This window comes from Kitasatospora cinereorecta (assembly GCF_024172095.1).
Taxonomy (GTDB): Bacteria; Actinomycetota; Actinomycetes; order Streptomycetales; family Streptomycetaceae; genus Kitasatospora; species Kitasatospora cinereorecta.
Genome location: NZ_JAMZDX010000003.1, coordinates 113,041 through 167,917 on the forward strand (window position 1 = coordinate 113,041; position 54,877 = coordinate 167,917).

At 72.9% G+C, this 54,877-nt stretch carries 55 protein-coding genes, 1 tRNA gene and 1 pseudogene (1 of these 57 cut by a window edge); 36 read left to right on the top strand and 21 right to left on the bottom strand.

Annotated elements, in window-relative coordinates:
* The 4 genes in view from FHR36_RS14070 to FHR36_RS14085 are tightly spaced (at most 12 nt apart) and all read right to left on the bottom strand, a layout consistent with a single transcriptional unit that may run on beyond the window.
* Positions 1-162, bottom strand: partial view of an ABC transporter permease gene (locus FHR36_RS14070; protein WP_253796915.1) — the 5' end (the start) only. 708 nt of this gene lie to the left of the window's left edge; only the first 162 of its 870 coding nucleotides appear in the window; the start codon lies at positions 160-162; its stop codon lies beyond the left edge, outside the window.
* The gene (locus FHR36_RS14075; protein ID WP_253796916.1) at positions 159-1,541 is read right to left on the bottom strand and encodes an ABC transporter substrate-binding protein; all 1,383 of its coding nucleotides are present in this window, start codon (positions 1,539-1,541) and stop codon (positions 159-161) included. The genes FHR36_RS14070 and FHR36_RS14075 overlap by 4 nt, the downstream gene beginning before the upstream one ends.
* A gap of 11 nt (positions 1,542-1,552) precedes the next feature.
* A complete protein-coding gene (locus tag FHR36_RS14080) occupies positions 1,553-1,780 on the bottom strand; it encodes a 4Fe-4S dicluster domain-containing protein (protein WP_253796917.1) in 228 nt (75 codons plus the stop codon).
* 12 nt (positions 1,781-1,792) lie between these two features.
* Complete coding sequence (locus tag FHR36_RS14085; protein ID WP_253796918.1) at positions 1,793-2,545, bottom strand: GntR family transcriptional regulator; 753 nt, start codon at positions 2,543-2,545, stop codon at positions 1,793-1,795.
* A gap of 286 nt (positions 2,546-2,831) precedes the next feature.
* Here FHR36_RS14085 and FHR36_RS14090 point away from each other — a divergent pair, with 286 nt between their 5' ends.
* Positions 2,832-3,215, top strand: coding sequence for a VOC family protein (locus tag FHR36_RS14090; protein WP_253796919.1), 384 nt, complete (start codon positions 2,832-2,834; stop codon positions 3,213-3,215).
* Here FHR36_RS14090 and FHR36_RS14095 read toward each other — a convergent pair.
* Together FHR36_RS14095 and FHR36_RS14100 are read right to left on the bottom strand one after the other, a co-directional pair.
* A complete protein-coding gene (locus FHR36_RS14095; protein WP_253796921.1) occupies positions 3,204-3,914 on the bottom strand; it encodes an MOSC domain-containing protein in 711 nt (236 codons plus the stop codon). The two genes, FHR36_RS14090 and FHR36_RS14095, sit on opposite strands and share 12 nt — an antisense overlap.
* Positions 3,915-3,978: 64 nt before the next feature.
* Complete coding sequence (locus FHR36_RS14100; RefSeq protein WP_253796922.1) at positions 3,979-4,719, bottom strand: cyclase family protein; 741 nt, start codon at positions 4,717-4,719, stop codon at positions 3,979-3,981.
* 59 nt (positions 4,720-4,778) lie between these two features.
* On the opposite strand from FHR36_RS14100, the gene FHR36_RS14105 reads away from it, so the two are divergent.
* The 8 genes from FHR36_RS14105 (at position 4,779) to FHR36_RS14140 (ending at position 12,636) form a co-directional block, all read left to right on the top strand.
* Complete coding sequence (locus tag FHR36_RS14105; RefSeq protein WP_253796923.1) at positions 4,779-5,414, top strand: UbiX family flavin prenyltransferase; 636 nt, start codon at positions 4,779-4,781, stop codon at positions 5,412-5,414.
* A gap of 119 nt (positions 5,415-5,533) precedes the next feature.
* Positions 5,534-5,995, top strand: a complete 462-nt coding sequence (locus FHR36_RS14110) for an Lrp/AsnC family transcriptional regulator (RefSeq protein WP_253796924.1) — start codon at positions 5,534-5,536, stop codon at positions 5,993-5,995.
* Between the two features lie 7 nt (positions 5,996-6,002).
* A complete protein-coding gene (locus FHR36_RS14115) occupies positions 6,003-6,962 on the top strand; it encodes a threonine ammonia-lyase (RefSeq protein WP_253796925.1) in 960 nt (319 codons plus the stop codon).
* A 274-nt stretch (positions 6,963-7,236) separates the two neighbouring features.
* Positions 7,237-8,400: an aminofutalosine synthase MqnE gene (gene mqnE / locus FHR36_RS14120; protein WP_253796926.1), complete on the top strand. Its 1,164-nt coding sequence runs from the start codon at positions 7,237-7,239 to the stop codon at positions 8,398-8,400.
* Positions 8,401-8,616: 216 nt separating this feature from the next.
* On the top strand, positions 8,617-9,174 hold the full coding sequence (locus FHR36_RS14125) for a hypothetical protein (RefSeq protein WP_253796927.1): 558 nt from the start codon (positions 8,617-8,619) through the stop codon (positions 9,172-9,174).
* Positions 9,175-9,386: 212 nt separating this feature from the next.
* Positions 9,387-10,484, top strand: a complete 1,098-nt coding sequence (locus FHR36_RS14130) for a hypothetical protein (protein WP_253796929.1) — start codon at positions 9,387-9,389, stop codon at positions 10,482-10,484.
* Positions 10,485-10,613: 129 nt separating this feature from the next.
* Entirely contained in the window at positions 10,614-11,585 is a 972-nt protein-coding gene (locus FHR36_RS39905; RefSeq protein ID WP_308199335.1) for a L,D-transpeptidase family protein, read from the top strand.
* 106 nt (positions 11,586-11,691) lie between these two features.
* Positions 11,692-12,636: a beta-ketoacyl-ACP synthase III gene (locus FHR36_RS14140; RefSeq protein WP_253796931.1), complete on the top strand. Its 945-nt coding sequence runs from the start codon at positions 11,692-11,694 to the stop codon at positions 12,634-12,636.
* Between the two features lie 214 nt (positions 12,637-12,850).
* Here the strand turns inward: FHR36_RS14140 and FHR36_RS14145 are convergent, their stop codons facing one another.
* Complete coding sequence (locus FHR36_RS14145; protein WP_253796932.1) at positions 12,851-13,492, bottom strand: TetR family transcriptional regulator; 642 nt, start codon at positions 13,490-13,492, stop codon at positions 12,851-12,853.
* 548 nt (positions 13,493-14,040) lie between these two features.
* Here FHR36_RS14145 and FHR36_RS14150 point away from each other — a divergent pair.
* On the top strand, positions 14,041-16,482 hold the full coding sequence (locus FHR36_RS14150; protein ID WP_253796933.1) for a serine/threonine-protein kinase: 2,442 nt from the start codon (positions 14,041-14,043) through the stop codon (positions 16,480-16,482).
* 113 nt (positions 16,483-16,595) lie between these two features.
* On the opposite strand, the gene galE is transcribed toward FHR36_RS14150, so the two are convergent.
* Entirely contained in the window at positions 16,596-17,588 is a 993-nt protein-coding gene (galE, locus tag FHR36_RS14155; protein WP_253796934.1) for a UDP-glucose 4-epimerase GalE, read from the bottom strand.
* Between the two features lie 287 nt (positions 17,589-17,875).
* On the opposite strand from galE, the gene FHR36_RS14160 reads away from it, so the two are divergent.
* Positions 17,876-18,913, top strand: coding sequence for a S1C family serine protease (locus FHR36_RS14160; RefSeq protein WP_253799253.1), 1,038 nt, complete (start codon positions 17,876-17,878; stop codon positions 18,911-18,913).
* Between the two features lie 157 nt (positions 18,914-19,070).
* Here FHR36_RS14160 and FHR36_RS14165 read toward each other — a convergent pair whose 3' ends face one another.
* Positions 19,071-20,237 (bottom strand): sensor histidine kinase, encoded by a 1,167-nt coding sequence (locus tag FHR36_RS14165; protein WP_253796935.1) that lies wholly within the window; start codon positions 20,235-20,237, stop codon positions 19,071-19,073.
* A 302-nt stretch (positions 20,238-20,539) separates the two neighbouring features.
* On the opposite strand from FHR36_RS14165, the gene FHR36_RS14170 reads away from it, so the two are divergent.
* From FHR36_RS14170 to FHR36_RS14235, 14 genes are all read left to right on the top strand, one after another.
* Positions 20,540-20,947, top strand: coding sequence for an NADH-quinone oxidoreductase subunit A (locus FHR36_RS14170; protein ID WP_253796936.1), 408 nt, complete (start codon positions 20,540-20,542; stop codon positions 20,945-20,947).
* Positions 20,938-21,582 carry an NADH-quinone oxidoreductase subunit B gene (locus FHR36_RS14175; RefSeq protein WP_380232873.1) on the top strand — a complete coding sequence of 215 codons (645 nt, stop codon included), beginning with the start codon at positions 20,938-20,940 and terminating at the stop codon, positions 21,580-21,582. Before FHR36_RS14170 ends, FHR36_RS14175 begins: the two co-directional genes overlap by 10 nt.
* Positions 21,579-22,679: an NADH-quinone oxidoreductase subunit C gene (locus tag FHR36_RS14180; RefSeq protein WP_253796937.1), complete on the top strand. Its 1,101-nt coding sequence runs from the start codon at positions 21,579-21,581 to the stop codon at positions 22,677-22,679. The genes FHR36_RS14175 and FHR36_RS14180 overlap by 4 nt, the downstream gene beginning before the upstream one ends.
* A complete protein-coding gene (gene nuoH, locus FHR36_RS14185; RefSeq protein ID WP_253796938.1) occupies positions 22,676-23,635 on the top strand; it encodes an NADH-quinone oxidoreductase subunit NuoH in 960 nt (319 codons plus the stop codon). The genes FHR36_RS14180 and nuoH overlap by 4 nt, the downstream gene beginning before the upstream one ends.
* The gene (locus tag FHR36_RS14190; RefSeq protein WP_253796940.1) at positions 23,635-24,183 is read left to right on the top strand and encodes a NuoI/complex I 23 kDa subunit family protein; all 549 of its coding nucleotides are present in this window, start codon (positions 23,635-23,637) and stop codon (positions 24,181-24,183) included. Before nuoH ends, FHR36_RS14190 begins: the two co-directional genes overlap by 1 nt.
* The gene (locus FHR36_RS14195) at positions 24,180-24,812 is read left to right on the top strand and encodes an NADH-quinone oxidoreductase subunit J family protein (RefSeq protein WP_253796941.1); all 633 of its coding nucleotides are present in this window, start codon (positions 24,180-24,182) and stop codon (positions 24,810-24,812) included. Before FHR36_RS14190 ends, FHR36_RS14195 begins: the two co-directional genes overlap by 4 nt.
* Positions 24,813-25,169: an NADH-quinone oxidoreductase subunit NuoK gene (nuoK, locus tag FHR36_RS14200; protein ID WP_253796942.1), complete on the top strand. Its 357-nt coding sequence runs from the start codon at positions 24,813-24,815 to the stop codon at positions 25,167-25,169.
* Positions 25,166-27,202, top strand: a complete 2,037-nt coding sequence (locus FHR36_RS14205) for an NADH-quinone oxidoreductase subunit 5 family protein (RefSeq protein WP_253796943.1) — start codon at positions 25,166-25,168, stop codon at positions 27,200-27,202. The genes nuoK and FHR36_RS14205 overlap by 4 nt, the downstream gene beginning before the upstream one ends.
* 43 nt (positions 27,203-27,245) lie before the next feature.
* Positions 27,246-28,781 carry a complex I subunit 4 family protein gene (locus FHR36_RS14210; protein WP_253796944.1) on the top strand — a complete coding sequence of 512 codons (1,536 nt, stop codon included), beginning with the start codon at positions 27,246-27,248 and terminating at the stop codon, positions 28,779-28,781.
* A gap of 32 nt (positions 28,782-28,813) precedes the next feature.
* A complete protein-coding gene (locus FHR36_RS14215) occupies positions 28,814-30,328 on the top strand; it encodes an NADH-quinone oxidoreductase subunit N (RefSeq protein WP_253799255.1) in 1,515 nt (504 codons plus the stop codon).
* A 106-nt stretch (positions 30,329-30,434) separates the two neighbouring features.
* Entirely contained in the window at positions 30,435-31,298 is an 864-nt protein-coding gene (htpX, locus tag FHR36_RS14220) for a zinc metalloprotease HtpX (RefSeq protein WP_253796945.1), read from the top strand.
* A gap of 120 nt (positions 31,299-31,418) precedes the next feature.
* Entirely contained in the window at positions 31,419-33,122 is a 1,704-nt protein-coding gene (gene ctaD / locus FHR36_RS14225) for an aa3-type cytochrome oxidase subunit I (protein WP_253796946.1), read from the top strand.
* A 118-nt stretch (positions 33,123-33,240) separates the two neighbouring features.
* A complete protein-coding gene (locus tag FHR36_RS14230) occupies positions 33,241-33,666 on the top strand; it encodes a YciI family protein (RefSeq protein WP_253796947.1) in 426 nt (141 codons plus the stop codon).
* A 50-nt stretch (positions 33,667-33,716) separates the two neighbouring features.
* The gene (locus FHR36_RS14235; RefSeq protein ID WP_253796948.1) at positions 33,717-34,991 is read left to right on the top strand and encodes an RNA polymerase sigma factor; all 1,275 of its coding nucleotides are present in this window, start codon (positions 33,717-33,719) and stop codon (positions 34,989-34,991) included.
* Positions 34,992-35,037: 46 nt separating this feature from the next.
* Here FHR36_RS14235 and FHR36_RS14240 read toward each other — a convergent pair whose 3' ends face one another.
* The 4 genes from FHR36_RS14240 to FHR36_RS14255 all read right to left on the bottom strand — a co-directional run bounded on the left by FHR36_RS14240 (position 35,038) and on the right by FHR36_RS14255 (position 39,601).
* Positions 35,038-36,855: a glycoside hydrolase family 15 protein gene (locus FHR36_RS14240; protein ID WP_253796950.1), complete on the bottom strand. Its 1,818-nt coding sequence runs from the start codon at positions 36,853-36,855 to the stop codon at positions 35,038-35,040.
* A gap of 124 nt (positions 36,856-36,979) precedes the next feature.
* Positions 36,980-37,351, bottom strand: a complete 372-nt coding sequence (locus FHR36_RS14245) for an ArsR/SmtB family transcription factor (RefSeq protein WP_253796951.1) — start codon at positions 37,349-37,351, stop codon at positions 36,980-36,982.
* 94 nt (positions 37,352-37,445) lie between these two features.
* Positions 37,446-37,967: a hypothetical protein gene (locus FHR36_RS14250; RefSeq protein WP_253796952.1), complete on the bottom strand. Its 522-nt coding sequence runs from the start codon at positions 37,965-37,967 to the stop codon at positions 37,446-37,448.
* Between the two features lie 98 nt (positions 37,968-38,065).
* Positions 38,066-39,601 (bottom strand): alkaline phosphatase, encoded by a 1,536-nt coding sequence (locus tag FHR36_RS14255; protein WP_253796953.1) that lies wholly within the window; start codon positions 39,599-39,601, stop codon positions 38,066-38,068.
* 207 nt (positions 39,602-39,808) lie between these two features.
* On the opposite strand from FHR36_RS14255, the gene FHR36_RS14260 reads away from it, so the two are divergent.
* Complete coding sequence (locus FHR36_RS14260; RefSeq protein WP_253796954.1) at positions 39,809-40,033, top strand: hypothetical protein; 225 nt, start codon at positions 39,809-39,811, stop codon at positions 40,031-40,033.
* Positions 40,034-40,084: 51 nt separating this feature from the next.
* Here the strand turns inward: FHR36_RS14260 and FHR36_RS14265 are convergent, their stop codons facing one another.
* A complete protein-coding gene (locus FHR36_RS14265; RefSeq protein WP_253796955.1) occupies positions 40,085-40,747 on the bottom strand; it encodes a double zinc ribbon domain-containing protein in 663 nt (220 codons plus the stop codon).
* A 157-nt stretch (positions 40,748-40,904) separates the two neighbouring features.
* Between FHR36_RS14265 and FHR36_RS14270 the strand changes: the two genes are divergently transcribed.
* Together FHR36_RS14270 and FHR36_RS14275 are read left to right on the top strand one after the other, a co-directional pair.
* The gene (locus FHR36_RS14270; RefSeq protein ID WP_253796956.1) at positions 40,905-41,303 is read left to right on the top strand and encodes a YccF domain-containing protein; all 399 of its coding nucleotides are present in this window, start codon (positions 40,905-40,907) and stop codon (positions 41,301-41,303) included.
* Positions 41,297-41,986, top strand: coding sequence for an NADPH-dependent FMN reductase (locus FHR36_RS14275; protein ID WP_253796957.1), 690 nt, complete (start codon positions 41,297-41,299; stop codon positions 41,984-41,986). The genes FHR36_RS14270 and FHR36_RS14275 overlap by 7 nt, the downstream gene beginning before the upstream one ends.
* 16 nt (positions 41,987-42,002) lie before the next feature.
* On the opposite strand, the gene FHR36_RS14280 is transcribed toward FHR36_RS14275, so the two are convergent.
* Positions 42,003-42,929, bottom strand: a complete 927-nt coding sequence (locus FHR36_RS14280) for a LysR family transcriptional regulator (protein ID WP_253796958.1) — start codon at positions 42,927-42,929, stop codon at positions 42,003-42,005.
* Between the two features lie 102 nt (positions 42,930-43,031).
* On the opposite strand from FHR36_RS14280, the gene FHR36_RS14285 reads away from it, so the two are divergent.
* On the top strand, positions 43,032-43,751 hold the full coding sequence (locus FHR36_RS14285; RefSeq protein WP_253796959.1) for an SDR family oxidoreductase: 720 nt from the start codon (positions 43,032-43,034) through the stop codon (positions 43,749-43,751).
* Between the two features lie 33 nt (positions 43,752-43,784).
* On the opposite strand, the gene FHR36_RS14290 is transcribed toward FHR36_RS14285, so the two are convergent.
* Positions 43,785-44,786 carry an NADP-dependent oxidoreductase gene (locus FHR36_RS14290; protein ID WP_253796960.1) on the bottom strand — a complete coding sequence of 334 codons (1,002 nt, stop codon included), beginning with the start codon at positions 44,784-44,786 and terminating at the stop codon, positions 43,785-43,787.
* A gap of 166 nt (positions 44,787-44,952) precedes the next feature.
* Here FHR36_RS14290 and FHR36_RS14295 point away from each other — a divergent pair.
* A pseudogene (locus tag FHR36_RS14295) lies at positions 44,953-45,845 on the top strand (LysR family transcriptional regulator).
* Between the two features lie 20 nt (positions 45,846-45,865).
* On the opposite strand, the gene mug reads toward FHR36_RS14295, so the two are convergent.
* The gene (gene mug, locus FHR36_RS14300; protein ID WP_253796961.1) at positions 45,866-46,420 is read right to left on the bottom strand and encodes a G/U mismatch-specific DNA glycosylase; all 555 of its coding nucleotides are present in this window, start codon (positions 46,418-46,420) and stop codon (positions 45,866-45,868) included.
* 109 nt (positions 46,421-46,529) lie between these two features.
* Here mug and FHR36_RS14305 point away from each other — a divergent pair, with 109 nt between their 5' ends.
* Both FHR36_RS14305 and FHR36_RS14310 read left to right on the top strand, forming a co-directional pair.
* A complete protein-coding gene (locus tag FHR36_RS14305; protein WP_253796962.1) occupies positions 46,530-46,994 on the top strand; it encodes a hypothetical protein in 465 nt (154 codons plus the stop codon).
* Between the two features lie 119 nt (positions 46,995-47,113).
* A complete protein-coding gene (locus FHR36_RS14310) occupies positions 47,114-47,614 on the top strand; it encodes a hypothetical protein (RefSeq protein WP_253796963.1) in 501 nt (166 codons plus the stop codon).
* A 127-nt stretch (positions 47,615-47,741) separates the two neighbouring features.
* Here the strand turns inward: FHR36_RS14310 and FHR36_RS14315 are convergent, their stop codons facing one another.
* The gene (locus tag FHR36_RS14315) at positions 47,742-49,787 is read right to left on the bottom strand and encodes a DUF6596 domain-containing protein (RefSeq protein WP_253796964.1); all 2,046 of its coding nucleotides are present in this window, start codon (positions 49,785-49,787) and stop codon (positions 47,742-47,744) included.
* A 91-nt stretch (positions 49,788-49,878) separates the two neighbouring features.
* Positions 49,879-50,202 (bottom strand): YciI family protein, encoded by a 324-nt coding sequence (locus FHR36_RS14320; RefSeq protein WP_253799257.1) that lies wholly within the window; start codon positions 50,200-50,202, stop codon positions 49,879-49,881.
* A 172-nt stretch (positions 50,203-50,374) separates the two neighbouring features.
* Between FHR36_RS14320 and FHR36_RS14325 the strand changes: the two genes are divergently transcribed.
* Together FHR36_RS14325 and FHR36_RS14330 are read left to right on the top strand one after the other, a co-directional pair.
* A complete protein-coding gene (locus FHR36_RS14325; RefSeq protein WP_253796965.1) occupies positions 50,375-50,746 on the top strand; it encodes a DUF1801 domain-containing protein in 372 nt (123 codons plus the stop codon).
* 77 nt (positions 50,747-50,823) lie between these two features.
* Entirely contained in the window at positions 50,824-51,375 is a 552-nt protein-coding gene (locus tag FHR36_RS14330; protein ID WP_253796966.1) for a GNAT family N-acetyltransferase, read from the top strand.
* A 116-nt stretch (positions 51,376-51,491) separates the two neighbouring features.
* Here FHR36_RS14330 and FHR36_RS14335 read toward each other — a convergent pair whose 3' ends face one another.
* Positions 51,492-51,980: a YajQ family cyclic di-GMP-binding protein gene (locus tag FHR36_RS14335; protein WP_253796967.1), complete on the bottom strand. Its 489-nt coding sequence runs from the start codon at positions 51,978-51,980 to the stop codon at positions 51,492-51,494.
* A gap of 214 nt (positions 51,981-52,194) precedes the next feature.
* Between FHR36_RS14335 and FHR36_RS14340 the strand changes: the two genes are divergently transcribed.
* A tRNA-Tyr gene (locus FHR36_RS14340) sits at positions 52,195-52,275 on the top strand.
* Between the two features lie 164 nt (positions 52,276-52,439).
* On the opposite strand, the gene FHR36_RS14345 is transcribed toward FHR36_RS14340, so the two are convergent.
* Positions 52,440-53,096 carry a site-specific integrase gene (locus FHR36_RS14345; RefSeq protein ID WP_308199342.1) on the bottom strand — a complete coding sequence of 219 codons (657 nt, stop codon included), beginning with the start codon at positions 53,094-53,096 and terminating at the stop codon, positions 52,440-52,442.
* Positions 53,097-53,450: 354 nt separating this feature from the next.
* Here FHR36_RS14345 and FHR36_RS14350 point away from each other — a divergent pair, with 354 nt between their 5' ends.
* The gene (locus FHR36_RS14350) at positions 53,451-54,437 is read left to right on the top strand and encodes a hypothetical protein (protein WP_253796968.1); all 987 of its coding nucleotides are present in this window, start codon (positions 53,451-53,453) and stop codon (positions 54,435-54,437) included.
* Positions 54,438-54,877 lie beyond the last annotated feature (440 nt).

Below are 54,877 nucleotides of genomic sequence, written 5' to 3' on the forward strand. Positions count from 1 at the left end.
CTGCCGGACGAAGGCCCGTCCGACCTCGGTGGCCGTCGGCAGGTGGTCGAAGCGCAGCCACAGCCGCACCCTGCCCGCCGTCAGCAGCTGCCAGAGGCCGACCGTGGCGGCCAGTGAGCCGAACCGCAGCGCCCGCCGTCCGAGGTCCGTCCGCGCGCTCACGAGGCGGCCAGCGCTTCCTGGTACGACAGGCCGACGGCCCCCGGGTGGGCGGCGAGGTACGCCGTGGCGCCGTCCTCGGTGGTGAAGGGCAGCAGCGCCGTACCGTCCTTCACCCACCGGTCCCGGTCGGCGAACCAGCGGGTGCCGGTGGCCGCGTCCGGCACGTACGCGGCCCGGACCTTCTTCCCGCCGGCGGCCTTCACCGCGCGCAGCAGGCAGGTCGGGTCGGCGGCCGGACGGGTGGTGTCCTCGCCCTCGAACCAGATCTCGCCGGCCAGCCGCGGATCGTCCACCGGCCTGCCGCAGACCGCGTCGGTGCCGGTGATCCGGGCCGGCGGGACGTCCGGCAGCGCCGCCGCGGCCAGGTACGACGGGTCGACGAACCGGTCCAGGTCCAGCGCCTTGAGCACGCCGACCGACTTCAGGAAGGGCACGTCCTCGCGCAGCGCGGCCAGCAGCCGGGCGTCCAGCGGGGTGGCGAAGGTGGCGATGCCGTTCGGGCCGTTGTAGAGGAGCACCACCTCCGGCGCCAGACCGGTGGCCTCGGCGACCTTCCGGCTGGCGTCCAGCGGGTGCTCGTCCAGGTAGCGGGTGGCGTCCGACTGGGCGGTCAGGAACGCCCGGACGACCTCCGGGTGCTCGGTGCCGTACTTCTGCCGGATCACCACCCCGTGCAGGGTGGGCCGCCCCAGCGCCGCGCCGTCGTACAGCAGCCGGCCGTCGCCGGCGAAGACCACGGCGCCGGGCCAGGCGACGAACTGCGCCAGCGCGTCCACGCTGCCCGCCTTCAGCGCGGAGGCGCCCACGGCGGGCTGCTGGTTCTGCTTGTCGATGTCGCCGTCCTTCACCCCGACCCGGGCCAGCGCCTGGATCAGGGTGCCGTCGGCGGCCGAGCCGACCGAGGTGGAGACCTTCCTCCCCTTCAGGTCGGCCAGCGTGTGCGCGGGCGAACTGTTGGGCACCACCACACCGTTGAGCGCGCCGAGCAGGTTGTAGCCGGTGATCGACACCAGCCGGGTGCCGGGCCCGCCGGCCTCCTGCGCGCGGGACCCGTTGATCAGCAGCGGGTAGTCGCCCATCGAGCCGATGTCGATCTTCTCGGCCAGCATCTGGGCGGTGATCGGGGCACCCGAGTCGTAGTCCTGCCAGGTGACCCGGTAGTGGCGGCCGTTCTGGCGCCCGAGTTCGGCGAGCCGCTGCTCCAGGTAGCCCTGGGCGCGGAGCAGCGTGCCGGCGGTGACGGTGTTGATGGTCTTCGACTGGTAGCCGACCACCACCTCGACGGTGTCGCCCGAGGCGTTCGCCGACGAGCAGGCGGTCGCGGCGGCCAGCACGGCGGCGGCGACCAGCGGTCCGATCGGACGGGCGGGGCGGAACATCCGGTGACTCCTCAGCGCAGCAGGTAGGGCATGTTGACGGTGACCGCCCCGGTGGGGCAGCGGGCGGCGCACGGGCCGCAGTACCAGCACTCGTCCACGTGCATGTAGGCCTTGCCGCTGTCCGGGTCGATGGCCAGCGAGTCGAGCGGGCACATCTCCACGCAGAGCGTGCAGCCGTCGATGCAGAGCGAGGCGTCGATGGTCACGGGCACGTCGGAGCGGTGGTCGGCGAGCGCCATGGGGTGGCTCCCTCAGGGAAGGTCGCGCAGCAGCCGGCCCCGCATGGTGAGCCGGTCGCCGCGGAAACGGACGTACTCCAGGTCGACCGGGCGGCCGTCGGCGAGCCGGGTCAGGCGTTCCAGCATCAGCAGGGCCGCCCCGCGCGGGACTTCCAGCACGGTGGCGGAGTGCGGGTCGGCGTTGACCGCCTCCAGGCTGATGTCGGCGTGGCCGAGCGGCTGCCCGGCGGCCTCCTCGATCAGCCGGAAGACGTCCCGGTGGGCGAGTTCGGCGGGGTCCAGGGCGGCGCCGACGTCCGGGGCGAGATAGGTCAGGTCCAGCGAGAGCGGCAGCCCGTTCAGGCGGCGCAGCCGCTCCACGTAGAACACGTCCGAGCCGTCCGGCAGCCCGAACCGCCGCGCCACCGGCCCCGGCGCCCGGACCGGCCCGAACGCCCGGACCTCGTTGACCACCTCGCCGTGCTCGTGCAGCGTCTCCGCCAGGCCGGCCAGCCGGTCCAGCCCGTGCGGCACCTTCTCCGCCACCACCAGCGTCCCCGCCCCCGGCACCCGCCGCACCAGACCCTCGCCCCGCAGCAGATCCAGCGCCTCCCGGACGGTGTTCCGGGACGCACCGAACTCCTCGGCCAGCCGGTCCTCGTGGGGCAGCGGCCCGGCCTTGTACACCTCGTCCAGCACCTGCCGGCGCAGCACGTCCGCGACCTGTCGGGCCCGGTCCGCGCGCAACCGCCTCGCGGCGGGCCGGGCGGCGTTCTCGCTGGTCATCGCTGCTGCTCCGGTCCTCGTCCGCTGCTTCGCCGAGAACCCTAGGGCCGTACCCGCGGCTTTTCCGTTGCCACCGCATTACGCCATCTGACGCACCGTCACCACCGCCCCCCACCAGCCCGAACTCCTCCCCGTCACCCCGTCCTGCCACCTTCTGGTCCGGTCGGCCCCCGGGCGGGTACGGCGCGGCTCCCGGAGGCCCGGAGGGCATGTCATTTGCGGTGGGCCGGCCCGGGCCGGGGGATGCTGAGGAGGTGGGCGGATCCCGTTGACGAGGAGCGGTGTGATGATCGGCAAGCTGCAGTGCGTGGTGATGGACTGCCACTACCCGGCAGGGCTGGCGCACTTCTACGCCAAGCTGCTGGGCGGCGAGGTGGACCGGCCGGATCCGCGGTGGTCGCTGGACGAGGAGTGGTCGACCGTCCATCTGCCGGACGGGATGGTGCTGGCGTTCCAGCGGGTGGAGGACTACCGGCCACCGATGTGGCCGGATCCGGCGCATCCGCAGCAGTTCCACCTGGACATCGACGTCGAGGACCTGGACGCGGCCGAGGAGCGCGTGCTGGCGATGGGGGCGGAGCTGAAGGACCGGGAGCGCGGTTGGCGGGTGTACCTGGACCCGGCGGGGCACCCGTTCTGCCTGCTGGGCGCGGTTCGCTCAGTCGAGTGACAGGGTGTCCCCGACCCGGAGGCGTCCGGGCCGGGCGACGGTGGCCAGCGCGTCGAGTCGGATGTCGTGCGCCTGGGCGAGGGCCTTGAGGATCTCGGGCGCGTACGGCAGGCCGGGCTGGGCCAGCCCGGTCATCGCGCAGCGTTCGCTGGAGCGGACGAAGGCGAGCCGCAGGCCGCCGGGCGCCCGGCCCTGCCGCCCGAACCAGTGGTCCTCGACGAACGCCGGGGTGCCGGGCGGGGTGCGGAGCAGCACGTTGGGCCGGAAGCGACGTTCGTCGACGACGGCGGTGGGGACGGCTGCGCGGACCCAGTCGAGGGTGGCGGTGGTGAGGACGCTGACCGGGAGCTGGTCGAAGTGGGAGACGGCGTCCTCGCGGGCCAGTTCGACGTCCTCGCGTTCGAGGTAGGCGCGCAGGAAGGTGTCGGGGTCGGCGACCGGGGTGCCGAGCGGGTCGATGAGTTCGGGGGCGTCGATCCGGGCGCCGAGGCGGGAGCCGAGCCGCAGCAGGCCGTCCATTCGGCGGAAGCGTCGGGTGTTCTTGCCGGAGCCGAGTCTCCCGGTGCTGTCTCGCACCGCGTACAGCCGGTCGCCGGCCAGCCCCCGTTCGTCCACCCCGACCGCGTCGAGCCGCTCGCCCCCGGTGGATTTCACGGGGTACCGCCAGAGCTGCTCCACCACCCCGATGATCTCAGCCATGGCGGGAGCCTAGCGGCGCCGCCCGGGGATGGTCTAGACCTATCCGGGGGAGCGGCCGCAGCGGTCAGCCGATCCGGGCCACCGCCCGCACCGGCGCGCCGTCGGCCGCGGTCAGCCGCAGCGGGAAGAGCGAGACCTCGATCGGCAGTCCGGCCGACTGTGCCTGCAGCAGCGGGGTCAGGTCGGTCAGGTTCTCGGCGATCACCCCGCCGCCCTCCGGGCCGAGCAGGATCCGGTGCGCGGCCAGCACCGCCTCCTCGGGCGCCGGGTCGTGCTCGTCCGCGAGTTCCGCGAGCAGCGCCGCCACCTCCGGATCGGCGGGTGCGGGGTCGGCGGTCGGGTCGACCGACAGCGCGTCCACGCCCACCGTGCGCACGCCGGTCGCCACGATCGCCTCGGCCGCCGCCGCGCTCAGGTACGGGTGGGCCAGGTAGCGGTCGGTGCCCCAGTGCCGGGGCCACCCGGTGGCCAGCAGCAGCACCGTGCCCGGCCCGCAGAGCCGCAGCGCGGGCGCCAGCTGTTCGGCGGTCACCTCGGTGCGGGTGGTCAGGCCGCGCAGGTCGGCGACCACGGCGGGGCCGGTGAACAGCTCCAGCGGCAGCCCGTCCAGGGTCGGCCAGGTGACGTCCAGGTGGTACGGGGCGTCCACGTGGGTGCCGGACTGCGAACCCAGGTGCAGGCTCAGCACGTTCACCCCGGCGCTCTCGGCGGTGAGCGCGGGCCGGAGCTCCACCTCCGGGTCCCCGGGGTACACCGGCATCCCGGTGGTGACCGGGTGGGTCAGGTCGATCAGGGTCGCTGCCATGGCAACCATCCTGCACCGGCCCGACCGCCGCGGGTCGGTCGCTTGCGTAAGGTCGTGCCATGAGCGAACAGCGCAAGCCGTGGGTGGTCGGGGTCTCGGGCGCGTCGGGAACGCCGTACGCCGCCTCGGTGATCCGCGGCCTGCTGGCGGCGGGCGAGGACGTCGACCTGATCGTCAGCCGGGCGGCGCGGCTCACCATCCTGGACGAGACCGGGATCTCCTTCCGCGACGCGCACTGGCGGGCCGACCTGGCCGCCTGGCTCGGCACCGACGAGCTGGACCGGGTCCGCTACTGGCCGGCCGGCGACTTCGCGGCCGGACCGTCCTCCGGCTCGTACCCGGCGAAGGGGATGCTGGTCGTCCCGGCCACCACCGGCGCGGTGGCGGGCATCGCGCTCGGGCTGTCCAAGGACCTGCTGCAGCGGGTCGCCTCGGTCACCCTCAAGGAGCGCCGGCCGCTGGTCCTGTGCGTCCGCGAGACGCCGCTCAATGGGGTGACGCTCCGGCACCTGGTCAGCCTGGACGAGCAGGGCGCGGTCGTGCTGCCCGCCTCGCCGGGCTTCTACGCGGGCGGCTCGACCGTCCGCGAACTGGTGGACTTCGTGGCCGGCCGGGTGCTGGACGCGGTCGCCGTCCCGCACGTCCTGTACCGCCGCTGGGAGGGTGAACTCGGCGCCGCGGCCAAGGGCGCGTGAGAGCGCCGCCGCGGGGAGAGTATGTTCTCTGTGATATCCGGGTCGATCAGCGCGCAGCGCCTTGGATTTCGGATAGTGATCAGTGGGTCTGGAGAGGTTCGGAAGGACGCGGCACACATATGGACTCTGTGGACAGGCAGCTCATCCAGGCGCTCCGGGAGAACGGCCGCGCGTCGTACGCCGAGCTCGGCCGACTCGTCGGCCTCTCCGGCCCGAGCGTCACCGACCGGATCAACCGCCTGGAGCAGGCGGGCGTGATCACGGGGTACCGCGCCACCGTCAACCCGGCGTCGCTGGGCTACGGGGTGACCGCCCTGATCGGTCTTCAGCTCACCGACGCCGCCGACCACGACGACGTCTCGCACCGCATCAGGGACCTCCCCGAGGTCGAGGACTGCTGGTTCATCGCCGGCGAGGACTCGTACATGCTCAAGGTGCGGGTGCCGGACGTCGAGGGCCTGGAATCCGTCGTCAAGCGGCTCTCCGGCACCAAGGGTGTCGCGCGTACCCGTACCACCGTCGTACTCTCCACGAAGTGGGAGAGCCGTGTGAGTGAACTGCCGTTGAACGTGGGGGAGTGACGAAGCGATGACCCTGGTCGGCCTGGAGGAGCTGCGCGCCGCGCAGCAGCGGATCGCCGGCGTGGCGGTACGGACACCGCTGCTGCCCTGCCCGTGGGCGGCGGACGGCACCCGCAGGCTCTGGCTGAAGCCGGAGAACCTGCAGCCGACCGGCGCGTTCAAGATCCGCGGCGCGTACAACCGGCTCTCCGCCCTCACCGAGGCCGAGCGGGCCCGCGGCGTGGTCGCCCAGTCCAGCGGCAACCACGCCCAGGCGGTCGCGTACGCCGCCCGGGAGCTCGGCATCAAGGCGATCATCGTCATGCCGGACACCTCGCCCACGGTCAAGATCGAGAACACCCGCGCCTTCGGGGCCGAGGTCGTCGTGGTCTCCCCCGAGGAGCGGGACACCCTGCCCGCCGAGCTGGCCGAGAAGCACGGCTACATCTGGGTGCCGCCGTACGACGACCCGTTCATCATCGCCGGCCAGGGCACCGTCGGCCTGGAGATCGCCGAGGACGCCCCCGACGAGCTGGACACCGTGCTCGTCCCGGTCTCCGGCGGCGGCCTGATCTCCGGCACCGCCGCCGCCCTCAAGCTGGCCTGCCCGGGCGTCCGGGTGGTCGGCGTCGAGCCCGAACTCGCCGCCGACGCCCAGGCCAGCCTGCGCACCGGCACCCACACCGCCTGGCCCGTCGCCGACACCTACCGCACCATCGCGGACGGGCTGCGCACGCCCTCGGTCGGCGTCCTGCCCTTCGCCCACCTCCAGGCGTACGTCGACGACATCGTCACCGTCACCGAGCCGGAGATCCGAGACACCGTCGCCCTCCTCGCCCGCCGCGGCCGGCTGGTCGCCGAACCCTCCGGCGCGGTCGCCCCGGCCGCCTACTTCCACCGCGCCGACGAGATCGGCGGCCGCGTCATCGCCGCCGTCGTCAGCGGCGGCAACATCGAACCCACCCTTCTCGCCGAACTGGTCAGCTGATCCGGCGAACCCAGGGGCGCGGGCGAACCGGGCTGATCGGGCGAGCCAACAGGGGCGCGAGGAACTGCGCGACCAACCACCCACCTGCGTTCGGATCGCGGCAGGGTGCAACCGACCGCCCAGGACGCGTCTGCGGCGCCGCACCTTCCGCTTCGCGCAGTTCCCCGCGCCCCTGGTGGTTCACCCGACCGCGCCCCTGTCGGCTCGCCCTGGTACCCAAGGCGTAGGCTCGTTCCCGGCATAGTTCGGCAGGTACGAGGAGGCGGAGCGCCGCATGGACGCAGGGCTGAAGCGCGAGCTGGAGGCGAAGGTCTACGCGGGTGAGCGGCTGACCCGCGAGGACGGCATCGCGCTCTACGAGAGCGACGACCTGGCATGGCTGGGCGGTCTGGCGCACCACGTCCGCACGCAGAAGAACGGCGACGTCGTCCACTTCAACGTGAACCGCCACCTCAACATGACCAACGTGTGCAGCGCGTCCTGCGCGTACTGCTCGTTCCAGCGCAAGCCGGGCGAGAAGGACGCCTACACGATGCGCATCGAGGAGGCCGTCCGCCTGGCCAAGGCGATGGAGGTGGAGTCCCTCACCGAGCTGCACATCGTGAACGGCCTGCACCCGACCCTCCCGTGGCGGTACTACCCCCGTTCGCTGCGCGAGCTGAAGGCGGCGCTGCCGAGCGTCTCGCTGAAGGCGTTCACCGCCACCGAGATCCACTGGTTCGAGAGGATCAGCGGCCTGTCCGCGGACGAGATCCTGGACGAGCTGATCGACGCCGGCCTGGAGTCGCTGACCGGCGGTGGCGCGGAGATCTTCGACTGGGAGGTCCGCCAGCACATCGTCGACCACGACACCCACTGGGAGGACTGGTCGCGGATCCACCGCCTGGCGCACTCCAAGGGCCTGAAGACCCCGTGCACCATGCTGTACGGGCACATCGAGGAGCCCCGCCACCGGGTCGACCACGTGCTGCGGCTGCGCGAGCTGCAGGACGAGACCGGCGGCTTCCAGGTGTTCATCCCGCTGCGCTACCAGCACGACTTCCACGACTCCAAGGACGGCGTGGTCCGCAACCGGCTGATGGAGCGTACGGAGATGGCGACCGGTGCGGAGGCGCTGAAGACGTTCGCGGTCTCCCGGCTGCTGTTCGACAACGTGCCGCACGTCAAGGTGTTCTGGGTGATGCACGGCGTGTCCACCGCCCAGCTGGCGCTCAGCCACGGTGCGGACGACATGGACGGCTCGGTGGTCGAGTACAAGATCACGCACGACGCGGACAACTTCGGCACGCCGAACAAGCTGGGCCGGGACGACCTGCTGGAGCTGATCCGGGACGCGGGCTTCCGCCCGGTGGAGCGCAACACCCGCTACGAGGTCATCCGCGAGTACGACGGGCCGGACCTGCAGCGCCGGGAGACCCCGCAGGCCATGCGCCTCTGATCCGCACGCGTACCGTTCGGACACGTCTTCACCGCTCTTCCTCAGGGCCCACCGCGCATTGCCGCTGGTGGGCCCTGTGCGTTCCAACTCGCCGACAGGCAAAGGCTCTGACGGCGCCTCAGATGTTGCTCAAGTGACGTGTCATGCACGTGTGAAACCTGGTGAACTCCTCCCATCGGATCTCCACGGGGGCGATCCGGTACACGGAGGAATGTCATGATCACTGCAATGCGCCGTGCTGCCCTGGTGGGCGCACTGGTCCTGGGTGGCGGTCTGCTGCTCGCGCCCACCGCGAGCGCCACCGAGGCCGAGCCGGACGGCTGCCCGCCGGACACCTGGTACCAGGTCTCCCAGTACGGCGCCGCCTCCTACGAGGCGATCGGCAGCCCGTCGGGCAAGTACAACTCCAGCAACAGCACCGAGACGCTCCGCTACGACCTCACCACCACCACCTCCAAGTCGACCACCTGGTCGGCCGAGGCCGGTGGCAGCGTCGGCTGGGGCATCGCGACCGTGCAGGCCAAGACCAGCTACTCGGTCACCAAGCAGACCACCTCGGGCAAGACGCTGAGCAACACCATCAACGTCCCGTCCCACAAGTACGGCTACACCACCCCGAAGATCGAGCGTCGGGTCTTCAACATCGAGAAGTACCAGGACACCGCCCGCTGCACCCCGCGCGACCTCGGCTCGGTGGGCAAGCTCCACGCGATCACGGCGTACCCGTTCTTCTCGGAGTGCACCGCGGCTTCGACCTGCACCCCGAAGCCCTGATCCGCCGGATCACCGGGGCGGCCTGAGAGCCGCCCGAACACCGCCGGGACGGCCCTGACGCCCGCCCCGACGGACCCTGCCGGGACATTCCCTGACGCCCGTCCCGGCACACCGCCGGGACGGTCCGACGCCCGTCCCGGCGCACACCGCCGGGGCGGCCTGCGGGCCGTCCCGGCACCACCGGCGGGAACGCCGTGACCGGGGGAGCGGAGATGGCAAGGACGTGGCTGCGCGCGGCGGCCGTGGGGGCGGCCGCGCTGGCGCTGGCCGCCTGCGGTTCCGGTGGGCAGGAGGCGCAGTCGCGGCCGGCCCGGGGCATCGCGGTCGACGTCGGCGGCCGGCTCGCCGTGCTGGACGGCCTGGACTCCGAGCCGCGGATCGTCGGCGAGCGGCCGCCGGACACCGAGCTGCTGGACGGCTACCACCTGGCCGGCGCCCGCCAGCTGGACCGCGGCCTGACCGTGGGCATCCGGCAGGACACCGCGATGGTCGTCTCCACCCGGGACCCGATGCGGGCCGTGATGGTCGGGCCCGCCGCCGCGCTCTTCCCCGGCACCGACGGGCGCCGGGTGTGGACCGTCACCGAGGAATCGCCGGACACCGCGTGCGCCGGGCAGCAGCTGCCCGCCACCGTCCGGGCCCGCTACACCGCCGCCGACCACGACACCGAGGGCCGCCCGGCCCGCCGCACCGTCACCCTGCCGTGCGGCTTCCAGCCGGTCGGCGAGACGGTCGAGGGCCTGGTCGCCGAGCAGACCGTCGGTGACCGCCAGGGCCCCTCGGGTGCCGTCGCCCGGACCCGGGTGGTGCTGATGGACCGCGACGGCGCCGCCGCGGCCCGTACCGTCGCCGACTCCGGCACGGTGCTCGGCGCCGCCGGCCGCCGCCTGCTCTGGCGGTCCGACGACTGCGCGGACGCCTCCTGCACCCAGCTGTACGACACCCTGAGCCACAGCTCCGCGCCCGCTCCCACGTGCACGGGTGGCCGGCCGGTCGGCCGCGGCGTGCTCGACCCGACCGGCCGCTGGTACGCCACCCTGGTCCGCGGGGACGGTGCGTCCCGGCTGGCCGTCCTCGACCTCGACCAGCGGGTCTGCCGCGACGCCGGCCCGGTCACCGGCCGCCCGCAGGACGGCGACGACCTGGGCGGGGCGCTGACCGTCGGGTGGTCCGGCGGCACGCTGCTGGTCCTCGACGCCGGCGACGGCAGCCTGCGCACGGCGGACGCCCGCACCGGTGCGACCGGGCAGCGCTCGCACCGCCTGGAACTCGGCGACGGCGCCCAGGTCTGGGGTGCGCTCCCGGCCTGAGGCGCACTCCCCAAGGCGCCGGCGGATTCCGGCGCGGCTCGGTGGGCACGGAACGGAGCGCGTATGCTCACAGGCTCATCACACGTCCCGGGTATCGCACCGCCCCGGGGCTTTGGGAGGATCGTCCACATGCCCGGTTCCCATCGCGCCGCCTCGCACCGCCGTTCGGCTCCCGCTGCGGGACCGGGTGGCGCCGGGCGCCGGACGGACCGGGGGAGCGACCGCGGCGCCGACCGGTACGCCGAGGCGCACGGCGAGCCGGCGCTGTCCTCCCGGGCCCGGGGGCACCGTCGCAAGCCCAAGAAGCGCCGGACCCGGAAGCTGACCCTCGGTACCGCCACGCTGCTGGCGCTGGCCGCCGGCTGGTTCAGCATCGGTCCGGGCCGGGTCTTCCCGCAGACCACCGCCGCCGCCCCGGACCGCGACCCCGAGGCCGACCAGGTCGTCCCGATGCAGGCCGCCGACGCGCACACCGAGGTCGCCGCCGCCGACCGCTCCACCCGGACCGCGCTCACCTCGATACCCGGCCTCGGGCCGACCTGGGCCGCGAAGGTCCCCGCCGAGACCCGCCAGCTGCTGGTCGTCTCCGGCAAGGACCGCAACTCCGCCGACTCCACCGTCACGCTGTGGACCCGCGGCGACGACGGCAGCTGGCAGGCCGGCCAGGCGTGGCCCGCGCACAACGCGTACAAGGGCTGGACCGTCGACCACAGGTCCGGCGACCTGCGCAGCCCGATCGGCCTGTACGGGCTCACCGACGCCGGCGGCCGCAAGGCCGACCCCGGCGCCAAGCTCCCGTACGACCAGGACTCGGCCTTCGTGATGGGCGGCCGGGGCTTCAACAACGAGCCGCTGGCCGGCTCCTTCGACTACGTGATCGCGATCGACTACAACCGGGTCGCCGGCAGCTCCCCGCTGGACACCAGGACCCCGGAGGGTGCGGCCAAGGGCGGCGGCATCTGGCTGCACCTGGACCACGGCGGCCCTACCCACGGTTGCGTCTCGCTCACCGAGGACCACATGGTCGAGCTGGTGAAGACCCTGGACCCGGCCATGCACCCGATGATCGCGATGGGCGACGCCGCCGCACTGGCCACCTGAACCCGGACGGCGCACGGGCCGTTGTGCGCCCCCTACAGCTTCCGGCGCCGGATCCTGTGCCAGGGCGTCACCGGGTGACTGGCCGGTAACGGGGTTGAGTGGCGGTATGACCGCCTCCCGCATCGTGGCGCTCGGCCACTACCAGCCGCCCAAGGTCCTCACCAACGACGACCTGGCGAAGCTGGTCGACACCGACGACGAGTGGATCCGCAGCCGGGTCGGCATCCGCGCCCGGCACATCGCGGAGGACGAGACCCTGGTCGACCTCGCGACCGAGGCCGCCCAGAAGGCCCTGGCCCACAGCGGTCGCACCGCCGAGGAGATCGACCTGGTGGTCGTCGCCACCTGCACGGCGATCGAGCGCAGCCCCAACACGGCGGCGGCGGTCGCCGCCCGCCTCGGCGTCCGGGCCCCCGCCGCGTACGACATCAACACGGTCTGCTCCGGCTTCTCGTACGCGCTGGCCACCGCCGACCACGCGATCCGGGCCGGTGCGGCCACCCGGGCCCTGGTGATCGGCGCCGAGCGGATGTCGGACACCATCGACTGGACCGACCGCACCACCTGCGTGATCTTCGCCGACGGCGCCGGCGCGGCCGTGGTGGAGGCGGTGCCGGACGAGCAGGCCGGCATCGGCCCGGTGGTCTGGGGCTCCGAGCCGGAGAAGGGCGACGCGGTCACCATCACCGGCTGGGACCCGGTGATCAGCCAGCAGGGGCAGAGCGTGTTCCGCTGGGCCACCACCCAGATCGCCCCGCTCGCCCGGCAGGCCTGCCTGCGGTCCGGCCTCGACCCCTCCGAGCTGCGCGGCTTCGTCGCCCACCAGGCCAACCTGCGGATCATCGACGCCATCGCGGGCAAGCTGGGCCTGTCCGAGGACGCGGTGGTCGCCCGGGACGTGATCGAGTCCGGCAACACCTCCGCCGCCTCCATCCCGCTCGCCCTCAGCAAGCTGGTCGAGCGCGGCGAGCTGCACACCGGCGACCCGGTGCTGCTCTTCGGCTTCGGCGGCGGCCTCGCGTACGCCGGCCAGGTGGTCCGCTGCCCGTAGGGCCGGATTCGAGCCTGTTCCGACACGGAACACAGCTGGGGCGGTCGGGAGAATCTCCCGACCGCCCCAGCTGCCGTTTTCCGATGTTCGGGCACGTCACGGCACGTCGGCGAACCTCCCCCGAGGACACGGCCGCCGTCCGACACACCCCGGACAGGAGGCCGGGGCATTCGCGCCAGTTGGCTGGTTTTCTACGCTCTGGCTGTTCGCCTCACTACTTCGGTGGCTTCTTTCCGGCGACGCCGAGGTAGACCTGCAGCGCCAGGTTGGGCTTGAGGTCCTTGACCTTCACGCCCCAGGAGGTGAACGCCTTCTGGTGCTCGGCGGCCGAGGCCAGCAGCGAGACCAGGGCGCCCGCGATCGCGGCCGGGTCGACCGTCTTGTCGGTCTTCCCCTGATTGTTTCGGACCGCTTCGGTGAGCGGGGCCACCACCGAGTTGAGGACCTTCATACGGATCTTGAAGAACCGTTTGTCCCCTTCGGCGGCGCCGAGCGTGACCACGCGGAGAATCGCGTCATTCTTGCGCCAGAAGGCGAGGAATCCGTCGACCACTTCTTCCGAAGTGGCGAAGCCGGTCTTTCCCGCCCAGGACTTTCCTTCGACGAGCTCTTTGAGCCCGACGCTGTCCTCGGCCATTTCCTCGGCGATCTCGAGGACAGCGCCCTCGACATCCGGGAAGTACTGGTAGAAGGTCGCGGGGGAGGTACCCGCCATGCGGGCGACGTCGATGACCTTGACGTCCCGGTAAGGCGAGGTGCTGAGCATCTCGCGGAGGCAGTCGAGCAGCTTCTGCCGCGTCTCCTGTCCGCGTCGCCCGGCGACGCGACCGTCGACGGTGCGAACTTGTCCTGTCATGCCGTCAGCTTACCGTGGCAAGATCTTGGCGCGATTCGGCGGTGCGATGTATTAGTCCGCAAGAGCGGTGACGGGTCTTTTTCTCCGTTTCCGATCACTCTCTTGAAGCCCCCCCGTGCACTGATGACCCCACAGCGTGACGACGAGTCTGCTGAGCGCCGATCACGTCGCCCACCGGCAGATCAGTGGTGCGGTGACGGTGCGTGGCGGGCGCGCGGCAGGCGCGTGGCGGGCGTACGGCGGGGCGCTGCGGGGGCGTGGTGGGGTGCGGCGGGGGTGCGGCCGGCCCGGACGGGGTACGGGGAGGCGGGGCCCGCGGACACCGGGGGACGGGGCCCGGGGGTGCGGCGCGCAAGGGGGCGGGGCCGGCGGCGGTCCGAGGGCGGTACGGCTACGCTGCGGCGGCGCCGCGGGGGCGGTCGAGGGGTGGTCCGGGGGGCGGCTCCGCGTGTCCCTGGCGGGGGAGATTGGATCCCGGGCGGCGCGCATTGGAGAATCGGGGCGGCACACCCCGACGGGTGGGTCGCAGACGGGGAGGTGGCAACGGAGTGGACCAGCTGACGGCGCACGATCCGAGGCGGATCGGGCCCTTCGAGGTGCTCGGCCGGCTCGGCGCGGGCGGGATGGGCCTGGTCTACCTGGCACGGTCGGCCTCCGGCCGCCGGGTCGCCATCAAGACCGTGCGCAGTGAACTGGCCGAGGACGACCTGTTCCGGGTCCGCTTCGCCCGTGAGATCGCCGCCGCCAAGACGGTCGGCGGCTTCTACACCGCCGCCGTGGTCGACGCGGACGCCGATGCGGCGGTGCCGTGGCTGGCCACCGCGTACGTCCCGGCGCCCTCGCTGGAGGACCTGGTCAACCAGTGCGGGCCGCTCCCGGTGGAGGCCGTCCGCTGGCTGACCGCGGGCATCGCCGAGGCGCTGCAGTCCATCCACGCGGCGGGCCTGGTCCACCGCGACCTCAAGCCGTCCAACGTGCTGGTGGTCGAGGACGGCCCCCGGGTGATCGACTTCGGCATTGCCGCCGGCGTCTCCACCACCCGCCTCACCATGACCAACGTCGCGGTCGGCACCCCGGCGTACATGTCGCCCGAGCAGGCCCGGGACAGCCGCAGCGTCACCGGCGCCAGCGACGTCTTCTCGCTCGGCTCGCTGGTGGTCTTCTGCGCCACCGGACACCCGCCGTACCGGGGCGCCAACCCGGTGGAGACCGTCTTCCAGCTGCTGCGCGACCAGCCGGACCTGTCCGGCCTGCCGGTGGAGCTGGCCGACCTGGTGCACGCCTGCATGCGGCAGTCCGCCGAGCACCGGCCGACGCCCGCTCAGATCCAGGCCGAGCTGGCGCCGCACATCTTCTCCCACGACGACGCCTCCGGGGAGGCCGGCGACTGGCTGCCGCCCGCCGCGCTCGACCTGATCGAGACCAAGCGCGGCCGCCGCCACCCCACCGCCGCCGCGCAGCCCGTACCGCCGCAGCCCGTACCGCCGCAGCCCGTGCCGCCCCAGCCGGGCCGGCCGCCGCTCGGGGCACCGCACGGCGGTCCGCAGGGCGCGGCGCACGCCGGGGTGGTCCAGGGCGGCCCGGTGGGGCACGGCCGGCCCGGTCCGGCGCCGACCCCCATGCCGCCCGCCCGGCCCACCGAGCCGCCGCGGGTGGCCGGCCCGCAGCACGGCGGCCCGCAGCACGGCGGGGCGCCGGACGCGGAGGAGGCGGCCACCGAGCGGATGGGCGGCCGCTCCGTCCCGCGCTCGCCGGCCGGCGGCGAGGTCCGGCTGCCCGGGGCCAGCGTGTCGATAGGGCCCGGACCGCGGGTCGAGCCCGGCGGCCAGACCTCGGCCGCCCCCGGCACCGACTGGGTGCGCCGCACCGGCGTGCCCGCGCAGCCCGCCCCGCAGCCCCCGCCGGCCCGCTGGCGGCCCTGGCGGTTCCGGATGTCCAACGACGTCTGGGGCACCCCGGTGGTCGCCGACGGCACGCTGTTCGTCTCCAGCTTCGAGGTGCACGCCCTGGACATCGCGTCCGGGCAGCGCCGCTACAAGACCCACGACGTCGCCTGGGCGCTCGCGGTGGACTCCGGCCGGGTGCACGCCGCCGACGGGCCGCACCTGTACACCGTCGACGTGGCCGACGGCACCGCCCGCTGGCGCAGCTCGCTGGACGGCTGGATCTACTCGCTCGACGCCGCCGACGGCGTGCTCTGCTGCGGCATCAGAGGCGGCGGCGTCCAGCTGCGCTCCGCGGCCAGCGGCGCCGAACTGTGGCGCGCCGACGACGCCCAGCAGGAGTACGAGAACCCGCAGTCCGGCCCGGCCCTGGTGGCCGGCGCCGCCTACTACCAGGGCGGCGGCCGGCTGCGCTGCGTCGACCCGCGCGGCGGCGGCCTGCGCTGGTCGGTCCCGGTGGGCGGCGACGTGCCGTCCCGTCCGGTCGAGCACGCCGGTGTGCTGTACGTGACCTCGGGCTCCCACGTGTACGCGCTGGACGCCGCCAGCGGCGCCGAGCGCTGGCGCTTCGACGCCCCGGTGGTCCTGTTCACCCCGCCCGCGGTGGCGGACGGCGCGGTCTACGTCGCCGACTACCTCGGCACCCTGTACGCGCTGGACGCGGCCACCGGCCGGGACCGCTGGCGGGGCGCCACCGCCGCCCGGCAGGGGGCCGAACCGGTCGTGCTGGCCGACTCCACCGCCCTGCTCGGCTCCGGTGACACCCTGTTCGCCTTCGACACCGCCACCGGCCGGGAGCGCTGGCGCTACGCCGCCCGCGGCGAGATCGTCGGCTCCCCGGCCGTCGCCGACGGCCTGGTCCACCTCGGCAGCCGCGACCACTCGCTGCACACCGTGGAACTCGCCACCGGCCGTCTCCGCTGGGAACTCGGCACCAAGGGCGAGCTCACCGGCTCCCCGGTCGCGGTCGGCGGACGCGTGTTCGTCGGCTCGAAGGACCGCTGCGTCTACGCCCTCGACTCGTTCTACGGCACCGCGGTGCCGTAACCGTGCGCGCCGGTCCGGAGGGGGACGGTACGGACGAGGGGCGGGCCCGCAGTGGGCCCGCCCCTCAACGCTTGCAGCCGGTGGCCGCCGTCGCCGTCGACGGAGGCGGCGGGTCAGGAGCCGGCGCGGGCCTCCGGGTGGCGGCTGAGCCAGCCCTCCCACGCGGAGGCGACCATCGACTCGACGTCGTGGCGCGCGGTCCAGTCGAGCTCCTTGTGGATGAGGTCGGCGGCGGCGACGACCCGGGCGGGGTCGCCGGGGCGGCGCGGGGTGACCTCGGCGTCGAAGGTGTGGCCGGTGACGCGGGAGATGACGTCGAGCATCTCGCGGACGGAGACGCCCTCGCCGCGGCCGATGTTGAGGGTGAGGTTGACCTGCTCGCCCTCGCCGGCGGCGTTGAGCCGCTTGACGGCCGCCACGTGCGCGGAGGCGATGTCGGCGACGTGGATGAAGTCGCGGATGCAGGTGCCGTCCGGGGTCGGGTAGTCGTCGCCGAAGATCCGCGGGGCCTGACCGGCGGTCAGCCGCTCGAAGACCATCGGGACGAGGTTGGTGACACCGTCGTCGGCCAGCTGCGGCGAGGCCGCGCCGGCCACGTTGAAGTAGCGCAGCGCCACGGTGGACAGGCCGTACGCGCGGGCGGCGCCGTTCAGCAGCCACTCGTCGACCAGCTTGGTCTCGCCGTACGGGTTGATCGGCGCGCACGGGGTGGACTCGGTGACCAGGTCGACGTCCGGCATGCCGTAGACGGCGGCCGAGGAGGAGAGCAGCACGCGCTTCACCCCGCCGGCGACCGCGGCCTCCAGGACGATCCGCAGGCCCTCGACGTTCTCGTGGTAGTAGCGCAGCGGCTCGGCCACCGACTCGCCGACCTGCTTCTTGGCGGCGATGTGGAGGATGCCGGTGACGCCGTGCTCGGTGATGGCCCGGTCGAGGACGGCACGGTCCAGCGTGGAGCCGGGCACCAGCGGCACGCCGGCCGGCAGGCGGTCGGGCGAGCCGCTGCTCAGGTCGTCCAGCACGACCACCGGCTCACCGGCGTCGACCAGCTGCTGCACGACATGTCCGCCGATGTATCCGGCACCGCCCGTGATCAACCAAGTCATGTCGGGATCCTAATGGCCCGCCCTCCGTCCGCGGTCGAACGGGTCCGCGGACGGACGGGTCCGCAGCCGGGTGGGGGGACCTGGCGGCCGGGGTGCACCGGCGGTCCGGCCGTCGGCGGATTGCCGGGCGCGTCCACCCGTCGATTCGGACATACCGGTGAAATGCTGACAAGTCAGTAGAGAACCCGGAGGTTGCTCAGGTGCGCCCGAAGAAGGTACCGACCCGCCCGCTCCCGGCCGGTCCCCGGCCCACCGGGCCCAAGCTCCGGCCGGGGCCGGTCGTCGCCGTGGCGGTGGCCGGGCTCCTCGTCGGCGGTTGCAGCGGCTCGTCCTCCTCCTCGCCCTCGTCCACGGCGGCCTCCGCGGCGGCGAGCGGCAGCGTCGCGGCCAGCCCCAGCGTCACCAACCAGCTGCAGGACGACTACCAGCGCGTGATCGTGAACGTGCTGCCCTCGGTGGTGCAGATCACGGCGGGCAACAGCCTGGGTTCCGGCATCGTCTTCGACGGCCAGGGCGACATCGTCACCAACGCGCACGTCATCGGCAGCGCCTCCAGCTTCACCGTCACGCTCGCCAACTCGACCGCGCCGCTGAACGCCACCCTGGTGGGCAGCTATCCGGACTCCGACCTCGCGGTGATCAAGCTCTCCAGCCCGCCGAGCGGCCTGCGGCCAGCGGTCTTCGGCGACAGCAGCAAGGTCCGGGTCGGTCAGATCACCCTCGCCATGGGCAGTCCGCTGGGTCTCGCCGGCAGCGTGACCCAGGGCATCGTCTCGGCGACCGGACGGACCGTCACCGAGCCCAAGAGCACGGACTCGCCCGGCGCGACCATCGGCAACATGGTGCAGACCTCGGCGGCGATCAACCCGGGCAACTCGGGCGGGGCCCTGGTCAACCTCTCCAGCCAGGTGATCGGCATCAACACCCTGGCCGCCATCGACCAGGAGCTCAACGGCAGCGCCGCCCCCGGCATCGGGTTCGCCATCCCGGCGGCGACGGTGACCAGCATCGCCAGCCAGCTGATCAAGGACGGCAAGGTCACCAACTCCGGCCGGGCCGCCCTCGGCGTGGCCGTCCGGCCGTACTTCAACAGCGACTTCCAGCCCGCGGGCGTGGTGATCGTCTCGGTGACGGACGGTGGCCCGGCCGCCACGGCCGGACTCCAGCCCGGCGACGTGATCACCAAGGTCGGGGACACCGAGGTCACCGACGTGGCCTCGCTGAGCACCGCGCTGGCCTCGCTCAGCCCGGGCAACACGGTGACCGTCACCTATGTGCGGGACGGACAGACCAAGACCGCCAACGTCACGCTCGGCACGCTGTAACACCCACCGACCGGGCCCGGGGAGCCGCTACTGCGCAAGGGAAGCGGCGCTCCGGGCCCGTCCGCCTGCGCGGCCTGCAGCACTCACGGCACTCGCAGCACTCACGGCACTCACGGCACTCGCGGCACTCGCGGCACTCGCGGTGCGGCAGTGCGGTTCAGGCCCTGGCGGCGCGGGCCGCTCTGGTGCTCCAGGGGAGTTCGACGGTGACCGAGGTCGGGCCGCCCTCGGGGCTCTCCACCAGGAAGACGCCGTCCACCGCGCCGACCCGCTCGGCGAGGCCGGCGAGACCGCCGCCCGGGGCGACCGAGGCGCCGCCGCGCCCGTCGTCCTGCACCAGCAGCATCAACCGCCCCTCGTGCCGCCAGACGTCGACCGTCGCCGAGCGGGCTCCCGCGTGCTTGGAGATGTTGGTCAGCAACTCGCTGACCGTGAAGTACGCGATGCCCTCGACCGCCGAATCCGGCCGGGTGCCGTCGGCGCCGAGGTCGACGTGGACCTTCACCCCGCCCGGGACGGTGCAGCGGGCGGCCACCGCGGAGAGCGCCGCATCCAGCCCGCGGTCGGTGAGCACGGCCGGGTGGATGCCCCGGGCCAGATCGCGCAGCTCCTGAAGGGCCAGCTTCACCTCGCCGTGGGCGGCGTCGACCATCTCCGCCGCGGACGCCGGATCCTCCGACAGCTTCTCCTTGGCCAGGCCCAGATCCATCGCCAGGGCGACCAGCCGGGCCTGGGCGCCGTCGTGCAGGTCGCGCTCGATCCGGCGCAGGTCGGCGGCGGCGGCGTCGACCACCGTGCCCCGGTCGTCCTCCAGCTCCCGCACCCGCTGCACCAGCGCGTTCGGGCAGAGCAGGCTCTCCACCAGCACCCGGTCGACGAACGCCAGACCCCGCATCGCCCAGGGCAGGGCCGGCCAGCCCACCACCAGCAGGACCAGGGTCAGCGCGAACCCGAGCACGCCCCAGGGCAGCAGCAGCACGCAGTAGAGCGCCGAGCGCCAGCCGAGCGGATCGGTCAGCGCCGCGATCACCCGCCCGGCGAAGCCAGGTCTGGTCACCACCGGCGGGCCCGGCTCCGGCATCCCGCTGCCCAGCGCCGCCCGCGCCCGGGCCCGGGCCACCCCGCCGAGCCATCGGCAGCCGGCCAGCCCCAGGGCCAGCAGCGGCAACCCCGCCACCGTCACCGCCAGCCCCAGGCCGACCGACAGGGTCACGACGGTGAAGACGAAGCCCGCGATGCCGAGCGGCAGGTTCACCAACTGGTGCTGGACCTGCCCCCACATCCGCGCCCCGTACAACGACGGGCGCTTCGGCTCCTCAGCCATCGCCGTACCCACCTCTCCATCCGATCCGGGCCAGTCACGACCGTGCGATCACCAACCGTGCGACCAGCGAGCCGTGCGTGACCAGCATCCCGGTTGGCACCACCCCGCCGCCATGGTGCTGAACTCCGTCTTCGCCCTGGGGTTATCCCCACCCCCGGCAGTGGTGCGGAGTCCAGTGCGGTGTGCAGCGCGGTGTCCACCGGGCGTCTTGCAGAACGGGCAGGTGGAGGAGTAAACGGACGGTGCACTTAGACTCACGCCGTAGCGATGGTTATGGGTGCGTAAAGAAGAGAGGCGAGCGCATGAAGTGGCAGCCGGTCGCTGCCGACCCCGCCGTGGGCAGCGGCTACTTCGACGCGTACGCGGCGGTGGGCCTGCTCGTGGTCGTCGGCGTGGTCTTCGTCGCCGTGGCCTTCACCGCCAACCGCCTGCTGCGCCCGGTGGTCCACTCGCCGGAGAAGCTGCTGGCGTACGAATGCGGCGTCGACCCGGTCGGCGAGGGCTGGGCGCACACCCAGATCCGCTACTACGTCTACGCCTTCCTCTATGTGATCTTCGCGGTCGACGCGATCTACCTGTTCCCGTGGGCGACCGTGTTCGCCGCTGCGGGATACGGCGCCGCAACGCTGGTGGAGATGTTCGTCTTCATCGGCTTCCTCGCCGTCGGCCTGCTCTACGCCTGGAAGAAGGGCGTTCTGGAATGGACGTGACCCACTCGCACGGCCACGCGCACGACGCGTCCGGCGGCCCGATCCCGCTCGGCATGCCCGACCCGGCCCACCCCGGCGCCGCCGTCGAACAGCGCCGCCTCGGCCCGCTCGCCCGGCTCGCCCCGGACCCGGTCAAGGTGGTCCTCAACTGGGGCCGCCGCTACAGCCTGTGGGCCTTCAACTTCGGCCTCGCCTGCTGCGCGATCGAGTTCATCGCCGCGTCCATGGCCAAGCACGACTTCATCCGGATGGGTGTGATCCCGTTCGCGCCCGGCCCCCGCCAGGCCGACCTGATGATCGTCTCCGGCACCGTGACCGACAAGATGGCCCCCGCCGTCAAGCGGCTGTACGAGCAGATGCCCGAGCCCAAGTACGTCATCTCCTTCGGCGCCTGCTCCAACTCCGGCGGCCCGTACTGGGACTCGTACTCCGTCACCAAGGGCGTCGACCAGATCATCCCGGTCGACGTCTACGTGCCCGGCTGCCCGCCCCGGCCCGAGGCGCTGCTCCAGGGCATCCTCAAGCTCCAGGAGAAGATCGCCGCCGAGGAGCTGCCGAAGCGCTACGCCGCGCCCGCCTCCGCGCTGCGCCGCCCGCTGGTCGCCGGTCCCGCCGACGAGCAGGAGGCGAAGTGAGCACCCCCGAGGAGACCGCCGCCGCGATCGGCGAGTGGGCCACCGCCGCCGAGGCGTACGACCTGCTGACCGTCGACGTGCCCGCCGAGCACTGGATCGACGCGCTCACCGCCGCCCGCGACGGGCTCGGCCTCACCTTCTTCGACTGGCTCAGCGCCGTCGACGAGCTCGGCGAGGGCTTCTCCGTCTCCGCGCACCTCGCCGCCGTCGGCGAGCCCGGAACGGTCCGGCACCTGCTGGTCCGCACCCGCGTCCCGCGCGACAAGGCCGTGCTGCCGACCGCCACCGGGGTGTACGCCGGCGCGGCCTGGCACGAGCGCGAGACCAACGAGATGTTCGGCATCGACTTCGCCGGCCACCCGCACCTGATCACGCTGCTGCTGCCGGACGGCTTCGAGGGGCACCCGCTGCGGAAGGACTTCGTCCTGGCCGCGCGGGTCGCCAAGGCCTGGCCGGGCGCGAAGGAGCCGGGCGAGTCCGACCACGGCGACGGGCCGGCCCGCCGCAAGATGCAGCCCGCCGGCGTCCCCGACCCGAACGAGTGGGGCCCGCTCAAGGGCACCCTCCCGCCCGTCGCCGAACGTCCCGCCCGGGCCGCCCGCACCCCGCGCGCGGCTGCCGCCGGGGCTGCCGGTGCCGGTGCCGCTGCCGGTGCGGAGGGCGGACCCGCGGTGCGGGCGGACCGGCCGCGCCGGGCCCGCAGCATCAGCGACGGCTCGGTCAGCCAGACCTCCGCCGCCCCGGACGCCGGGGAGACGCCGCCGGTACGGGCGGACCGCCCGCGCCGCGCCCGCAGCGTCGGCGACGGCTCGGTCAGCCAGGCCGCCGAGAGCACCGCCCCGGCCACCCCCGACACCCCGGACACCCCGCGCACCCGCTCCACCGACGCGCCGTGGCACGCCCCGGTCCCGGCCTACGACGCCGAGAAGCCGGCCGCGGAGAAGCCCACGGAGCCGGAGCCGGAGGCAGCCGAGCCTGCGGAGCCCGAGAAGACCGAGCCCGCCACGCCCGCGAAGCCCGAGGCGCCCGGGGAGCCCGCCGGTCGCGGCGGCGAGGACGATGACGACGACAGTGCGCGGAACGGAGACGGCGCGTGAACCTTCTCGACACGCTGCTGCGCTGCGTCGCCACGCTCGTCGTGTTCCTGGTGCTGCCGTTGGTGGTGGGCCAGACCGAGCACAAGGTGATGGCGCACATGCAGGGCCGCCTCGGCCCGATGTACGCGGGCGGCTTCCACGGCTGGGCCCAGCTGGTCGCGGACGGGGTGAAGTTCGCGCAGAAGGAGGACGTCGTCCCCAGCGGCGCGGACCGCCGGATCTTCCAGCTGGCCCCGGCGGTGGCGCTGCTGCCGTACCTGCTGGTGCTGCTGGCGATCCCGGTCGGCCCCGGCGGTTTCGTCGGGCAGGCGATCGACGCGGGCATCTTCTTCGTGCTCGCGGTGATGGGCATCGGCGTGCTCGGTTCGCTGATGGCGGGCTGGGCGTCGGCCAACAAGTTCTCGCTGCTCGGCGGTCTCCGTACGGCCGCCCAGCTGATGTCGTACGAGCTGCCGATGCTGCTTGCTGCCGCCTCCGTCGCGATGGCGGCGGGCACGGTCTCGCTGCCGGGCATCGTGGACGCGTTCCACTGGTGGTGGATCCCGTGGCAGACGATCGGCGCGTTCGTGTTCTTCACGGCGGGCCTGGCCGAGCTGCAGCGTCCGCCGTTCGACATGCCGGTGGCCGACTCGGAGATCATCTTCGGCGCGTACACCGAGTACACGGGTCTGCGCTTCGCGCTGTTCCTGCTCTCGGAGTACGCGGGCATCGTGGTGGTCTCGGGGCTGACCACGGTGCTGTTCCTGGGCGGCTGGCACGGCCCGTTCTCGGACAGCCTCGGCTGGCTGTGGACCCTCCTCAAGACCTTCGCGCTGGCGTTCGTGGTGATCTGGCTGCGGGTCACCTACCCCCGGCTGCGCGAGGACCAGCTGATGCGCTTCGCGTGGACGGTGCTGATCCCGCTCGCGCTGGCCCAGCTGGCCCTGACCGGCATCATCAAGGTGGCGATCTCCTAATGCCCATTCCCGGTAGTGGTCTGGCCAAGGGCCTGGCCGTCACCCTGCGGACGATGACGCGCAGGAGTGTCACCGCGCAGTACCCGGACGTGCAGCCGGTGCTGCCCCCGCGCAGCCGCGGCGTGATCGCGCTGCTGGAGGAGAACTGCACGGTCTGCATGCTGTGCGCCCGCGAGTGCCCGGACTGGTGCATCTACATCGACTCCCACAAGGAGACGCTGCCCGCCGCCGACCCGAACGCCCGCGCCCGCACCCGCAACGTGCTGGACCGCTTCGCGATCGACTTCTCGCTCTGCATGTACTGCGGCATCTGCATCGAGGTGTGCCCGTTCGACGCGCTGTTCTGGTCGCCGGAGTTCGAGTACGCGGAGACCGACATCCTGGAGCTCACCCACGAGCGGGAGCGGCTGCGCGAGTGGATGTGGACGGTGCCCGCGCCGCCCGCCCACGACCCGGCCGCCGAGGAGCCCAAGGAGATCGCCATGGCCCGCAAGGCCGCCGACAAGCTGGCGGCGGCCGCCGCGGCCGCCGAGGAGGGTGACGCGTGAGCACGCTGCTCGCCGCGGCCGGTTCGCTGGAGCCGGCCGTCCGCTCCTTCCTCTCCCCGACCGGCCAGGAGATCGTCTTCCTGCTGGTCGGGATCGCCGTGCTGGGTGCGGCGGTCGTCTCGGTCACCACGAAGCAGCTGGTGCACGCCGCGCTGTGGCTGGTGGTGACGCTCGGCGGGCTGGCGGTGGAGTTCCTGCTGCTCACGGCGGAGTTCATCGCCTGGGTGCAGGTGCTGATCTACCTGGGCTCGGTGGTGGTCCTGGTGCTGTTCGGCCTGATGCTGACCCGGGCGCCGATCGGCCGCTCCCCGGACGCCGACTCCGGCAACCGCTGGGTGGCCCTGGCCGTCGCCCTGGCGGCGGCCGGCACGCTGGTCACCCTGGTGGTGGACGCGTTCCGGACGTCCTGGATCGACCTGTCCCCGGGCGCCGGGTCCACCGAGGCCACCGGCACCTACCTGTTCCGGTACTGGGTGCTGCCGTTCGAGGCGCTGTCCGTCCTGCTGCTGGCCGCGCTGGTCGGCGCGATCGTGCTGTCGCGCAACGGCAAGGGCCGGATCCCCCGCCCCCGCCCCGGGAAGCTGCGCACCCCCGTCCGGTCCGTCACCGCCGCGTCGAAGGAGCGCTGAGTGCACCTCGCCTATCCCGCCGTCCTCGCCGCGCTGCTGTTCTGCGTCGGCGTCTACGGCGTGCTCGCCCGGCGGAACGTCGTCCTGGTGCTGATGTCCGTGGAGCTGATGCTCAACGCGGTCAACCTCAACCTGGTCGCCTTCGACGCCTGGCTGCGCGACGCATTGCACGCCGGACAGGCCCTGACCCTGTTCACCATCACCGTCGCCGCCGCCGAGATCGGCCTGGGCCTGGCGATCGTGCTGCTGGTCTTCCGCACCCGGGGCACCGCCGACGTCGACCGGATCACCGCGCTCGGCGACCCGGCGGAGGCCGCCGACGAGACCGCGACCGAGGAAGCGCAGGCCGCCGCATGAACCTCGCCCTGCCGATCCTCGTCCCCGTGCTGCCCGCGCTCGGCGCGGCCGCCACCCTGGCCACCGGCCGCCGGGTGCCCGGTCTGGCCCGGCCGCTGGCGGTCCTCCCGGTCGCGGTCTCCGCGGTGCTCGCCCTGGTGGTCGCACTCCAGCTGGGCACCGGAACCACCCTGAGCGCCGGGACCGAGCTTACCCCGACCGGCGGCCCGCACCTCACGCTCGCCCTCTACCTGGACGGCTACTCCTCGCTGATCTCGGTGCTGGTCGGCGTGGTCGCCACCTGCGTGCAGGTCTACTCGACCGCGTACCTGAAGGACGACCCGCGCTACCCCTCGTACGCGGCGCTGGTCTCGCTGTTCACCGCGGCGATGTTCCTGGTCGTCTACTCCGGCGACCTGATCGTGCTGCTGGTCGGCTGGGAGGTGATGGGCATCTGCTCGTACTTCCTGATCGGCCACCACTGGGAGACCGCGGACGCCCGCTCCGCCTCGCTGAAGGCGTTCCTGGTCACCAAGCTCGGCGACGTGCCGTTCCTGTTCGGCATCTTCCTGCTGGGCGCCGACGCCGGGACCTTCCGGATCCAGGGCGTGCTGTCCGCCGCCGCCCAGGGCCGGCTCGGCCACCCGACGCTGATCGCGCTGCTGCTGCTGGCCGGTGTGGCCGGCAAGAGCGCGCAGTTCCCGCTGCACACCTGGCTCCCGGACGCGATGGCCGGCCCGACCCCGGTCTCGGCGCTGATCCACGCCGCCACCATGGTCGCCGCCGGCATCTACCTGGTGGCCCGGCTGCTGCCGGTCTTCCTGCTCTCCGGCGCCGCGCTGGTGGTGCTGTCGGTGATGGCGGCCGTGACCATGGTCGGTTCGGCGCTGTGCGCGCTCGCCCAGGACGACCTGAAGCGGGTGCTGGCCTATTCGACCGTCGGCCAGCTCGGCTACATGGCGGGCGCGCTGGCCGCCGGCGACCGCGAGGCGGCCGTTTTCCACCTGGTCAGCCACGGCGCGTTCAAGGCGCTGCTGTTCCTGTCCGCCGGTGTGGTGATCCATGCCGCGCACACCAACTCCATCTCCGCGATGTCCCGGATGGACGGCCTGCGCCGCCGCGTCCCGGACGCCTACTGGACGATGGGCATCGGCCTGGTCGCCCTGGTCGGGCTGCCGCCGTTCTCCGGCTTCTTCTCCAAGGAGGCGGTGCTCACCGCCGCCGAGCACGCCGCGACCGGCGAGGCGATCACCAACGGGCTCGCCCCGGCCTCGGCCGTGCCGAGCGCCGCCGGCTGGATCGTGCTGGTCGCCGGTTCGCTGACCGCGCTGCTGACCGCCGCGTACGGAGCCCGGCTGTGGCTGGTCGCCTTCCACGGGCGGGCCCTCCCCGAGCCGTCCCCGGCCCAGGTGGCGGCCAACGGCCACGAGGCCGGCGCCCCGTACTCGCCGGAGATCGACGAGGCCGACCCGGCCGAGGCCGAGCCCTCGGCGATGCGCTGGCCGCTGTGGGTGCTGGCGGTCCCGACCATGGGCTTCGGCATCGCGGGGGTGCGCTCCGACTGGCTGCCCGCCCTGCTGGACGGCGGATCGCTGCGCCCGTCCCTGGAGACCTCGGTGATCGGCACCGGCCTCGCGGTGGCCGGCCTGCTGATCGCGTACGCCGCCTGGCGCACCGCTGCCGCCCGGCAGACCGCCGTCCGCCTGCAGACCCCGGACCGGGTGCCCGAGCAGGCCGGTCCGCCCGCCGTCGAGCAGCTGCCGGCCGACCCGGGCCGCACCCTCCTCGGCCCGCTGTTCGGCCCCGCCCAGCACGGCTTCGGCGTGGACCGGCTGTACAGCGCGCTGTTCGTGCGACCCACGGCCGCCGCGGCGCGACTGGTGCAGTTCCTCGACCGCGAGGTCGTCGAGACCTACGTGCGCGGCGCCGGCACCGGCACCAACGCGCTCGGCTGGCTGGTCCGCCGGGCGCAGAACGGTAACGCCCAGGCGTACCTGAGCGCGCTGGTGGCCGGGGCCGTCCTGCTCGCCGTTTTGGTGGCGGTCGGCTCATGACCCAGACCTCTCGTCCCGTCCCGGCACGCCCAGGGAGCACCCGGTGAACGCAGTCCTCATCGCCCTCCTGGTGCTGCCCCTGCTCGGCGCGGCCCTCACCCTGGCACCGATCCCGGACCGGCTCGCCCCGCGCCTCGGCACGGCGGTCACCGGCGCGGCGCTGGCGCTGAGCATCGCGCTCGCCGCCGGCTTCGACCAGGACCACCCCAGCCGGATGCAGGCCGTCACCGACGTCTCCTGGATCCCGTCCCTGGACATCCGCTTCCACCTCGGCGTGGACGGCATCTCGCTGCCGCTGCTGGTGCTCACCGCGCTGCTCACCTTCCTCTGCGCGGTGTACTCCACCAGGCGGATGCCGAGCGGGGACGGCGTGCCGGGTGCCCGGTCGTTCACCGGTCTGCTGCTCCTGCTGGAGGTCGGCATGCTGGCCACCTTCGCGGTGCTGGACCTGGTGCTGTTCTTCCTGGCCTTCGAGATCGTGCTGATCCCGATGTACTTCCTGATCGCCCGCTGGGGCAGCGGGGCGAAGGTGTTCGCGGCCAACCGCTTCATCCTCTACACGCTGCTCGGCTCGGCCGTGATGCTGCTCGGCTTCCTGCTGATCGGCGTCAAGGCCGGGACCTTCGACATGACCCGGCTGGCCGACGCGCACGGCGCCGGCCTGAGCCACACCACCCAGGTGGTCGCCGGGCTGGCCATCCTGCTCGGCCTCGCCGTCAAGGCGCCGGCCTGGCCGCTGCACAGCTGGCTGCCGGACGCGCACACCGCCGCCCCGACCGTCGGCTCGGTGCTGCTGGCCGGCGTGCTGCTGAAGATGGGCACCTACGGCCTGGTCCGGGTGTGGCTGCCGATCGTCCCGGACGGCGCCGCGACCTTCGCCCCGTACCTGGGCGCGTTCGCCGCGGTCGGCATCCTGTACGGCTCGCTGGCCTGCCTGGCACTGGCCCGCCCGGGCGCCAAGGGCGACCTGAAGCGCCTGATCGCCTACTCCTCGGTCGGCCACATGGGCTTCGTGCTGCTGGGCATCGCCTCGCTCACCCAGAGCGGGGTCAACGGCGCGCTGTTCGCCAACATCGCCCACGGCCTGATCACCGGCCTGCTGTTCTTCCTGGTCGGCGCGGTCAAGGACCGCTACGGCACCGCCGACCTGGACACCCTGTCCGGGACCACCGGCGCGGCGCTGTACGGGCGGGCCCCGCGGATCGGCGGCCTGCTCGCCTTCGCCGCCGTGGCCAGCCTCGGACTGCCCGGCCTGGCCGGCTTCTGGGGCGAACTGCTCTCGATGTTCGGCGCCTTCGACCCGGCCGCCGGACTCTCCCGCCCGGCTTTCGTCACCTACATGGTGGCGGCCGGCATCGGCACCCTGCTGACCGCGGCCTACCTGCTGATCGTGGTCAAGCGGGTCTGCATGGGCGACCCGAAGCAGCCCGCGCCGGTCACCGACCTGCCGGACCTGAAGGCCTACGAGGCCGTCAGCTGGACGCCGCTGGCCGCGCTCACCGTGGTGGCGGGCCTGTGGCCGGCCCTGCTGCTGAGCCTCTCCGACCCGGCCGTGAAGCACCTCCTCGGGGGTGGCTGATGTCCTCGACTCCTGACCTGGGGCAGCCCGTCATGACCACGCTCGCCGTCGCCGACCCGGGCGGCCTCATCCAGTCCGTCGACTGGGTGGCGGTCGCGCCCCCGCTGATCGCCGCCCTGGTCGGACTGGTCGTGCTGCTGGCCGATCTCTTCCTGCCGGACGCCCGGAAGAAGACCCTCGGCTGGATCTCCACCGCCGGCCTGGCCCTCTCCCTGGTCGCCCTGCTGCCGCTCGCGACGGGCGGCACCCGGTCGACCTTCTGCCTGCCGGACGCCGGCTGCAGTTACGTGGCCGACCGCTTCGCCCTGGTCTTCCAGCTGCTCGCGCTCGGCGGCGCGCTGCTCACCGCCCTGCTCTCGCTGCACACCGTGGCGGAGGAGAAGCTGCCCGGCGGCGAGTACTGGTTCCTGCTGCTGAGCAGCGCCGGCGGCGCCGCCCTGCTGCCCGCCGCGCGCGACCTGGCCACCCTGGTCATCGCCCTGGAGGTGGCCTCGCTGCCGGCCTTCGCGCTGGTGGCGCTGCGCCGCGACGGCCGCGGCGCGGAGAGCGCGCTGAAGTTCTTCCTCTCCTCGGTGACCGCGACCGCGGTGATGCTGCTCGGCGTCAGCTTCGTGTACGCGGCGAGCGGCAGCATCCACCTCACCGCGGTGGCCGACGGCCTGGCCCACGCGCCGGCGCAGCTGAAGCCGCTGGCCGAGGCTGGCGCGGTGCTCACCCTGGTCGGCTTCGCCTTCAAGGTGGCCGCGGTGCCGTTCCACTTCTGGGTGCCGGACACCTACACCGGCGCCCCGCTGCCGGTGGCCGGCTACCTCTCGGTGGTCGGCAAGGCCTCCGGCCTGGCCGGTCTCGCCCTGGTGACCACGCTGGCCTTCCGCCCGTACGGGCACACCTGGGGCCTGGTGCTGGCGGTGCTCGCCGCGCTCACCATGACGGCGGGCAACGTCGGCGCGCTGCGCCAGCGGGCCGCCACCCGGTACAGCGCCGTCCGCCTGCTGGCCTGGTCCTCGGTCGGCCAGGCGGGCTACCTGCTGGTGCCGCTGGCCGCGGCCGGGTACGCCGGGTCGGCGCAGCCGCTGGGGGCGACGGTGGCGTACGCGCTGATCTACGGCCTGGTCAACCTGGGCGCGTTCGGCGTGGTCGCGGTGGTGGCCCGCTCGGGCGCGACCCGGCTGGACGACTTCCGCGGCCTGTTCGCCCGGGACCGCTGGTCGGCGCTGGCGCTGGCGTTCTTCCTGCTCTGCCTGGCCGGTCTGCCGCCGGGCGTGGTGGGCCTGTTCGGCAAGGTCGTGGTGTTCCGGGCGGCGGTGGACGCCGGCCTGGGCTGGCTGGCGGTGGTGATGGCGGTCAATGTGGTGATCGCCCTGTACTACTACCTGGTGTGGACGGCGAAGCTGTTCGCCCCGGCCGAGCAGGACCGGCCCGAGCCGGTGGCCGGACGGGTGCCCGGGCCACTGGCCGCCACCCTGGGCCTGGCCGCGTCCGGCGCCGTGGTGCTGTCGGTCGCCCCCGAGCTGGTGCTCCAGGTGGTGAACGGCGCGCTGTTCTGACCTGTGCGACAGTGCACAGGGAACGAACGGCCGACGGTCCGCCGTTGATCCCGGCAGAGGATGAGTCGCAGAAGGCTTCCCATCGCACCATCACGGAGGGCCTGCAGTGCACCGCCACCACAACGGTTTGCGGACGGCCGTACTTCTCGGCGGTCTGTCCGCGCTGATCCTGGTGATCGGCAGCTTCTTCGGCCGGACCGGGCTGCTGGTGGCCCTGGTGATCGCGCTCGGCACCAACGCGTACGCCTACTGGAACAGCGACAAGCTGGCGCTGCGCGCGATGCGGGCCCGGCCGGTCAGCGAGATCGAGGCACCGCAGCTGTACCGGATCGTCCGGGAACTCTCCACCTCGGCCCGGCAGCCGATGCCGCGGCTCTACCTCTCGCCCACCCCGGCGCCGAACGCCTTTGCCACCGGCCGCAACCCGCGCAACGCGGCGGTCTGCTGCACCGACGGCATCCTGCAACTGTTGGACGAGCGCGAGCTGCGCGGCGTGCTCGGCCACGAGCTGAGCCACGTCTACAACCGCGACATCCTGATCTCCTCGGTGGCCGGGGCGCTGGCCTCGGTGGTGATGTTCCTGGTGAACTTCGCCTGGTTGATCCCGGTCGGCCGCAGCGACGACGACGAGGGGCCCGGCCTGATCGGGCTGCTGCTGATCATGATCCTGGGGCCGATCGCGGCCGGTCTGATCCAGCTGGCGGTGAGCCGCTCCCGCGAGTACCAGGCCGACGCCGACGGCGCCCGGATCACCGGTGACCCGCTCGCCCTGGCCAGCGCGCTGCGCAAGCTGGAGACCGGCACCCAGCGCGCGCCGCTGCCGCCGGAGCCGCAGCTGCAGACCGCCAGCCACATGATGATCGCCAACCCGTTCCGGCCGGGCGAGGTCGGCGCCAAGCTGTTCTCCACCCACCCGCCGATGCGCGAGCGGATCGCCCGCCTGGAGCAGCTGGCCGGCTACCGCCGCTGACCGTGCGTCGGCGGGCCGCCCGGGCGACACCCCGGCGGCCCGCCCGGCGTGGCATCCGCCGCCCGCCGCCGCCACTGGGCACGCTGGACCGATGGCCCGGCGAGCGGAGGTGCGGCCGCGATGACGATCCTGCCGAGAGAGACCGGCCTCGGAGCCCCGCCCCGGCCCCCGCGCCCGCGCCGCCGGTGGTTCGGCGGCGAGCAGGGCCGGGTCCTGGTGCGCTGGCTGACCACGACCGATCACAAGGAGATCGGCACCCTCTACATGACCACCTCGTTCGCCTTCTTCCTGGTGGGCGGGGTGCTGGCGCTGCTGATGCGGGCCGAGCTGGCCCGGCCGGGGACGCAGATCCTGTCGAACGAGCAGTTCAACCAGGCCTTCACCATGCACGGCACGATCATGCTGCTGATGTTCGCGACCCCGCTCTTCGCGGGCTTCACCAACTGGTTCATGCCGCTGCAGATCGGCGCCCCGGACGTGGCCTTCCCCCGGCTCAACGCGCTGGCGTACTGGTTCTACCTGTTCGGCTCGCTGATCGCGGTCGGCGGCTTCCTCACCCCGGACGGCGCCGCCGACTTCGGCTGGTTCGCCTACGCGCCGCTGAACAGCGTCGTCCACTCGCCGGGCATCGGCGCCGACATGTGGATCATGGGTCTGGCCTTCTCCGGCTTCGGCACCATCCTCGGCTCGGTCAACTTCATCACCACCGTCGTCTGCCTGCGGGCGCCGGGCATGACCATGTTCCGGATGCCGATCTTCACCTGGAACATCCTGTTCACCAGCATCCTGGTGCTGTTCGCCTTCCCGGTGCTGGCCGCGGCGCTGCTCTGCCTGGAGGCGGACCGCAAGTTCGGCGCGCACGTCTTCGACCCGGCCAACGGCGGCCCGATGCTCTGGCAGCACCTGTTCTGGTTCTTCGGCCACCCCGAGGTCTACATCATCGCGCTGCCGTTCTTCGGCATCATCACCGAGATCATCCCGGTCTTCAGCCGCAAGCCGATCTTCGGCTACTCCGGCCTGATCGCCGCCACCATGGCGATCACCGGCCTGTCGATCACCGTCTGGGCGCACCACATGTTCGTCACCGGGCAGGTGCTGCTGCCGTTCTTCTCCTTCATGACGCTGCTGATCGCCGTCCCCACCGGGGTGAAGTTCTTCAACTGGATCGGCACCATGTGGTTCGGCTCGCTGAGCTTCGAGTCGCCGATGCTCTGGTCGATCGGCTTCCTGGTGACCTTCCTGTTCGGCGGCCTCACCGGGGTGCTGCTGGCCTCCCCGCCGATCGACTTCCACGTCTCCGACAGCTACTTCGTGGTCGCCCACTTCCACTACGTGGTGTTCGGCACGGTGGTCTTCTCGATGTTCGCCGGCTTCTACTTCTGGTGGCCCAAGATGACCGGCAAGATGCTCGACGAGCGGCTGGCCGCGATCCACTTCTGGACGCTGTTCGTCGGCTTCCAGACCACCTTCCTGGTGCAGCACTGGCTGGGCGCCGAGGGCATGCCCCGCCGGTACGCCGACTACCTGGCCTCGGACGGCTTCACCACGCTCAACACCGTCTCCACCATCGGCTCGGTGCTGCTGGGCATCTCCACCCTGCCGTTCCTCTACAACGTCTGGCGGACCCGCCGGTACGGCGTCCGGGTGGAGACGGACGACCCCTGGGGCTACGGCCGCTCGCTGGAGTGGGCCACCTCCTGCCCGCCGCCCCGGCACAACTTCACCACCCTGCCCCGGATCCGCTCCGAGTGCCCGGCCTTCGACCTCCACCACCCCGCCATCGCCGAGTACGACCGGCTGCTGAACGAGCCCGAGAAGACCTGAACGGGCCGGAGCGGGCTCGCACAAAAAATCTTCGGCGACCCTGTCGAAACGGCCGGGTCCCGTTCGACGCACAGGTGAACGCGGCGCACGGACGCCGCACCGGACAGGGAGACACCCCATGCGATTCATGATGCTGGTCAAGGCGACCGACGACTCCGAGGCGGGCGTGCTGCCCACCCGGGAGATGCTGGAGGAGATGAACCGCTACAACGAGGAGCTGATCAAGGCCGGGGTGCTGCTTGCCGCGGACGGCCTGCAGTCCAGCTCCCACGGCTTCCGGGTGACCTACGACGGCCGGGGCGGATCCACCGTCACCGACGGGCCGTTCACCGAGACCAAGGAGCTGCTGGCCGGCTACTGGCTGATCGACGTCTCCTCCCGCGAGGAGGCGCTGGAGTGGGCGCGCAAGGTGCCGTTCGGCGCCGGGGAGACCCTGGAGGTCCGCCGGGTGTTCGACCCGACCGACTTCCCGGAGGCCACGGCCGAGATGGTCGAGGCCGAGCAGGCCTGGCGGGACGCCAACCAGCGCCCGATCGGGGGCTGAGTCCCGGGTTGCCGGGCGTCCGCGGCCCGAACCTGCTCTGATAGGGGTTCATGACTGCCCCGGACGCCCGCACGGCCACCGACCGCACCGTCGCCGCGGTCTGGCGGATGGAGTCGGCCCGGATCACCGGTGCCCTCACCCGCCTGGTCCACGACTTCGGCACCGCCGAGGAGCTCGCCCAGGACGCCCTGCTCGCCGCCCTCGAACAGTGGCCCGTCACCGGCGTCCCGGACCGCCCCGGCGCCTGGCTGATGGCCACCGCCCGCAACCGCGCCGTCGACCTGATCCGCCGCGAGCGCCGCTACAGCGACAGGCTCGCCGAACTCGGCCGCCGGCTCGACACCGAACCCCCGCCGCAGCCCGAGGACCTGGTGCTGGACGCCGAGCCGATCGAGGACGACGTGCTCCGGCTGGTCTTCACCGCCTGCCACCCGGTGCTGTCCGCCGAGGCCCGCGCCGCGCTCACCCTGCGGGTGGTCGGCGGCCTGCGCACCGAGGAGATCGCCCGCGCCTTCCTCACCGCCGAGACCACCGTCGCCCAGCGGATCGTCCGGGCCAAGAAGACCCTGGCCCGGGCCGCCGTCGGGTACGAGGTGCCGGAGGGCCCCGAGCTCGCCGGCCGACTGGCCTCGGTGCTGGAGGTGCTCTACCTGATCTTCAACGAGGGGTACGCGGCCACCGCCGGGGACGACTGGATGCGGCCCGCGCTGTGCGAGGAGGCGATGCGGCTCGGCCGGGTGCTGGCCGGGCTGATGCCGGCCGAGGCCGAGGTGCACGGGCTGGTCGCGCTGATGGAACTGCAGGCCTCCCGGACGCCGGCCCGGACCGGCCCGGACGGGGCCGCCGTCCTGCTGCCCGACCAGGACCGCTCGCGCTGGGACCGGATGCTGATCCACCGGGGCTTCACCGCCCTGGAGCGCGCCCGGACGGCCGACCCGCCCGGGCCGTACACCCTGCAGGCCGAGATCGCCGCCTGTCACGCCCGGGCCGCCACCGCCGAGGCCACCGACTGGGTGCGGATCGCCGCCCTCTACGCGGCGCTGGCCCAGCGGGCGCCCTCCCCGGTGGTCGAGCTCAACCGCGCGGTCGCTGTCTCGATGGCCTTCGGACCGGCGGCCGGCCTGGACCTCGCCGACCGGCTCGCCGCCCTGCCCGCGCTGCGCGAGTACCACCTGCTCCCGGTGGTCCGCGGTGACCTGCTGGCGCGCCTCGGCCGCCACCCGGAGGCGGCGGCCGAGTTCGGACGGGCGGCGGCGATGACCCGCAACACCCGTGAACGCGAGGTGCTGCTCGGCCGCGCCGAGGCCGAGCGGGCCCGGGGCTGACGACGGGGAGGGCTCGTGGCCGACCGGCTCAGCGGTCGAGCCGGGTCTACCGGTCGAGTTGGGCGTCGAGGGCGAGGGCGGCGGTGATCAGGGCCAGGTGGGTGAAGGCCTGCGGGAAGTTGCCCAGTTGCTCGCCGGTGGGGCCGACCTCCTCGGCGAACAGGCCGACGTGGTTGGCGTAGGTGAGCATCTTGTCGAAGGCGTACCGGGCCTGGTCCGGCCGTCCGGCCCGGGCCAGCGCCTCGACGTAGAGGAAGCTGCACAGCGAGAAGGTGCCCTCGGAGCCGCGCAGCCCGTCGGGGGAGGCGGCCGGGTCGTAGCGGTAGACCAGGCTGTCGGAGACCAGCTCGCCGTCCATCGCGTCCAGGGTGGACAGCCAGCGCGGGTCGTGCGGTGCGATGAAGCCGACCACCGGCATCAGCAGCAGCGAGGCGTCCAGGACCTCGGTGTCGTAGTGCTGGACGAAGGCCCGCCGCCGCTCGCTCCAGCCGCGGGCCATGATCTGCTCGGTGATCGCGTCCCGGGCGGCTGTCCAGCGCGGGAGGTCGGCGGGGCGCCCGAACTGGGTGGCGATCCGGATGCCCCGGTCGAAGGCGGTCCAGCACATCAGCCGGCTGTAGGTGAAGTCCTGCCGTCCGCCGCGGGTCTCCCAGATGCCCTCGTCGGCGCGGTCCCAGTGGTGGGTGAGCCAGTCGAGCACGCCGGCGGCCCGCTGCCAGGCGTCGTAGCCGGCCAGGTCGGCGAGTTCCTCGACCACGGCGAGGGCGTAGATTGCCTCGCCGTAGATGTCGAGCTGGAGCTGGTCGGCGGCGCCGTTGCCGGCCCGGACCGGGGCCGAGTCGCGCCAGCCGGCCAGGTGGTCGAGGGTCTCCTCGACCAGGTGCGGGTCGCCGTCGACCCGGTACATGGTCTGCAGCGGCTCGCCGCTGACCGTGCCGCCGGCGGCCAGCCGGGCGCCCAGCCAGCGCCGGAAGGCGTCCGCCTCCTCCTTGAAGCCGAGGTCGACCATGGCCCGTACCGACAGCGAGGCGTCGCGGACCCAGGTGTAGCGGTAGTCCCAGTTGCGCTCGCCGCCGACCTGTTCGGGCAGGCCCATGGTGGCGGCGGCGATCGGCGCGCCGGTGGGGGCGTAGGTGAGCAGCTTGAGGGTGATCGCCGAGCGGTTGACCTGCTGCTGCCAGCGGCCCCGGTAGCGGCAGCGGCGGATCCAGCCGTGCCAGAACTTCCGGGTGGCGTTGAAGTCCTCCTCCACCCCGGCCCCGGTGATCGGGGCCGGCGGCGCGGAGTCGGCCGCGTCCAGGGTGAGGACGGCGGCGGCCCGCTGACCGGCGGTCAGTTCGATCGAGGCGCGGGCGTCGTTGCCGTCGCGCTCCAGCGGGATGGCACCGACCACCTGGAGGTGGGCGGTGGCAGAGGTGCCGCGGAAGCTCGCGGTGGCGTTGTCGTCCAGCGTCAGCGTGTGCTGCTCGCGGCCGTAGTCGAAGCGCGGCCGGCACTCCAGGGTGAACCTGACGGTGCCGCGGACCACCCGCAGTACCCGGATCAGGCGGTGCCGGTCGGTGGCGGTGTGCGGGTCGTCGACCGGCATGAGGTCGACCACCTCGCCGACCCCGTCGGGGGTGAGGAAGCGGGTGACCAGGATCGCGGTGTCGGCGAGGTAGAGCTGGCGGACGGTGGCGTCCGGGGCGTCGGCGGTGATCGCGAAGTACCCGCCGCGGTCGTGGTCGAGCAGGGCGGCGAACACGCTCGGGGAGTCGAAGCGGGGGGAGCAGAACCAGTCCACCACCCCCTCCGCGGAGACCAGGGCGCAGGTCTGCAGGTCACCGACCAGACCGTGGTCCTCGATGGGCGGGTAGCGGAGCATCGGCGCGTCCTCCGGGTCCGGGGCGGCGGCCGCCCGACCGGGCGGTTTCCGGCACCACCCTCCGCCGCGGCCCGGCCGGCAACCAGCGCTGCTGGGCCGAACGGACGACCGCGCGGGCCGCGCGTCAGCCGCGCAGCGGACGCGCCACGGCCACCGGGTCGCCGCCCGGCACCGGCTCGCGCAGCGCGGCCAGCAGGACCTCCTGATCGGTGATCATCTCGGTCAGGATGCGGCGGGCCGCGCGCAGCAGCTCGGCGACGTCCGGGGTGCTCAGCGCGTACACCACCGTGTTGCCCTCGCGGGTGGCGGTGACCAGGCTGGAGCGGCGGAGCACGGCGAGCTGCTGGGACAGGCTGGACGGCTCTATCTCGATCTCGGCGAGCAGCTCGCGGACCGGGCGCGGCCCGTCCTGGAGCAGCTCGAGCACACGGATCCGGGCCGGGTGGCCGAGGGTGCGGAAGAACTCGGCCTTGACCTGGTAGAGCGGAACCGGCATGGCCGCGACCTTACCCGCCGTCCGCCGGGCGATCCGGTGTTTCAGAGGACCGTCAGTTGTGCAGGTGAAGAATTCTTCAGCTGCCGCCCGTCGGCTACTCGTTGACCAGCACCGGGATCGACAGCACGGCGCTCACGGGGGTGCCGGTGAGCTTCTCGGCCACCGCGCTGAAGTCGATGCCCTCGCCCGCCGCGCGCGGACCGTCGTGCTCCCCGGTGGAAGCCTCCTCCTCCTGGTAGCGGAAGGTGCCGGTGCCGACCAGCTGCCCGCCCGCGTCGTAGAACGCGGCCCGGACCTCCAGCGCCAGCACGTCGCTGACGTCCGAGGTGATGGTCAGGTGGCCGCCGACGGCGGAGCCCTTGGAGAGGGTGAGCCCGGTCAGGCGCACCCGGTCGGTGAACGGGCCGGCCTCCACCCGGACCTCGCCCGCCGCGGCCGGGGTGGCCAGCGCGGCGGCCGGTGCGGCCGGCTGCTTGGGCGCGGGCAGCGCCACGCTGCTCGGCGCCACCGGCACCGGGGCGGCGTCCCCGTCGCCGCCCGAGCAGCCGGTGAGCAGGCCGAGGGCGAGGGCGGCCAGGACGGCGGCGGTACGGGCGGGGTGGGCGGGGTGCTTCATGCGGGCTCTCCTGGGGGTACGGGCGGGGCCGGGAGCTGGTGCTCCCGGCCCCGGTGGGACCGGACGCCGGTGCGGCCGGTCCCGGGTGGGATCCGGCGTCAGTGCTGCGGCGACCGGTTGAAGAGCGCGCGGTACATCTTCCCGTAGAGCTCGGTGTTGTCCTGGCTCGCGGCGAAGCGCTGGCCGCCCGGGCCGTACGCGAAGATCGGCACGTCGGCGCCGGTGTGGTTGCCGGACAGGTAGGTCAGCCAGAGGCTGGCGTCCGGGGAGCCGTCGGCGACGCCGGCCGGGTCGTCCGGGGTGCGGAAGGTGGCCGGGGCGAAGTTCTTCGGGTCCTTCGAGCCAGCGCCGTTGACGATGCCGCCGGAGCGGGACGGGTCCTTCACGTTGGCCGCGGCCGAGCGGGCCGGCGAGCTGTTGTTCGCCGGGTTGCCCGCGTCGTTGTTGGCCGGCGGGGCGGCCGCCTCGGCGTTGGTGAAGGTGCCCTTCTCGATGATGTTGAAGCCGGCGCACTCGTGGTCGGCCGTGACGATCACCAGGGTGTGGCCGTCCCTCTTGGCGAAGTCGACCGCCTTGGCGACCGCGTCGTCGAACGCCTTGATCTCGCCCAGGGTCTGGGCGGCGTCGTTGGCGTGCGAGCGCTTGTCGATCTGGGCGCCCTCGATCTGCAGGAAGAAGCCCCTGCGGTTCTTCTTCGCCAGCAGGTCGATCGCCTTGGTGGTCATGTCCGACAGGGTCGGCTCGGCCTTCTCCGGGGCGCCGGCCGGCAGCGCGGACTTGGCCGCCTCGACCGTCAGGTTGCCGCGGTTGAACAGGCCGACGACCTTCCTGCCCCGGGCCGCGTCCAGGTCCGCCTTGGTGGCGACCTTCTGGCTGGCCGCGCTCTGGGTGGGCAGCGCCGGGTCGCCGAAGCTGCCGAGCACCTGGTAGCCCTGGGCCTCCAGCGCCTTCTGGTCGTCCGGCTCGAAGCGGGCCAGGCCGCCGCCGAGCACCACGTCGGCCGTGCCGTTGCGGGCGATCTGCTCGGCCACCGGGGTGATCAGGGTGGAGTCGGCCGGCTTGGCCTCGTACGAGCCGTCCGCGTTCTTCGGCAGGCAGGCCGCGTCCGAGTACGACGGGCCCTGGCAGCCGCGCAGCAGCACGTGGCTGAACTCCGCCGCCGGGGTGGCGTCGGTGATCTCGGCGGTCGACACGTTGCCGGTGGCGAAGCCGGCCGCCTTGGCCTGCTCCATCAGCGTGACGACCTTCTTCTCGTACGAGTCGACGCCGAGCGCCGCGTTGTACGTCTTCACGCCGGAGGACCAGGCGGTCGCGGAGCTGGCCGAGTCGGTGACCAGGGCGGGCTTGGCGCTGCCCTTCTCCACCGCGTGGGTGGCGACCTGGCCGACGAACGGCATCCGCTCCATGTTCAGGCGGCCGTCGGCACCGTAGAAACGCTCGCGGCCGGCCGTGACGTGGGTACGGCCCATGCCGTCGCCGAGCAGGTAGATGACGTTGCGGATCTCGCCGCCCCGCTCGCCCTGCTCGTTCTGGTTCTGCCCCGAGGGCTCGGACCAGGCGGCGACGGACGCTCCGCCCACCAGGGTGGACGCCAGGGCGACCACCACCGCGGCCTTGAAGGCCTTGCGCTGCATAAGGATGTCTCCTCGACGCTTCGGCGCGCCCGGCGGTCGCGCCGCGCACGCACCCGGAAGGAACCGGGCGGCAGCGACAGTAGGGCCGGTGCGTGAACGCACTCCGGCCTCGGCGTGTCGCGGCGTCGAATACCTTTCCTTTACCTTCCGGGCTTCTACAACTCTGTAGAGTCGGTTGGTCGCCGAACACGGCTCGGGGAGTTGCACATGGCAGAGCACGACTGGCAGCCGCCGGACAGCGAGATCCGGCGGGTCTACCAGCCGGTGGAGATCCACCGCGAGGACGGCAGCTGGACGGTCGGCCGGATCAACGCCTGGTGGCAGCCCGACGAGGGCCGCCCCTGGTGCCGCGTCAGGGCCGTACGCACCGGCGAACGCTGGATGCCGTACGACCCCGAGCGGGTCCTGCTGCTCCCGGCCGCCGGGATCTGACCGCCGCCACCCGGCACGGCGGCGCCTTCCGGCTCAGCGGCGCGTCCCGGCTCAGCGGCGCGTCCCGCAGGTCGGGCAGAACGCGGCCCCGTCCGGCACCTCGTTGTGGCAGCCGGTGCACGTCGACGGCTGCGCCAGCCGGAAACCGCACCCCGGGCAGAACGGCGTCCCGTGCGTCTCCGCCCGGCACTGCGGGCAGACCAGCTGACGCGGCGTCGAGACGTCGTACGACAGGCCCGACTGCTGCCCCTGCTGGTACGCCTGCTGCGTCACCATGTCGTTCAGACCGCGCTGCTGCGCCGCGACCGCCTCGGCCGCGGTGTCGGGGGAGCAGCCCAGGCACAGGCCCTGGGCGCTGTTCCAGCACCGCCCGCACACGTAGTGGGTGCAGCGCCCGCAGCGGTTGAAGTGCGACTGGGCGTTGCCGATCGCCCGCTGGAACGCGGCGTCGCGGGAGCTGCCCCAGTTGGCGCCGGCCAGGCCGTCCGCGGCGTTGGTGAGGCTGTTGGTGGCCGTCCCGCCGATCAGGCTCCACGCCGCGCTGACGCCCTTGCCCAGCCAGCCCGCCACCTGGCCGGTGGTGAACGCCTCGAACGGCGAGCGCCACGTGTCGTAGCACCGGGAGCAGGAGAACTCGAACTGGAAGCCCGCCCCCGTGCCGTGCTGCTCGCTCAGGTCCCGGTAGTTGTTGCTGAAGTAGATCTCGCCGCTCATCGTCCGTCCCACCCAGATCGCCCGCTGACACGTCCAGCCCTTGGACGCGCGTGGTCGCCCCACCGGTTCTGCCCGGTGGTGCGACCGGGCAAAAAGGCGGGGCGCGCCGCACAGGGTATAGCGGGCCGGAAACCGCCCCTCATGCGAGGCTGGCGGTATGAAGGTCCTCAGCTTCGTCCTGAACGTCCTGTGGTTGGTCTTCTGCGGGATCTGGATGGCCCTCGCCTACGTCGTGGCCGGGATCATCTGCTTCATCCTGATCATCACCATCCCGTTCGGCATCGCCTCGTTCCGGATCGCGGGCTTCGTGCTCTGGCCGTTCGGGCGGACGACAGTGGAGAAGGCCGACGCCGGAGCGCCCTCCTGCATCGGCAACGTGATCTGGATGGTCTTCGCCGGCTGGTGGCTGGCTCTCGCCCACATCGCGACCAGCATCCCGCTGTTCATCTCGATCATCGGGATCCCCTTCGGCTGGGCCAACCTCAAGATGATCCCGATCTCGCTGATGCCGCTCGGCCGCGAGATCGTCTCCACCGACGAGCGCATCGGATGGTGACCGCGGCCGACACCGGCGGCGGTGGGGGTACGGCGGAGCGCGGGCCGCTGCGGCTGTTCGTGCTCTCCGGCTCCCGCCGGGCGGACTCCCTCAACACCCGGCTGGCCGCCCTTGCCGGGGCTGCCGTACGGGCCCACGGTGGCATCGCCGACCTCGCCTCGGTCAAGGACTTCGAGGTCCCCGACTACGACGGCGACCTGGAGGCGACCGACGGCATCCCGGCCGGCGCGATCCGGTTCAGGGAGCGGCTGGAGGCGGCCGACGCCTTCGTGATGGCCTCGCCCGAGTACAACGCCTCGCTCCCCGGCGTGCTGAAGAACCTCATCGACTGGACCAGCCGCTTCCGCCCCCAGCCGTTCAACGAACGCCAGGGCCTGCTGATCTCCGCCTCGCCCTCGATGGTCGGCGGCAACCGCGGCCTGTGGGCGCTGCGCGTCCCGTTGGAGCACCTCGGCGCGCGGATCTACCCCGACATGTTCTCCCTCGCCACCGCGCACAGCCTGCTCGCCGGCGGCGACCGGATCGCCGACGAGACGCTCCAGCAGCGCTTCGAGGCCAACATGCTCAACTTCATGAACCTGGTCGAGGCCGCCACCCGCTACCGCTGCGTCAAGAAGGCCTGGGTCGAGTACCTCGGCGAACGCCCCGACCTCACCATCGACCGCACCGAGCTCTCCGCATAGCCGCGTTGTCGGATCCCTACACCTGGACCTGGGCGGCGAGGAGGTCGGCGAAGGCGGTGGTGAGGCGGTCGGGGCGGGTGCGGGTGTAGGCGGCGAGGGTGCGGCGGACGGGCGGGTCGGGGCGCAGCAGCAGGGCGTCGAGGGCGGGCGGGAGGATGTTGGCGGGGACCAGGGCGGGGCCGAGGCCGGCGGCGGCCAGCAGGGGAGCGGCGGCGGTCTGCTCGGTGCGGACGGCGATGCGCGGCTGGAAGCCGGCCTCCGCACAGACGCGGTCGAGGAGTTCGGCGAGCCCGTTGCCCGGGGCGTAGTGCACCCAGGCCCGCCCGGCCAGGTCGGCGATCCGGACCCGGGGTGCGGCCGGGCCGTCCCCGAGCGGGTCGTCCCGGACCGGGTCGTCCCCGAGCGGGTCGTCGCCGAGCGGATCGTCACTGGGCAGCACCACGGTGAACTCCTCGACGCCCAGCTCCCGCACCGGCCCCTCCCAGCCGTCCGGGACCGGCCCGATCGCCAGGTCGGCCTGCCCGGCGGCCATCGCGGCGCGCAGCTGCTCGGCGTGCGGGTACTCGCGCAGCCGGACCCGGACCTCCGGGTGCCGCTCCCGCCAGGCCTTGAGGACGGGCGGCAGCGGTCCGAGGCTGACCGAGTGGACGGTGGCGACCTCGAGTTCGCCGCCGTCCAGGCCGGCGGTGCGGCGGGCGGCGGCCTGCAGCCGTTCGGCGTCGGCGAGCGCGGCTCGGGCGTGCGGGAGGGCCGCCCGGCCCATCGGGGTGAGCCGGATCCCGCGCGGCAGCCGTTCCAGCAGCGGGCCGCCGACGGTGCGTTCGAGCGCGCGGATCTGGTGGGACAGCGCGGGCTGGGTGACGTGCAGCAGCTCGGCGGCGCGGGTGAAGGAGCCGCAGTCGACCACGGTGACCAGGTACTCGAGCTGTCGCAGCGTTGCCATGAACAGACCTTATGGGATCGGTAGAAACCATGCCTTGGACGCATGGCAGCTGCTCGGCGGAGGGTGGAGGCACCGAGCGGAACGAGAGAGAGCAGGGATCCCATGGAGACGCTGGCAGGCCGCCGACTGGTCGTGATCGGCGCGGGCTCGCACACCGGCCGCCACCTGGCCAGGACCGCCGCCGAGCGGGGCGCCGAACTGGTCCTGGCCGGGCCGGACCCGCGCCGGCTGGAGTGGACGGCGGGCGAGCTGCCCGGGCCGGCCGCCGCGGTGGTGCCGGTCGACCTGGCGGACGAGGCGTCGATCGCCGCACTGGCGGACGCGGTCGGCCCGTTCGACCACCTGGTGTCGACCGCGGCCATGCCCGCCAACGGTCCGCTGGCCGAGCTCGAACTCGCCGACATCCAGCGGGCGTTCGCGGCCAAGGTGATCGGGCCGATGCTGCTGGCCAAGCACCTGGCGGGGCAGGTGCGCGAGGGCGGCTCGTTCACCTTCTTCTCCGGGGTGGCGGCCTGGCGCCCGGCGCCGGCCCGGACCGTGATGGCGACCACCAACGGCGCGCTGGCCTTCCTGGTGCAGGCGCTGGCGGTGGAGCTGGCGCCGGTGCGGGTCAACGCGGTGTCGCCCGGCATCGTCGACTCCGGCTCCTGGGACGGCCTGGGCGCGGACAAGGCGGGGTTCCTGCGCCAGGTCGCCGAGCGCAACCCGGCCCGCCGGGTCGGCACGCCCGACGACCTGGTGGACGCGGTGCTGTACGCGCTGGGCAGCCCGTACGTGACCGGGACCGTGCTGCACGTGGACGGCGGCGGACGGCTGGCCTGAGCGGCCCGCCGCCGCAGCGTCCCGGCGTCCCGGTCAGACCTTGACGATCATCTTGCCGGTATTGGCGCCGGTCAGGACGCCGAGGAAGGCGTCCACCACCCGGTCGAAGCCGTCCACCACGGTCTCGTCCGCGCGGACCCGGCCGGAGGCCAGGTGCGGGGCGACGAAGTCGTACAGCTCCGGCAGCGCGTCCATGTGGTTGCGCACCAGGAAGCCCTCCAGCCACAGGCTCTTGCCGACCACCTCGAAGAGGTTGGCGGGGGCCGCGGGCGCGACGGTGCTGTTGTACTGGGCGATGGCGCCGCACCAGGCGATCCGGCCGTGGTCGCGCAGCACGTCGATCGCCGCCTCCAGGTGGTCGCCGCCGACGTTGTCGAGGTACGCGTCGATGCCGTCCGGGGCGGCCTTGCGCAGCAGGTCGACCACCGGTCCGTCGTGGTAGTCGAAGGCGGCGTCGTAGCCGAGGTGCTCGGTGAGGTGGGCGACCTTGGCCGCGCTGCCGGCGCTGCCGACCACCCGGCGGGCGCCCAACAGCCGGGCGAACTGACCGGCCGCGCTGCCCACCCCGCCCGCCGCGGCGGAGACGAACAGGTCGTCGCCGGGCTGGAGCCGGGCGATCCGGGTGAGCCCGACCCAGGCGGACAGCCCGGTGCCGCCGAACACGCTGAGGTGGGCGCCGAGCGGCACGCCCGGCAGCTCGGGCAGCAGCCGCACCTCGTCCCGGGAGACCACCGAGTGGGTCCGCCATGCCTTGCGGTGGGCCAGCACCGTGCCGACCGGCAGCTCGGCGCTGCGGGACTCGACCACCCGGCCCAGCGAGCGGCCCTCCAGCGGCGCGTTCAGCTCCCAGCCGCCCTCGCCGCCGTTCATCGCCTGGCGCATGTACGGGTCGACCGAGAGGTAGAGGTTCTCGACCAGGGCGGAGCCCTCGGCGAGGGCGGGGATCGGCTCGGTCAGGAAGGCGAAGTCCTCGGCGGTCGGCAGGCCCTGCGGGCGGGCGACCTGGTGGACGACGACGGCGGTGGGGCGGGACACGGGGGCCTCCGAAGGCGGTGCGGTGCGGCGGGTTGCCCGGCGGTTCGGGCTCGACGTGATCACCGTACGAAGCGGCCGCGGCGGCGGGCAGGCCCTGCCGTCGATGGAACGGCGCGTTCCATGAGCGCCGTTCATGGGACGCGGGCGGGCGGGTAGATTGCCGATCATGACCGACCTCGCCCCGCAGGAGCTGCGCATCCTGGTCGCCGTCGAAAGCGAGCAGGGCTTCACCGCCGCGGCCGCCGCCCTGGGCATGACCCAGTCCGCGGTCTCGCACGCCGTCCGCACCTGCGAGCGCAAGCTCGGCGCGGTCCTGTTCGACCGCGGCCGGCACGGCGCCACCCCCACCCCGGCCGGCCGGCGGGTGGTCGGCCACGCCCGCCGGATCCTCCGCCTGCTCGACCGACTCCCCTTCGAGGCACGGGAGTCGGAGGACGGCAGGGTCGCCGGACCGCTGCGGATCGCCGCCTTCCGCAGCGTCGCCGCCCACGTCCTCCCACCCGTCCTCGCCCGGCTCGCCGAACGCCACCCCGACCTCGCCCCCGAGGTGAGCGTGATCCGCGACCTCGGCCGCGGCACCGCCGGCGAGGTCGCCGACGGCCGCGCCGACCTGGGCCTCGCCACCCTCAACGCCGACACCGCCGCCGTCCCCGGACTGGTGGCGGCACCCCTGTTCACCGAGCCGTACGCGCTGGCGCACCGGATCGGCCACCCCGACCCGCACTCCCTCCCGCTGGTCGACTGGGACGAGAACTGCGGCTCCTACACCAGGAGTTGGTGGCAGCGGCAGGACTGGATCCCGTCCGCCACCATCAACGTCGCCGACGACACCGTGGTCCTCTCACTGGCCGCCCAGGGCGTCGGCATGGCGATCATGCCGCACCTCACCCTGCTCAACCCGCCCGCCGACCTGGCCGTCACCGACCTCGGACCGCAGCCCCCGGCCCGGCAGGTCGGCTACGTCACCACCCCGAACTCGCCCGCACCGCGCCCGTCCGCGCCCTGATCCGCGAACTCCGGGCCGCGCCGCTGCTCCCCGGCCTCACCCGCACCGCTTGAGCGGGCCCCGGCCGTGCTGGTCAGTCCCCGACCGCCTCACGGAGCCGGGCGAACTCGGCGGCGATCCCGTCCAGCGTGTAGTGCGCGTTGAGCCCGCTGGGGTTGGGCAGCAGCCAGACCAGGGTGTCGCCGATCGGATCCGGCTGCGGGCCGACCGCCGCGCGCGGGCGGGCGAACGCGGCCCGGTAGGCGCCGATGCCGAGCACCGCGAGGGCCCGCGGCCGCAGCCGCAGCACCCGCCTCACCAGCGCCTCGCCGCCCGCCCGGTACTCCTCGGCGGTCAGTTCGGACGCCTTCGCGGTGGTCCGGGCGACCACGTTGGTGATCCCGAGGCCGAGCGCCGGCAGCTCCTGCTGCTCCTCGGGGCGCAGCTGTCGCGGGGTGAAGCCGGAGCGGTGCAGCGCGGGCCAGAAGCGGTTGCCGGGCCGGGCGAAGTGGTGCCCGGTCGCGCCGGACCACAGGCCCGGGTTGATGCCGCAGAACAGCACCCGCAGCCCGGGCCCGGCGACGTCCGGGATGGTGGTGTCCTGGGCGGCGGCGAGCTCGTCGGCGGTGGGGCGGTGGGTGGCGGTCATCCGTCCACTCTGCCGCATCGCCGCCACCGGAACGGAAGGTGTCGGTGCGATGGATAGTCAGTTCGATTATTCGCCTGCCCCGGTCGGCCGACATGCGGAGAATGATGGGGTGTCATACGAACTGAACGCGCTGATCGCCGCCGCCGAACTGATCCACGTGGTGGCGGCCGAGGTCCCGGCCGCGCAGGTGGTGCCGCTCGGCCAGGGCCTCGCCCTGATCCCGATGACGGACCGGCTGCACGACGCCCTGCAGCAGCCGTCCAGCTCGCCCGGACCCGGCTTCACGCGCTTCCCCGGCGGCTTCGGGCTGCGGCTCGCCGCGTGGTCCAAGGCCAGCCCCCTGGCGTACGTCGAGGCCGCGACCCCGGACGGCGACGGCACCCAGCGGGCCGCGGTCTGGTGGGACGGCACCGTCGTCCTCGGCCCGCTGCGACATGTGCCCGGCGAACCCCTGCCCACCGAGGGCGCCCCGATCGACCGCGCGCTGCACCTGCTCGGCGCCCGCCCCGAGGGCGGCCGGCCCGAGTCCGACGCGATCGGCCTGACCGCCTGGGCGGGCGGCGCCCGCGGCTGAGCCGCAGTTGGCGGCGTACACACCATTCGGCGTACGAGCGGTGGCCGCGCCGATGCCGGTGGCTCAACGTGTGGTGCAGGCAAGATGCCTGAACTCCGTTGAAAGGAAACGGCTTTCCGATGCGTGCCACCTGGGCGGCCGCCGCGTTGACCGCGGCCCTGAGCCTCACCGCCGCCACCGCCGCCGCGGCCGTCGCGGCCCCCGCCAACCCGTCGGTCGCGGCCGACTCCACCCGCGGCCACCCCGCCGCCGTCCACCCGCCGATCTCCCGCTTCGCCCCACCAGGGTCCCTGTTCGCCGCGATGCCGAAACATCCGGCCCTGTCGGCCAAGCCCGGTGTCACCGCCATGCCGCCCGGCCTCGCAGCCGGAGCGCTCTCGGATCCGTCCGACTCCGGTACGAGCGCGCTCCCGAGCACCGGCACTGCCACCGGCCCGGCCGCGAGCCCTGCGGACCTCGACGTCGCCGGTCTCCTCGACCAGGTGGAAAAGATCACCGATCAGCTCACCGAGGCGGCCGCGCTGCCGGACCTCGGCGTGGTCCAGCAGCTGCTCGCCACACTCACCGACCTGCTCAAGGGCCTCCTCGGCGGCCTGCTGCCCGTCGTCCCGCCCAGCTGACGGACGCGGCCCCCGGCCCCGCGCGCACCCGGTCACCCGGACGGCGCGCGGGGCTGGGCGTGCTCCCGGTTCATCCTTCGGCGCCGGGTTCGTGCTTCGGCTCCGGCCGAGCACTCTTCGCCTCCGCTCACGCCCGCAGTTGCCGGAGCGTGTAGCCCCGACCGTCCGGATCGAGGCCGCGGGTCGCCCGCTTGAACAGGTACTCGGCGCGCTCGTAGGACAGCCGGCTGCGTCCGGTCTCGGGGCACAAGTCGGCGGGCCCAGGTCGCCGGGCGGGCCCCGGGCGCCGGTCGGCGAGGAAGAGCGGCCCGCGGGTCCGGCCGGCGATCAGCTCCGGCAGCAGCCGGGCCGTGGCCGCCCGCCAGCCGACCCAGGTGTCGCCGACCAGGGCCCGCCGGTCGTCCAGGTCGAGATCCTGGACGTCCAGCGCGAGCACCGCCGCCACCGTCGCCCGCGACTCGTGCAGCAGCCGCCACAGCGTCCGCTCGCGCAGCGCCGCACCGGGACGCTCCCACAGCGCGGCCAACTGCTCGGGTGACAGGCCCGCCGCCGGGACCGAGCGGCCCGTCCGGCGCTCGATCCCGGCCGCGGGTCCGCCCGAGGGTTCGTCCGCAGGGCCGTCCCCGTGCGGGTCCGCGGTCCCGTCCAGCCCGGCCCAGGCGGCGAACGAGCGCACCGCCGCCCGGTGCCGGTTCCAGGTCGCCGGCGCGGCCCCGCCCCACGCCGCGGCGAACACCCCGGCCACCCGATCGGCGGTCAGCGACGCCAGCGGCAGACCCGCGCCGAGCGACAGCTCCAGCCGGCGCAAGGTCTGCCCGTACGAGCGGACCGTCCCGGCGTCCAGCCCGTCCCGGCCGAGGAACTCCCGCGCGGCGCGGCCGAGCGTCCGCCCACCCGCTGCTGCGGGATCGGCGGCGGCCGCCAGTGCTTCGGCACGACGTTCCAGGAAGGCCCGTTCGGCGGCGTTCCGGGTGAGCGCGGCCGCCCGCTCGAACTCCCGTCGCGCGTTGGCCGCCCGGCCCTGCCGTTCCAACAGGTCCCCGCGGACGCTCGGCAGCAGGTGGTAGTCGCGCAGCGCGGGATCGGCGGTCAGCCCTTCCACCAGGGCCAGCCCGGCCGCCGGACCGTCCGCCATGCCGACCGCCACCGCCCGGTTGAGCCGGACCACCGGCGTCGGCAGCAGCCGCTCCAGCGCCCCGTACAGCGTCGCGATCTGCGCCCAGTCGGTGTCGGCGGCGCTCCGGGCCCGGGCGTGGCAGACCGCGATGGCGGCCTGCAGCACGTACGGCCCGGGCGGGCGGCCGGCCCCGGCGGTGCGGGCGCGCAGCAGCGCGCCGAAGCCGCGGCGGATCAGCAACTGGTCCCAGCGGCCCCGGTTCTGCTCGTGCAGTTGCACCGGCTCGCCGGAGGGTCCGGTGCGGGCCGCCGCGCGCGAGGCCTGGACCTCCATCAGCGCGACCAGCCCGTGCACCTCCGGCTCATCCGGGGCCAGCTCGGCCAACAGCCGGCCGAGCCGCAGCGCCTCCTGGCACAGCCCCGGGCGGATCAGGTCCTCGCCCGAGGTGGCCGAGTAGCCCTCGTTGAAGACCAGGTAGACGACCTCCAGCACCGAGGCGAGCCGTTCGGCCAGCTCCTCGCCGACCGGCAGGTCGAACGGCACACCGTGCTCGGCCAGGGTGCGCTTGGCGGCGGCGATCCGCTGGGTGATCGCCGTGGCCGGGGTGAGGAACGCCCGGCCGATCTCCTCCGCCGTCAGGCCGCCGAGCAGCCGCAGGGTCAGCGCCACCCGCGCCTCGGTCGACAGGACCGGATGGCAGGAGATCAGCATCAGCCGCAGGACGTCGTCCTGTCCGGGCTCGTCGGCCTCCCCGGCCCCGCCGGGCTCCTCGGCTGGGTGGCGGGCCAGCTCGTGGGCCAACTCCTCCTGCTTGCGGCTGTGCAGCTCGGCGCGGCGGATGTGGTCCACCGCGCGGCGCTTGGCGATGGCCGTCAGCCACGCCCCCGGGTTGGCCGGGATCCCGGCGGTGGGCCACTGCTCCAGCGCCGCGACCAGCGCGTCCTGCGCCAACTCCTCGGCGAGAGCGACGTCGTGCACCATCCTCGTGAGCGCGGCGACGATCTTCGCCGACTCCAGCTTCCAGACCGCGTCGACCGTGCGATGGACATCCGCCACGGCCAAGATCACAGCACCCGTCCGGCTCGCTGGCAAGCCGGACGGGTGCGGGTGGCGCCGGGCAGGTCGCCGGGCGGGGAGTTCGCCGGAGTCAGGGGCCGAACACCTGCTGCATCACGCTCTCGCCGTCGCCGACGATCCGGCGGAACCGGCGGCCCAGCTCGATCGCCTCCTCCTTGGAGCGGACCTCCACCAGCGCGAAGCCCGCCACCGCCTCCTTCGCCTCCGCGAACGGCCCGTCGGTCACCGTGATCTCGTCGCCCGAGGAGGTGATCCGCACACCGCCGGGCTCCAGTCCGCCGGTGGCCAGCAGAACGCCCGCCGCGGTCAGCTCCTCCACGAACTTCGCCATCTCCGCGAACAGCGCCTCGTCCGGGACGGCGTCGGTCGGCTTGGTGGTCATCAGGTAACGCATCTCGATCACTCATCTCTCCGGCACCGGGGCCGGTCATCGCTGCGTGCTTCTGCCTACACGTCGGTCGGGCGATGTGACAGGGAACGCATGGATTCCCTGCCACATCGCCGAACCGACGTGACAGCGAGAACCGAACAGCAACCCAGGAACCCCGCACCGGAGGCTGACCACCATGGCCAAGCACGCCACCCTCGACGAATACCTCGCCGCCCTCCCCGCCGCCCAGCAGGAGATCGCCGACCGGCTCCGATCGCTGATCGACGCCGCCCTCCCCGGCACCGGCGCCCTCTGGCACGGCCACCCCGTGTGGAGCCTCGGCGCCGCCCCCGGCAAGAACCCCGTTTGCTATCTCAAGGCCTACACCGGCCACGTCGCCTTCGGCTTCTGGCGTGGCCAGGACCTCACCGACCCGTCCGGGCGACTGGAGAACGGCGCCCGCCGGATGGCCGGCCTCAAGCTCCGCACCCCCGCCGACATCGACCCCGACCTCGTCTCCGACTGGCTCCACCAGGCCCGTAACCTCGAACAGTCGAACGACAACTGACGGAGCCCCACCCGGGCCCGACCGCTCGACCGCCCGACTGCCCGACCGCCCCACCCAGAACAGGCCGGAACCCGACCATGATCGAAGGCAAGACCGTCCGACTGCGCGCCCTGCGCGCCGAGGACGCCGAGCACCACCTCCGCTGGCGCAACGACCCGGAGGTGGTCCACTGGGCCACCGGCGGCGACCCCTGCTTCGGCCCGATCACCGCCGAAGCCGTCGACCTCGTCCTCGGTGGCATGCTGCGCCTCGTCCCCCGCGAAGCCGCCGTCCTCACCGTCGAGGACACCGCCGACGGACGGGTCATCGGCATGGCCGACTACCGCGACCTCGACCCGTACGCGGGCACCGCCACCCTCGGCGTCACCATCGGCGAACGCGACCACTGGGGACGCGGCCACGGCACCGAGGCCCTCGGCCTGCTGGTCGACCACCTCTTCGGCGCCTACCCCCTGCACCGCCTCGAACTCGACACCTGGAGCGGCAACGAGCGCGCCGTCCGCGCCTTCACCCGCGCCGGCTTCCGCGAGGAGGGCCGCCGCCGCGCCGCCGTCCTGGTACGCGGCGAGTGCCACGACCGGGTGCTGTTCGGGCTTCTCCGCGACGAATGGGCGGCCGCCCGCGCCTGACCCGTCCACGAACCCCCGACGCCGACCGGGCCCGGAAACGCCGACGGCCGGCCGGGCGGGCGCTTCCCGCGCACTCACCCCGCCGGCCGTACCGCGGCCCGTCCGGCCGCTCCGCCTCAGCGGTAGTTCACGTACTGGAGCGGGAAGTCCAGGTCCTTGCCCTTGAGCAGCGCCTGGACGGTCTGCAGGTCGTCACGGGACTTCGAGCTGACCCGCAGCTCGTCGCCCTGCACCTGCGCCTTGACGCCCTTGGGGCCCTCGTCGCGGATGATCTTCGCGACCTTCTTGGCGTCGTCCTGGGTGATGCCCTCCTTCACGTTGGCGGAGAGCTTGTACTCCTTGCCGGACAGGCGGGGCTCCTCGGCGTCCAGCGCCTTCAGCGACAGTCCGCGCTTCACGAACTTGGTCTGCAGGACGTCCAGGATCGCCCGGACCCGCTCCTCGCCGTTGGCCTTCATCTCGATCTTCTCGCCCGAGCGGCTGATCTCGGCGCCCACGTTCTTGAAGTCGAACCGGGTCGAGATCTCGCGCGAGGTCTGGTTGATCGCGTTGTCGACCTCCTGCCAATCGACCTTCGAGACGATGTCGAAACTGGAGTCGGCCATGGGTGTTGGTCTCCTTGAGCTACAGGCTGCACGGTCACCGTCACCCGTCCCGGACGGGCGACGCTCCAGCCTATCCAGCGGGCCCCGCCCCACGCCCGCCACACCGCGCGCGCCCCTTGATCATCGCGTGACCTATCGAGTGGCAGACCACCCCCCATCATCGGGTATGGTTTACCAAGTCGAACGGGGCGCAGCCCCGGAGGACACAATCCCTGGCTGGTTGCCCGAGCGGCCAAAGGGAGCAGACTGTAAATCTGTCGCGCAAGCTACGCAGGTTCGAACCCTGCACCAGCCACAGGATAGAGAACAGCCCCTGATCTGCGGAAACGCGGATCAGGGGCTGCTTCGTTGTGCTCGAACACTGGTCATGCCGGATGGTCGTTTTGCCTGGTTTGTCTCACCTCGTTTCGCCCGGATCCCAGTCCTGACCAGCACTTCCGGACCAGGCGCGGACCAGAATCAGGAACCGTCGGGCGCCTGGGGGTTAGTGCATCGCCGCTGGAGCCGTTCGGTGATGAGCTGGTTGGCGTGGTCCTCGTCGCCGTGGATGCACTTGGCGTAGACGCGGAGGAGCACGGCGATGCTGTGCCCAGCGCGACGGGCACACTCGGCAACCGGCACCCCGGAGGCCAGCCAGAGCGAGATCCCGGCGTGCCGGGCGTCGTAGGGGCGCTTGGCGAGCGGGGTGGCCCGTTCCTCCTCGCTGAACACCTCGGCCCGCGCAGCGGCCCAGACGACGCCGTACCCGCTCTCCTGCACCATGCCGTTCCGGAAGGTCCGGAACAGGCGGCCGTCGGGTGCGGTGCCGTACTGCTCGATGTGCTCCCGCATCAGCTTCACCAGCTCGGGCGGGATCGGGACCGGCCGGGTGGCCTTCTCCGGTCGATGCTTCAGGCTCCGGGGGTCATGAGACGTGCCGTTGTCGGTCCAGGATGACCCGACCCGGGGGCTGTTCCCGTTGAGGTTGAGCTTCCCCCAGCCGTCCGCCGGCAGGACGCACCGGTCCTTGCGGAGGTGGACCACCTCGCCCGGGCGCATGCCCGCGTAGTACATGCACCCGAAGAACGCCACCAACCGCGGCCCGCGCCGTCCCTGCCAGCCGACGGCCTCCAGCATCGCGGCGGCCTGTGTCGCAGATCCGGCGAACTGACCCGTGTCCCGCGTGGGGCGGAGGATTCACCGCTGGTCGTCGTCTGTCATCGTTGGGCGCCCTCGCACGGCCCACAGACGGACCGCTCCGAGGCCCGCCCTCCTCGGCAAGATGCCTCTCGACCAGCTAATCGCCACAGCGCCCGCCTCATCAGCGCTGGTCGCTGCGAACACCTCCCAGCACCCCACGCACGCACGGCGTACGAATCTTCAGGCACGGCCCACCGGTTTCGGAAACCTGTAGTCAGCCCAGGTGATCAGTGCCAGAGTCAAGCCTGGTGTCCGAAAGCGTCCTCAGCGCGGCCACAGAGAGGATCAGCGATGTCGCAGGATCAGGACTTCCACTTTTCGGTCGTCCACAACGGTATGGACTACCTCGTCAATGTTATGGAGTGCCTGACCCCGCCGGTTGCGACACGCGACACGAAGTACGCCGTCCTCCATACACAGGCCGCCACCGAGGTCCTCCTGAAGTGGCCTTTGATTCAGCACGACTGGCGCCTGGTGGTCGTGCCAGACGAAAAAACCGGCGTGATATGCGACGAGGATTCCTTTCGCCGAGGCGACTTCCGTAGTATTGGCCTCGGTCAGGCGATCAAACTCCTCGACGAGGAGCTGGACATCAAGGTCCCCGGCCGCGCCAAGCGGGCGATTAGCCGCTTGAGCAACAGTCGAAACCGACTCCAGCACCTGGGCATGTCGGGATCCACCGACGCCGTACAAACCAGTGCCGCAAAGGTCCTCGACTTCCTTCTCGACTTCATTCGTGATCATCTGCGGGACTACCTGGACCCAGATGACACAGCACACGTCGACCGGGAGATGGCCTCGGTCCGCGAAAGGCTGAAAGGCGTGCAGACTCTGATCGAGACCCGGATGGCTCGCATCCGGTCCGACCTGGGTAGCGCGGCCGGCTGGGCGGTCGAGTGCCCAGAGTGCGGGCAGGACGCGATGATGATCAATGAGGATGCTGGCACCGCCAGCTGCCTGTATTGCCACGCCGCGTGGTCAACGCCCGGAGATGCGGCAGGCGAGTACGCCTGGGGAGTGCTGGGGCTTTCTGCGTACGAGCAGGTCAAGGATGGCGGCATGCCACCTGTCCGCAACTGCCCCGAGTGCGAGACGGATTCCCTGGTTCCCGGAGCGTTTCTCGCTAGGGCGAAGGACCTTCCGGTTGGACTTTGTTTCAGCTGCGGCGAGGTGTTCTCGAAGCTGGCCGAATGCGAGGGCGGGTGCGGCAACCTGACGACCGACACCGAATTCGATATGTGCCCCTACTGCTTCGAGGTCCGACTCGACAGGTTCTAAGACTGTCATGGCCCTGCGTCACCGTGGGTTAAAATCCCACACCCTCCGCCCGTGAAATGGCCCCTGACCAGTACCAACGGTCAGGGGCCATTGCCACGCCCTGCGCCCGTGACTTACCGTCAGAGACTCCTAAAGTCCGTCTTCTAGGGCACATCAGGGGCACGAGGGGCACGTGTTCGGGGGCCACGTCATCAGACCGACTCGTCGTCTGGGTTCCCCCATCGCGCCCACAGAGTGTGGTGCCAGTAGGTGGCGTCCGGGCCGGGCTTCGAGACTGCTGGCATGGGTCCGGGACTCGTCTCGATGAGGTGCAGCAGGGTCCACGCGACGCCGAAAGAATCGTCTGGGCCGAAGCATGCGGCCAATGCTTCAGCCTCTTCGGCTGTCACCGGTCTGGAGACGGCTTGGAGCTGCTCGTAACGCCTGTCGAGACCCTCCTC

Bases quoted from the DNA above. Each gene is read 5' to 3' on its own strand.
- FHR36_RS14080 (WP_253796917.1), bottom strand. From the start codon at position 1,780: ATGGCGCTCGCCGACCACCGCTCCGACGTGCCCGTGACCATCGACGCC.
- FHR36_RS14125 (WP_253796927.1), top strand. From the start codon at position 8,617: ATGATCACTGCAATGCGCCGTGCTGCCCTGGTGGGCGCACTGGTCCTG.
- FHR36_RS14085 (WP_253796918.1), bottom strand. From the start codon at position 2,545: ATGACCAGCGAGAACGCCGCCCGGCCCGCCGCGAGGCGGTTGCGCGCG.
- FHR36_RS14260 (WP_253796954.1), top strand. From the start codon at position 39,809: ATGGCAGAGCACGACTGGCAGCCGCCGGACAGCGAGATCCGGCGGGTC.
- FHR36_RS14100 (WP_253796922.1), bottom strand. From the start codon at position 4,719: ATGGCAGCGACCCTGATCGACCTGACCCACCCGGTCACCACCGGGATG.
- FHR36_RS14270 (WP_253796956.1), top strand. From the start codon at position 40,905: ATGAAGGTCCTCAGCTTCGTCCTGAACGTCCTGTGGTTGGTCTTCTGC.
- mug (WP_253796961.1), bottom strand. From the start codon at position 46,420: ATGACCGCCACCCACCGCCCCACCGCCGACGAGCTCGCCGCCGCCCAG.
- FHR36_RS14165 (WP_253796935.1), bottom strand. From the start codon at position 20,237: ATGGCTGAGGAGCCGAAGCGCCCGTCGTTGTACGGGGCGCGGATGTGG.
- FHR36_RS14175 (WP_380232873.1), top strand. From the start codon at position 20,938: ATGGACGTGACCCACTCGCACGGCCACGCGCACGACGCGTCCGGCGGC.
- FHR36_RS14335 (WP_253796967.1), bottom strand. From the start codon at position 51,980: ATGGCCGACTCCAGTTTCGACATCGTCTCGAAGGTCGATTGGCAGGAG.
- FHR36_RS14350 (WP_253796968.1), top strand. From the start codon at position 53,451: ATGTCGCAGGATCAGGACTTCCACTTTTCGGTCGTCCACAACGGTATG.
- FHR36_RS14110 (WP_253796924.1), top strand. From the start codon at position 5,534: ATGGACTCTGTGGACAGGCAGCTCATCCAGGCGCTCCGGGAGAACGGC.
- FHR36_RS14095 (WP_253796921.1), bottom strand. From the start codon at position 3,914: ATGGCTGAGATCATCGGGGTGGTGGAGCAGCTCTGGCGGTACCCCGTG.
- mqnE (WP_253796926.1), top strand. From the start codon at position 7,237: ATGGACGCAGGGCTGAAGCGCGAGCTGGAGGCGAAGGTCTACGCGGGT.
- FHR36_RS14230 (WP_253796947.1), top strand. From the start codon at position 33,241: ATGCGATTCATGATGCTGGTCAAGGCGACCGACGACTCCGAGGCGGGC.
- FHR36_RS14265 (WP_253796955.1), bottom strand. From the start codon at position 40,747: ATGAGCGGCGAGATCTACTTCAGCAACAACTACCGGGACCTGAGCGAG.
- FHR36_RS14325 (WP_253796965.1), top strand. From the start codon at position 50,375: ATGGCCAAGCACGCCACCCTCGACGAATACCTCGCCGCCCTCCCCGCC.
- ctaD (WP_253796946.1), top strand. From the start codon at position 31,419: ATGACGATCCTGCCGAGAGAGACCGGCCTCGGAGCCCCGCCCCGGCCC.
- FHR36_RS14205 (WP_253796943.1), top strand. From the start codon at position 25,166: ATGAACCTCGCCCTGCCGATCCTCGTCCCCGTGCTGCCCGCGCTCGGC.
- FHR36_RS14245 (WP_253796951.1), bottom strand. From the start codon at position 37,351: ATGCCGGTTCCGCTCTACCAGGTCAAGGCCGAGTTCTTCCGCACCCTC.
- FHR36_RS14075 (WP_253796916.1), bottom strand. From the start codon at position 1,541: ATGTTCCGCCCCGCCCGTCCGATCGGACCGCTGGTCGCCGCCGCCGTG.
- FHR36_RS14190 (WP_253796940.1), top strand. From the start codon at position 23,635: ATGCCCATTCCCGGTAGTGGTCTGGCCAAGGGCCTGGCCGTCACCCTG.
- FHR36_RS14105 (WP_253796923.1), top strand. From the start codon at position 4,779: ATGAGCGAACAGCGCAAGCCGTGGGTGGTCGGGGTCTCGGGCGCGTCG.
- FHR36_RS14330 (WP_253796966.1), top strand. From the start codon at position 50,824: ATGATCGAAGGCAAGACCGTCCGACTGCGCGCCCTGCGCGCCGAGGAC.
- FHR36_RS14255 (WP_253796953.1), bottom strand. From the start codon at position 39,601: ATGCAGCGCAAGGCCTTCAAGGCCGCGGTGGTGGTCGCCCTGGCGTCC.
- FHR36_RS14130 (WP_253796929.1), top strand. From the start codon at position 9,387: ATGGCAAGGACGTGGCTGCGCGCGGCGGCCGTGGGGGCGGCCGCGCTG.
- FHR36_RS14215 (WP_253799255.1), top strand. From the start codon at position 28,814: ATGACCACGCTCGCCGTCGCCGACCCGGGCGGCCTCATCCAGTCCGTC.
- FHR36_RS14090 (WP_253796919.1), top strand. From the start codon at position 2,832: ATGATCGGCAAGCTGCAGTGCGTGGTGATGGACTGCCACTACCCGGCA.
- FHR36_RS14235 (WP_253796948.1), top strand. From the start codon at position 33,717: ATGACTGCCCCGGACGCCCGCACGGCCACCGACCGCACCGTCGCCGCG.
- FHR36_RS14310 (WP_253796963.1), top strand. From the start codon at position 47,114: ATGCGTGCCACCTGGGCGGCCGCCGCGTTGACCGCGGCCCTGAGCCTC.
- FHR36_RS14320 (WP_253799257.1), bottom strand. From the start codon at position 50,202: ATGCGTTACCTGATGACCACCAAGCCGACCGACGCCGTCCCGGACGAG.
- FHR36_RS14170 (WP_253796936.1), top strand. From the start codon at position 20,540: ATGAAGTGGCAGCCGGTCGCTGCCGACCCCGCCGTGGGCAGCGGCTAC.
- FHR36_RS14275 (WP_253796957.1), top strand. From the start codon at position 41,297: ATGGTGACCGCGGCCGACACCGGCGGCGGTGGGGGTACGGCGGAGCGC.
- FHR36_RS39905 (WP_308199335.1), top strand. From the start codon at position 10,614: ATGCCCGGTTCCCATCGCGCCGCCTCGCACCGCCGTTCGGCTCCCGCT.
- FHR36_RS14140 (WP_253796931.1), top strand. From the start codon at position 11,692: ATGACCGCCTCCCGCATCGTGGCGCTCGGCCACTACCAGCCGCCCAAG.
- FHR36_RS14280 (WP_253796958.1), bottom strand. From the start codon at position 42,929: ATGGCAACGCTGCGACAGCTCGAGTACCTGGTCACCGTGGTCGACTGC.
- FHR36_RS14250 (WP_253796952.1), bottom strand. From the start codon at position 37,967: ATGAAGCACCCCGCCCACCCCGCCCGTACCGCCGCCGTCCTGGCCGCC.
- FHR36_RS14345 (WP_308199342.1), bottom strand. From the start codon at position 53,096: ATGCTGGAGGCCGTCGGCTGGCAGGGACGGCGCGGGCCGCGGTTGGTG.
- FHR36_RS14145 (WP_253796932.1), bottom strand. From the start codon at position 13,492: ATGACAGGACAAGTTCGCACCGTCGACGGTCGCGTCGCCGGGCGACGC.
- FHR36_RS14285 (WP_253796959.1), top strand. From the start codon at position 43,032: ATGGAGACGCTGGCAGGCCGCCGACTGGTCGTGATCGGCGCGGGCTCG.
- FHR36_RS14240 (WP_253796950.1), bottom strand. From the start codon at position 36,855: ATGCTCCGCTACCCGCCCATCGAGGACCACGGTCTGGTCGGTGACCTG.
- galE (WP_253796934.1), bottom strand. From the start codon at position 17,588: ATGACTTGGTTGATCACGGGCGGTGCCGGATACATCGGCGGACATGTC.
- FHR36_RS14115 (WP_253796925.1), top strand. From the start codon at position 6,003: ATGACCCTGGTCGGCCTGGAGGAGCTGCGCGCCGCGCAGCAGCGGATC.